Source organism: Aeromonas sp. A600620 (assembly GCF_029479985.1).
GTDB lineage: Bacteria > Pseudomonadota > Gammaproteobacteria > Enterobacterales > Aeromonadaceae > Aeromonas > Aeromonas veronii_A.
In genome coordinates this window covers 115,343-173,013 of record NZ_JAAKXB010000002.1, presented here as the reverse complement: position 1 = coordinate 173,013, position 57,671 = coordinate 115,343, and the positions used below count along the sequence as shown (strand labels likewise).

The following is a 57,671-nucleotide window of genomic DNA, read 5'->3' as shown; positions in this document are numbered from 1 at the left end:
CCTGCAACTGCAACGGCTGACCCAGCCCGCGCATCAGCGGGGTCAGGGCGACGTGATCAACGCCCTCCAGCGGCTGGAAGTCGGGGTGGTTCTCGATGGCGGGCATATCCAGAAATTCTTGGTTCATGGTGTTCTCGACGGCAGAAAATGGAGCGAGGGATACGGTGTCCATATCCGGTTGAAAATGCGGTTGAGCCTGCGGCTGGGTATCCATCAGCGGGCCAGGAGCCGCACGCTCCTGCTGCAATGCCAGCAGGGGATCGACTGCCAGGGCCCGAGGATCATCCAGGGTCTGGGTGTGGTGGGGATCGCTGGCCAGCCACTCGTCAAGCTGTTCGGTTGGACGGTTGCCCAGCACCTGCTGCAGGCTCTGCTCGGGGGAAATGGCACCGAGATAGGCGCGCAGCCGGAACGGGCCGACCACCAGCTCGTCTCCCTGCTCCAGATGCACCTTGCGAGCCCGCCCGATGGGCGAGGTAGCACCATTGATGTAGGTCTGGCCGCTGAGATCGCACAGGCAGAAACGACCGTCATTGAGCTCGACCCGGGCATGGGCCGGCATCACCGCCCCCAACCTGTCTCGCAGTTGCCAGTCATCCTGTTCGGAGGAGCCCAGGGTGCCTCCCATCTCGTCGAAGCGATATTGCACCTGCTGGCTGCCGTCGAGCTGCTCGCTGTTAAGCACCACCAGAGATAGTTGCTGGTTAAAGTCGTCCACATTCACTCCTGCACGTATTCCTACACTGAATTTCTGTGCTTATTCCTGTACACAGATCGTCACGAACGGGTCACTCGGCGGTTGGCCGAGAAAGGTACTCCACCCCAGACGGGCACTCTGCTCCTCCCCCAATCTCAGCCCCTTGGCCTGCTCCTGACCGAAGCCAAGCCGCAGATCCCAGGCCAGCTGATCGCGCAAGATGAAGGAGACAAAGGTCACCAAGGCGTGGAAATGCTCCCCGTTCGGGAGAAATCCGAGAAACTGGCTAAAACTCAGATCATTGATTTTCAATAAAAACTTGCCGGCACAATCATTGACCTTGTCACCGATGACGAAGTCATTCCCCAGAGTGGCGCAAGCACCGCCCAGGCGGTTTTGCTGCTCCGGATGGATCGGCACATTGCGCCACTGCCAGGCGCTCACCTCTACATCCGCCAGATCGAAGCAGTGGGCCACCAGACCGGCGACCACCTCGGGCGAGCGGCTGGGGCTGGCCAGCATGCCCGCATAGGAGAGCATCTTGGCGCGGTTGACCGGCAGGCTCTGGCAGACGGCGTCGTTGCCAAGCCCCACCAGCGCAAACATCAGGCGGGAGAACCCATCCTCACCGTCGTCCTGAAAACGGACGTGGTAGCGATACTTGCGCCAGATCCGGTGCAGCAGGGTCAGCAGACGGTGGTGGAAGAAATCCAGAAACAGGCCGAGCTTCTGCTCACCCTGGGCGTACTCCCACGCCAATGAGTCGAGGTAATACCCCGGCATCGGCGACTGGCTGCCGTGCAGACCCAGAAAGGCCACTTCCAGCTCGTGGCGCCCCTTCTCGTCGCGGCCAATCTGCAGCACGTCACTGGTGGGAAACCCCAGCGATGCGGTCGCCTTGAAACGAATATTCTCGTCACTTGGCAGGTGGTCGAGACCACGCTCCTGATCGGCGCCATCGAGCCGGTTGAGCAGCTCGACCAGCTGGAAGAAATTAAAACGGGGCGCCTCGTTGGCGGCGCTCACATCAGGGAGTGCTGACCGATCTGGACTGGCCACTGATAGCGCTCCTTGTTATCGAGATTGACCACCTCAAGCAGGTGGAAAGCGTTGACGCTGGCATAGAGCGAGAAGAAGTGGGCCAGCACGGTGCTGAAGAGATAGAGCTCCCCTTCGCTGCCAAAGGCGGACTGGCGGATGGAGAGCACCGACTTGAGCCCCCGCACCGGCATGCCGCGCACCAGTCTGTCCACCGGCTTGGTCTCGATCTCCTCGATCCCCGCCAGCCGCTTGCGCGACGCCTGCTCTGCTTGCTTGTCGTGCAAAGCGGGAAAGTCGTAGGTACGCAGCACCTGCACCAGGGCATCGCGGCGCAGCAGAGAGACATAGTTGAGCGACAGGTTGGAAATCAGGGTCCAGTGCAGGCTGCCATCCAGTGCCGGGCGCAGCGGCCGGGTCGGCCGGATCAGGTTGCGGAAGGTGGCAAACGACGGCGAGCTGCCGGTCGGCACGCAGATGCTGCCGACCTTGAGGCGGGCGGCGCGGGAGCGGTTGGTACAGGTAAGCGTCACCGAGATGGATTCATCGAGGTCGACCGTGGTGGTTTCATCGCCCCGCACAAACGAGAGGCTGTGCTCGAAACCATCACCACTCACCGACTCCCTGACCCGCACCCGGTAGTAGAGTGCCAGCCGCTGCTTGGCCCGCTCTATCTGGTGCTGAAAACTTTCGAATGGCTGATAGATGCGCGGCGTGCCCCGAGAGCGCCCCAGATTGCCCTCGACCCAACCTTCAACCTGATCCACCGAGAAAATTTCGAAACTGTCGGCATAGCGATAGCTCGCCTTGAGCGGGTATTCCGCCTGACGGCCGTTGAGATTGACCGGCTCGCTGTCGTGCTGGAACAGGTTGATGGCCGGCACGCAGTTGAGCATGAAGGAGTCGGGACGGATCTTGAGTTCCGCCGGCAAGGGCCGGTCGAAACAGAAATGAATTTTGAATTCACTCACCGGCAGCGGCTGTTTGGGCCACTCGCCACCGGAGAGTTCGAAGAAGAGGAAGCTCTCCGGAAAGCAGAAATACTCCTGCAGGATCCGGTAGCCGGAATAGACGTTGTTCGGATAGGGCAACAGCGCATCGTCGCGCTCGAAGCCGACCGGTTTGAGGGCCTTGGCCTCCTGACGAAAGCGCTTGCCGTCGATCTCGAGCTCGATATGGGAGAGCTGGTTGGAGAGCCAGAAGTAGAGCTCATAGGCGGTGTAGCTGTCGCCACCGAGGAAGAAGCGCAGCTTGTCCAGCTGCAACTCACTGAGCAGCAAGGGGGCATGCAGGGCAATATCGAGCGAGATGGTTGAGAGATCGTTGCCACTTTGCGCCGTCACCTCGCGCATCTCGGCCGGATAGACCCAGGCATCGTGGCAGGTTTGAAAATGACAGGTCACATCGTCAATAGGCAGACTGTCGAGTTGGCAGCCCTGCTTCACCAGCGCGGGCTGGGCGATGGCCCCCGGAATAACCGAAAACTGCATGATAGTCATGCTGGGGACGGGACGCAGGTAGTTTGGCCAGAGCATATTGAGCAGACCGTGGGTCAGCTCGGGAAACTCGTCTTCAATTTTTGCGCGCAGGTTGCCCGTGAGAAACGCAAAGCCTTCCAGCAGGCGTTCCACATCCGGGTCGGTATTCTGCTCCGACAAAAAACGGGTGAGTTCGGGATAGCTATCGGCAAATTCGCGCCCTTGCAGGCGCAAAAATGCCAACTCATCCCTGAAGTAATGTTCCAGCGACATTGATCAGACCATGCGGTAGTGGCGGTGACTGTCCATTTGGACGTTGAACGAGGTAACTTGCTCGATATGCTCCAGCCTCACGTGGGCCGTCACCTGAAACGACATCTCGAGCGGACTCGCCTGATAGTCGGGTGAACGGACATCCACATGCACAATCCGCGGTTCATAACGACGGATGCATTGCCGGATCGCTTCGCGGATCCGCCCCTTGATATCCGCACTGCCCTGAGTGGCGTCATTGAGATCGATGACACCAAGCTCGGGAGCACTGCGGCAATTGCCGGGACGGGTGTTGAGGATCTGTTCGAGCTGCCGCTTGACAGAATCAACCAACTCCTCAACCTCCGAACGGGGAGAAGGGCTCAGCCCCTCCCCCCGTATGCGATCGAACAGGCTGGCCGCATTTCCTCTATCCCAGGAAGAGAGATACGGCATCGGGCCTTATTCCTTGTCCAGTCGACCTACCAGAGAGAGCTCGAAGCTCGCCCCCATGTACTTGAAGTGCGGGCGCACTGACATGGCGACCTGATACCAGCCCGGCTCCCCTTCCACATCTAGCACCTTGATCTGGGCGGCGCGCAGCGGACGACGGCTGCGGACCTCTGCCGGCGGATTCTCCTGATCGGCCACAAACTGCCGGATCCAGCTGTTCAACTCCCGTTCCAGATCCTGACGCTCCTTCCAGGAGCCGATCTGCTCGCGCTGCAGCACTTTGATGTAGTGCGCCAGTCGGTTGATGATGAACATGTAGGGCAGCTGGGTGCCCAGCTTGTAGTTGGTTTCGGCCTCGCGTCCTTCCTTGGTGTTCGGGAACACCTTGGGCTTTTGCACCGAGTTGGCGGAGAAGAAGGCGGCGTTGTCGCTGTCTTTACGCATGGTCAGGGTGATGAAACCCTCTTCCGACAGCTCGTATTCACGACGGTCAGTGATCAGCACCTCGGTCGGGATCTTCGCCTGCAGCTGACCCATGGCTTCATAGACATGCACCGGCAGATCATGGATCGCACCACCGCTCTGCGGACCTATGATGTTCGGGCACCAGCGGTACTTGGCGAAACTGTCAGTCAGGGAGGTGCCCATCAGATAGGCGGTGTTGCCCCACAGATAGTGATTGTGATCCGAGCTGATATCTTCCTGATAGTTGAAGCCCTTGATGGGGTTTTCGGTCGGGTCATACGGCAGACGGGCCAGGAAGCGCGGTGCGGTCAGTCCCAGATAACGGGCATCTTCCGATTCACGCAAGGCGCGCCACTTGGTGTAGGCCGGCCCTTCGAATACCGATTTCAGATCCTTGATGGAGGGCAGCTCGGTAAAGCTGTCTACACCAAAAAAGGTCGGTGCAACGGAAGAGATGAAGGGGGCATGAGCCATGGCGCCGACGGCGCTGACATACTGCATCAGCTTGATATCGGGTCCGCTGTGGGTGAAGGCGTAATCACCGATCACGGCCCCCACCGGCTGACCACCAAACTGACCATAACCGCTGGAGTAGACATGCTTGTAGAGACCGGACTGGGTGATTTCGGGTGAGAATTCGAAATCTTCCAGCAGCTCTTCCTTGGTAGCGTGCAGCACCTGGATCTTGATGTTTTCGCGAAAATCGGTGCGATCCACCAGCAACTTCAGGGAGCGCCAGGAGGACTCCATCTCCTGCAACGGCTTGGCATGGAGGATGACGTCCATCTGCTTGCCGAGCTTCTTGTCGAGCTCGACAATCATGCTGTCCACCAGTGCCTTGTTGACCGGACTGCTGGCAGTACCGCTATCCAGAATGTTGGCGATCAGGGCTGCGACCCCCTGCTTGGCGACGCTGTAACCCTCATCAACCGGCGTGATGCGTGCTTGTGCCATGATTTCGTCCAGCAAAGAGGACGAGGAGGCGGCATTCGCCCCCGCTTGAACCTGTTCTTCGACCAAAGACATGTTTGTTCCTTCTCGTTCAGTCAATACAACCCGCCGATCACTCGACTGGCTTGATCAAATCCAGCTCTTTGAGCAGTTGCTCACGAGCCTCATCACTGGACAGCAGATCCTGCAAACGATTACGGAAGGCAGGGATATTGCCGAGCGGCCCCTTCAGGGCAACCAGCGCCTCACGCAGCTCCAGCAGCTTGCGCAGTTCGGGCACTTGCTGGGCCACGTTGTCAGGGGTGAAATCTTCCAGAGACTGGATTTTGATTGACACCGGCAGCTCGTCCTGGCTGTTCTCTTCCAGACGATTTGGAACGGTGAAGTTCAGTTCCAATGCCGATTCTTTCATGACAGATGAGAAATTATTCTTGTCGATGGAGACAGTCTGACGCTCCTCGATGGGGGTATCTTCGGTGCGTCCTTTCATGTTGCCGACCACCATCATGGTCAGGGGAAGTTCTACTTCTCCCTGTTGACCACCAGTCGACGGTACATACTTGATATTTATACGCTCTTTGGGCGCGACAGTAGCGCCATCAATTCCTTTTCCCATGCTCTAGTACCCGATTTTGAGGTTTTATCAAGAAGGGCAGAGCTTATAGCCAATAGTACTAGCAACAACTGTAATAAATTACAGTTGAAGCAAATCCGATATTAAAAAGGGATAATCCAGAGTAATAACTTTAATATTTGACGACATATCAATAAGCCGCCACAGCACGACCCGCACGGCCCCCCCCCTCTCAAGGCTATATTTATTTATTTTGAGACAGGTAAAGCACACGCGTTACTCCGCATCATCAAAAACAAAACAAAAAACAAATAAAATCAATGACATATCGATTTTCAATAAAGATTTTCAGCGCCATAAGCTTTAGTGATGCCTTGTCAGGTACATTATCGTTCTCGGCACATTCATATACGACAAATTCTGACATATATGAATCAAGAGTATGTGACCCTGGTAGATGGCATGGTCTTGAACAAAATTGTAACCGGAAATTACAGCCTCATAATCAGAATAATCTAACATGAAACAAGAGGCCAAAAATGGCAGAGACAGATAAGTAAAAATTACGCTATTAACAAACAGTAATTAGCGTTACATCCCTTATTTAATATATCTGAGAGCAAGCCACAACACCGTCACCACAGATGACATCAGTCAATGTGAGCACTCCCTGCTAACGCTGGAGTCAAGCTGGATTGGCTGTGAAAATCAGCCCAAGCACCCTCGTCTGTTTTGACGCTGCCCCCGGTGAGCAAAGGCAGAGGAATGTCACCATCATTCACCAAGCGCATGGTATGGCACCGGGAATAAATATGAGCCTTGACCAGAGAACCGATCCGTTCGCTCAAGCCACCAGAGCAGGGCTCCCTCACCGGGGAGATGGGCGTAATGAGAGGCACAACCAGATCCCGTTCTTTGCTACATAGAGAAGTGCACATAACTCCACAAGAGGCGTCGTTCAGTGCGCCAAAAAGCACGGGGGCCTGATGGCCCCCGCAAACACACCGGATGAGAAAATGCCTTACTTGGCAGCGCTATCCTTCACGCACTTCTGGACAAAGCTGTTCTTGGCCGCGCCAGCCAGCTTCTTGTCGGCCGCCGCCTTCTCGCATTTGGCTGCCGGATCCACTGCCGCCCCCGTCTTCACGCACTTCTGGATAAAGCTGTTCTTGGCCGCTCCGGCCAGCTTCTTGTCGGCGGCCGCCTTCTCGCATTCGCCGGTCGCAGCGCCAGCGGCATCTTTCACGCACTTGCCGACAAAGCTGGTCTTGGCGGCGCCGTTAAGCTTTTTGGCCGCGGCCTGCGCCTCACACTGCAACTGGGCAGTGTCGTTGGCAAAGACCGGATTGGCCAGCAGCACGCTGCCGCAGAGCAGGCCGAACAGGATGGTACGCTTCATGGGTGATCTCCTCTCTATCTGGTGATGTGTTTGCATGGTCATATTTGCATGACGATGTGTTGCAAATGGCTGTGATTGCAACAGCTGATTGTTGCCGCAGATCCCCCGCCTCGCCAGCTTGGGAGACGGGCACAGGGCAACCATCGCCCGCACTATAGCGCCGATTACCGGAGCGGGATTGTCCCCAGCCAATCCTTCCTCAGCGGCAAGCCTACCTCCTACTTTCCCGCCACGCCCGCCAACCCCAATAAAATCAAGGGCCATGGGAATCCTGTATCGTGCCGCTGCTATTTTTTGAGCTGGCGCATAAAACATGAATTTTCCGATAGTTACGTCATCTTCTGACTGGCACATCCAGATCGACGAGGCTTATGATAGCCATCCGGTGCCTATTGCTATGATGGGCCGCAACTCTCGTTGGTCATGGAGCATATTGGAAGCTGTAATCCACGGGCGGTAGCGTATGTTCATCAGCAGCAAATAGATTCACAAATGCAGTTTTAATTTAACGATAAGTTGTGAGTAATAATTTGGCCTTAAACTTAGTGAGTTTTGCATCCAAATAATACCCCATCAAATACGAGAAATTTTTATATTGTCATCAAATAGGACACATGACATGTCAGCCTCAACCTCAGCGGAAATACTCAAAGCATACCAGACACTATCTCTAAGTGATGCAAATGAGTCAGCGACTAGGCTCAAAGTTATAGATAGAGTTCTTCGCGAAATTCTTGGTTGGCTTGATGAGGATATTTCTCCCGAGGAGCATGTAACAGAGGATGGAAATACAAGCTACTCCGATTACATATTAAGGACAGCAAATACAGCTATTGTTGTAGAGGCCAAAAAAGTTGGTGCATCATTTACAGCCACTGCAGGGCAGAGGCGAGTGAAACTATCAAACCAATTTCTGCAAAGTGAACTTGGTCACGCGATTATTCAAGCAAGAGATTATGCTAGAAAGTTTGGAATAGATTATGCGGTCGCAACAAACGGCGCTATTTGGGCAATTTTCCCAGCGCAGCGACATGACCAAGTCAAATTTAACGACTCTACAGCTCAAGTATTTTGGTCATTACAAGATGCGCTACATGAAAGTTATCAAGAGTTCTATGACTTATTAAGCCGCAGCTCTGTTATATCAGGGAGTTTGGAGGCAATACTTCTTGGGAGAGTAGGAAATCAAATTGAAAATAGGAAGCTGGGGAATTTTTTCTCTACTAATGCCAGAGGCACTCGTCACAACCCCATGTTTCCATTAATTGAGAATGAAGTAAAAGCTGCTTTTTCAGACTCTATAACATCATTAGATAGTAACTCCTTTGAGAGGTGCTATGTAGCCACACCAGAAACACTTAAGTTTGATAGAAAAATAAGAATGAATGTTACTCGCAGAGAGCCTGTAGTTGGTGGTGCGGTTCTTCGTGCAATGAAAAAAACTGATACACAAATAATCATTGACAAATTTAAAAAACATGGAAAAAAACAAAGCGCGCCAAACATAACAAAACCACTCGCGATTCTACTATTAGGTACAGTTGGAGCAGGAAAGACTACTTTTCTGCACTACATGAGAAAAGTCAGAATAAACGAAATATTTGACAATCCGAATGATAAAAGCCCACCTCATTGGTTACACTTAGATTTTTTAAGCAGTCCCAGTAATATTTCCGCTAGCGAATTTATATATAACTCTCTATTGGAATATATAAACTCCAACAGCATGCTTAAGAATAGAAATTTTGTTCGCGATGCATATGCAACAGAGATTGAAGCTTTAAGAGCTGGCCCCTTAGCATTTGCATCTGATGATAAAGCGAATGATCTCATATCAGAAGCCCTAATGAGTGATTACCAAAAAGTCACTCCATATGTAGATAAGATTCTAAAGTATGCAACTAAATTATCACCTTTTTTTCTAATCATAGATAACGTTGACCAAATAGAAAATGACGATGCTCAATCTAAACTTTTCACTGAATCACTTGCTATTGCAAGACATTTAGCATTGAACCTAGTTTTATGTCTACGTCAGTCAACATTTGCAAGACACAGAAACTCCCCTGCAATTGATGCTTTTGACTTCGAAACAGTGCAGATTGACCCACCGAGAATAAGCACTGTTCTTTCTAAAAGGTTTGCTTTAGTTAAGCACTTATCACAAGGAAAAAGAGGGGAGTTCATTGCTGAAAATGGTGCAAAAGTAAAGTTAGATGACATATCACAAATTGTCGATTTACTACAAGGTTCTGTTCTTGGCACTGAAATCGGAAATAGAATAGAAGTGCTTGCAACAGAAGATGTGCGGCTGGCCTTGAGAATGACCCGAGAGTTTTTAGAGCGTGGTTATACAAATCCGGGAAGGGCTCTAGACCTTTACCAGAGAACTGGAAAATATTTACTTCCGAAGCATGAGGCCTTTAGAGCTATTATGCTTGGCACCCACATGGTATATAATGAAGATTCATCATCCATAGCAAACCCTTTTGACGCCCGCCTTTCAGTTAATCAAATGCAATTATTAAGATTGTATCTATTATCTGCCATAGTTGCTTACGCTAGTGAGAGTAACTTCAGACAAATAGATGGCTCTATAATATCTGAATGCATGAAAAAAATTGGTATTGGGGATGGTTTTACCAAACAAGTGTTGTTTGATCTATGCAAGAAAAGATTTATATTTACTGCTAATCATGGAGAACCTACGATTGCTTCTAGCTTTGTTCCATCACGATTGGGTGGATATATAGTTAGGGAGTTAATATGCAATTTTACATTTATTGAAAACGTAATGTTTGACACTTATATATCTGACACTAAAACATGGCAAAACTTACGAAACTTAAGTAATGACATAGATGCTGAACGAGATATTTTAAGAAAAATTAGACTCAGAGTTCAACGAGGTAGAGTTTTTTATGAGCATATGCATGAGTCGTTAAAACTTCTTGTAAATGAAGCGAGAAAACGTGGTCTGCCAGTGCAATGGTGTAATGACGTAATGCAAGAGAGAAAGAAAGATTTCAGGAAAGAATTAAATCGAGTCAGATCATCAGCCAAGCGAAATTACAATCCAGCAGCTTTATTAGAGGCGAATAGAAATAATATCTCATTTGATGATGATGATTTTGATAGCGAGTGATAATTCACTTTAATATTTAAATCGGCCTATGTTATAAACCTCATAATAAAAATCCCCCGTTACCGGGGGATTTTTTATTTCTATCGGTTATCTCAGCTCAGCTACTTACCCCACCAAAAACGCCCTTAACCGGGCAAACTCCGCTGGCAAATTAACGGAGAGCAGCGGCAGCTCGGCGTGTTTGGCCAGCGGGCCGGGCAGCGGTACATCAAGATTGAGGATCTCGTCCACCGACTCCTTGAACTTGGCAGGATGGGCGGTGCAGAGGAACACACCCACTTCGTCCTCGTCCAGCTGTTCCCCCAGCAGATCCCAGGCAATGGCACCGTGGGGTTCGCACAGGTAATCCAGCTGGTGCAGGCGTTTCAACGCAGCGCGAGTCTGGGCGTCGTCACGCATACCGGAGCCCAAAGTCTCCAGCGCCCAGCCTTTGCGGCGGCAGAGCTCTTCTACCCGCGGCCAGTTGTTGGGGCGGCTGACATCCATGGCGTTCGACAGGGTAGCCACTGTCTGGTGCGGCTCCCATTGACCGGTTTTCAGATAGCGCGGCACGGTGTCGTTGGCGTTGGTGGCGGCGATAAAGCGCTTCACCGGCAGCCCCAGCGCCTTGGCAATCAAGCCTGCGGTGAGGTTGCCAAAGTTGCCGGACGGCACGCTGATCACCGCCTTGGCGCGGTCAGCTATGGGCAGCTGGGCTACCGCTTCGAAGTAGTAGCAAACCTGCGCCAGCAGACGGCTGATATTGATGGAGTTGGCGGAGTTGAGGCCAATGGCCTTTTTCAGCGCCTCGTCGTCAAAGGCCTGTTTTACCAGCGCCTGACAGGCATCGAAGTCACCGTCGATGGCGATGGTGCGGATATTGCCGCCGAGGGTGCAGAAGAGCTTCTCCTGCAAGGGGCTGATCTTGCCCTTGGGATAGAGGATCACCACCTCGATCCCCTCCAGCCCGTAGAAGGCGTGGGCCACGGCGGCGCCGGTGTCGCCGGAGGTGGCGGTGAGGATAGTGATTTTGTCGTTGGTTCTAAAGGCGGCGAGGCACTGGGCCATAAAGCGGCCGCCGAAATCCTTGAACGCCAGAGTCGGGCCGTGGAACAGTTCGAGGGCATAAGTGCCATCCTTGAGTTTCACCAGCGGCGCCGGGAAGGTGAAGGCAGCGTTGACAAGCTCGCTGACCTTGGCAGCAGGCACTTCGTCCCCCAGCAGGTGGCTCAGGATGCGGGCAGAGCGTTCGGCCAGCGGCAGATCGAGCAGGGCATCCACATCGGCGAGCGGTTCGAGTTGTTCGGGGAAGAAGAGCCCCTGTTCGCGACCCAAGCCCTGACGCACCGCCTGCGCGAAGCTCACCTGTTCGCTGTTGTCCTTGATGTTGTAGAGATTCATAGCTCGCTTCCTGTTACCCGTGCCCCGGCCATGTCCAGTTTGCAGACCCGGGCAAATCCATCTTCGTTCTGCACAAAATGTGCTTCCATCCAATCCTTCATCCGTTCGGCCTGCGCCAGCTCCTTCATCACCACAAACACGGTGGGGCCGGAGCCGGAGATGCCGGTAGCCAGCGCCCCGTTCTGGGCCGCCTGCGCCCGCACCTCGGCGAAGCCTTCGATCAACGCCGCGCGGTAGGGTTCGGCAATCACGTCTTTCAAGACGCTGGCGGCCAAGCCCTCCTGTCCGGTGTAGCTGGCGTGGACAAAGGCAGCCAGGCGGCGGCCATAGGTGAGGCAATCCTGACGGCGATATTGGGCCGGCAAAATGGCGCGGGCCGCGGCGGTGGAGACCACAGTGCCCGGGTAACAGACCACCCAGTACCACTGATCGAACACCGGAATACCCTGGCTGATAACGCCGTGCTCTTCCAGCACCAGCTGCATGCCGCCCAGATAACAGGGCGCCACGTTGTCGTAGTGAACGGAGCCGGAGATCTTGCCCTCCATCTCACCCATCAGCAGCAGCATGTCGTGCTCATTGAGCGGCGCGCCGTGAAAGGCGTTGAGCCCTTCAAGGGCCGCCACCACGCTACATGCGCTGGAACCCAGACCCGAGCCCACCGGCAGGTTCTTTTCCAGCACCATTTCGAGGGGCTTGAGTTTCAGGCCGCGCTTCTCCAGCGCCTCGCCATAGGCGACCCAGCAGTCATGGAGGATATTCTTTTTCGGATCGTCCGGCAGCTTGTGGGCGTAGCGGCCCACGGATGAGAGGGCAAACGGCACGTCAGCCGCTTTTACCTGCACCCGATCGCCGAGCAGAGAGCCATCCACGGGGGCAAGCGCCGCCCCCAGTACATCGAATCCCACGCTCAGGTTGGCGCTGGAGGCGGGCGCATAGGCGACCACGCTACTGCTCTGGTACATGTCTGAACTCATGCTTACAACTCCTGCTTCCAGTTCTGGGTGCGCAGCACGTCGGCAAAGACGCCAGCGGCAGTCACTTCGGTACCGGCGCCATAGCCACGCAGCACCAGCGGGATTGGCTGGTAGTAGGTAGAGAAGAAGGCGAGCGCGTTCTCCCCGTCTTTGACCTTGAACAGCGGCTCGTCGCCACCGACCGCCTTGATGGCCACCTTGCACTTGCCACCCTCGATAGAGCCCACATAGCGCAGCACCTTGCCTTCACGCTGGGCCGCGGCGAACTGGTCGCGGAACCAGCCGTCCGCTTCGGGCAGACGGGCCATAAAGGCTTCTACATCGCCGCTCACATCAAAGCCGGGTGGCAGCGCCTGCTCGACTTCCACATCGGAGAGCTCCAGCGCCATGCCAGCCTCACGAGCCAGAATGAGCAGCTTGCGCGCCACATCCATGCCGTTGAGATCGTCGCGGGGATCCGGCTCGGTAAAGCCGTTGCTGCGAGCAATCTTGGTGGCTTCAGAGAAGGCCATCCCCTCGTCCAGCTTGCCGAAGATAAAGGAGAGGGAGCCGGAGAGAATGCCGTCGAAGGCACGCAGCTTGTCACCGGCCTTGATAAGGTTCTGCAGGTTCTCGATAACCGGCAGACCGGCGCCGACGTTGGTCTCGTACAGGAACTTGCGGCGAGTCTGGCGGGCAGTGCGGCGCAGCGCCTTGTAGTAATCGAGCGAACCGGTGTTGGCCTTCTTGTTCGGGGTAACCACATGGAAACCGGCGGCGAGGAAGTCGGCATACTGGACGGCCACCGCCTCGGAGGAGGTGCAGTCGACGATCACCGGGTTGATGATGTGGCTATCTTCCACCAGCTTTTTCACCCCTTCCAGCGAGAAGCTGTCACGGGCTTCCGCCAACTGTTCACGCCAGTTGGCAAGATTCAGGCCATCCTTGTTGACCGCCATCTGGCGGCTGTTGGCGATGCCGACCACGCGAAGGCCAGTGCCCTGCTCGGCCAGTACCGGTTGCTGGCGGGCAATCTGATCCACCAGCGCGGCACCGACGCCACCGACCCCGACCACAAAGAGATCGATAAACTGCTGGCTGCCAAAGAAGTTCTGGTGGCACGCCTTGATCGCTTCCGCCACCTTGCGATCCCGCACCACCGCCGAGATGGAGCGCTCGCTGGAGCCCTGCGCGATAGCGACGATATTGATGGAGGCTTGTGCCAGCGAAGTAAAGAAGCGGGCCGCCATCCCCTTGCTGGTGCGCATGCCGTCACCGATCAGGGAGATGATCGCCAGATCGCTGATGATATCCAGCGGTTCCAGCAGCTGGTTTTTGAACTCCAGCTCGAACTCGCGCTCCAGCACCTTGCGAGTCTTCTCGCTGTCGTAGCTGTGGATACAGAAGCTGACGCTGTACTCGGAAGATGACTGGGTGATCAGCACGATACTGACCCCGGCGCGGGAGACGGCGGAGAAGATGCGACCGGCCATGCCGACCATCCCCTTCATGCCGGGGCCGGAGACGTTGAACATGCACATGCCGGAGAGATCCGAGATGGCCTTCACTTTCAGGTCATCGTCGCCACTCTCGGGGCCGATCAGGGTGCCCGGCCCTTGCGGGTTGAAGCTGTTCTTGATGAGGCAGGGAATATGGAACTGGGCCACCGGCGCGATGGTTTTCGGGTGCAGCACCTTGGCACCGAAGTAGGAGAGCTCCATCGCCTCCTTGTAGGAGAGGGTTTTCAGCAGATAGGCATCCGGCACCAGACGGGGGTCGCAGCTGTAGCAGCCTTCGACGTCAGTCCAGATCTCGCAGCACTCGGCATCGACACAGGCAGCCAGCACGGCGGCGGAGTAGTCGGAGCCGTTGCGACCCAGCAGCACGGTCTCGCCCTTGTCGCTGCCACCGGTAAAGCCCGGCATCAGGTAGAGGCAGTCGCTACGCAGCCCCTTGGCGGCAAAGCGCAGGCGGGAGGCTTCGATATCGACATGGGCTTCCAGATAGCCGCCGTCGGTGACCAGCAGCTCTTCCGGTACGATCAGCTCCAGATCCAGACCACGCACCCGCAGCAATTCGTGCATAAAGGCGATGGAGAGGTTCTCGCCACGGCTCAGAATGCGCGCCTGCACGTTATCCGGGCAGAGGCCCAGCAGGCGGATGCCCTGCATCAGCCGCTCCACCTGATCCAGCTCGGCGGTGAGACGGGCCAACAGCGCCTTGTCATCGAGCGCCGGATAGGCCGCCTTCAACCCGGCCAGCAGTCGGGAGAAGATACCGTTGACTTCAAACAGGGTGGAACTGGCATCCATGCCGCGACTGGTCTGTTCCACCAGCGCCACCAGATGATTGGTCACCTTGGCAGGTGCAGAGAGCACCAGGGCTACCTGAGATTGGCCGTGGGTGTTGACCGCGATATCGGCCACCCGTAAAAAACGCTCTGCATCGGCCAGTGAAGACCCGCCAAATTTCAACACTCTCATCGCTTTCTCTCCCTGTAAATCTATGAAATTCAATCTAAAAACCAGTCCAACAAAAAGGCCCGTACTGGGTGGGTACGGGCCTTTTCTGATTTCTGTGCTTGTTCGTCAGCGCATCAACCGGCCCCAGTGCCACCTGTGGTGGTACCGGTAATAATGGTGGTGGTGATGACGTTGGTGAATAACTGCATGACGAACACTCGTTGACGAAGCTGGCTTTTAGCAATACCGCGGCGGGCGCTGGGCTGTCAACTTAAACCTCTTTGCCAAGTTTGCGCGCAAGGTCTTTGCAGAGCAGGTGGAGCATGTTCAAATCCCGCTGCGGCAGCATGGGCACCCGGTCCATCACCCATTGATACAGTTTTTCATCCTGCAAAACTCCGAGTTCACCCAGCAATTCTGCTGTTTTGCTTTTCAGCACCCGAACCTGCCCAGCGTTATCAAAATTTTCTGCTACCGCAGTGGCGCCGTCGGCGTTCAGCTCATCCATCAGCTGACTCATCTCGTAGGCGTAGAGCATGATCGCCTGCCCCAGATTGAGAGACGGGTAGCTCACCTTGAGGGGCAGATAGCTGATGAGATCGACCTCGGCCAGCTGCTCGTTGGAGAGCCCCGACTCCTCGCAGCCAAAGACGATGGCGACCTTGCCGAGTGATGGCTTGGCGCGGATCTGCTCGCGGATCTCCCCCGGCGTGAGGTAGTGCTGGTAGCGACCGCGCTCACGGGCAGTGGTGGCGATCACCAGATCCATATCCGCCAGCGCCTCGGGCAGGGTATCGAACGCCTCGGCCTGGGTCAGGATCTCCTGGGCGCCGTGGGCTACCCAGCTCGCCTCCTCCTCTTCGTGTACCCGGCTCGCCACCAGTCGCATGGCATCGAATCCCATGGTTTTCATGGCGCGGGCAGCCGCCCCCACATTCGCAGGTCGGGCAGGTGCCACCAGGACAAAATAGAGCTTCATCGGGTTTCCTCACAGGCCGAACGGCCTCTCAAACAGACAGCAAACAGTCGCTAAACCATCACCAAAACAGGGGCGCAATCTACCGTTTATCCCCGAAAATTGCCACTTGAACAGACGTTTGAATGTTGCGATAGTGGCCAGACGTGTGAACAAATTACACCCAATCCTTCGCGCTATCGGCCCGACAGATCACAAGGAAGAGAGAGATGCAGCAGCCATTGGAACAGGCCGTCGCCGAGACTATCTTGCAACGCTTCGAGTCGTTTTACAGCCGGTTTCTCGAGATAACCCAGGGCAGCAAGAGCCGCTTCGAGAACAGTGACTGGCTGGGGGTACAGCTCGCCGGGCGCGAGCGTATTCGCCTCTATGACCACCATGTGGGGGCCACCGCCAGCTCCATCCGCCAGATGATGGGGGAGCACCACGCCACCCAGGAGCTGCTCAAGCGGGTCAAGAGCGCCTTCAGCGATCTGCTACCCCGTTGTGACAACTTCGAGGTGGCGGAGTCCTTCTTCAACTCCGTCTATCGCCGGATCTTTCGCCATCGCAACATCCGTGACGAGAACCTCTATATCCACCCCTTTGTCAGCCGTGGCGAAAAACCTGACTTGAGCGCCCTGCTGCGGATCTATCGCACCGATCTGGCCCATTTGCCGCAGACCCTGAGCCAGCTTTTGGGGGATTACAGCTTCACCCTCCCCTACGAGGACAAGCAGCGGGATATTGTCGACATCCACCGCCATCTTGCGGAGAACGGCCCGCAAATACTCCATGACGAGCACTTTGCCATCGAGCTATTGAAAGAGGTGTTCTACCGCAACAAAGGGGCCTATCTGGTGGGGCTGATCCGGGCCCGGGATCAGGTCTTCCCCTTTATCCTGCCCCTGCTCAGCACCGGCCACAGCATCTATGTGGATACCGTCATCTTCGAGCCAGATCTCGCCTCCATCGTCTTTGGCTTCGCCCGCGCCTACTTTATGGTCTATGCCCGTGAACCGGCGCTGTTTGTCGCCTTCCTGCGCCAGATCATGCCCCACAAGCCCGATTACGAGATCTACAACGCCATCGGCTGCCAGAAGCACGGCAAGACCGAACTCTATCGCCACTACCGCCACCATCTGGCCCAGAGCCGGGATCAGTTCATCATCGCGCCGGGCATCAAGGGGATGGTGATGAGCGTGTTTACCCTCCCCTCCTACGATGTGGTGTTCAAGGTGATAAAAGACGAGTTCACCCCCCCCAAGGATGTGAGCCACGAGCAGGTGAAGGCGAAATACCGGCTGGTAAAACAGCACGATCGGGTTGGCCGCATGGCCGATACCCAGGAGTTCACCAACTTCGAGTTTCCGCTGGACCGCATCTCGCCCGAACTCCTTGCCGAACTCAAGACGGTGGCACCCTCGGCCCTCACCATCACCGACGACAAACTGGTGATCAAGCACCTCTATACCGAGCGCAAGATGATCCCCCTCAACCTCTATCTGGACAAGGCGGACGAGCAGCAGACCCGGCTCGCGCTGGAGGAGTACGGCAACGCCATCAAGCAGCTGGCGGCGGCCAACATCTTCCCGGGAGACATGCTGTTCAAGAACTTCGGCGTCACCCGTCACGGCCGGGTGGTCTTCTACGACTACGACGAGATCTGCTACATGACGGAGTGCAACTTCCGCCAGATCCCGCCGCCCCGCTACCCCGAGGATGAGTGGAGCGCCGAACCCTGGTACTCGGTGGCCCCCAACGACATCTTCCCCGAGGAGTTCGCCACCTTCCTGCTGCAAAAACCGCAGGTGCGGGAGATCATGTTGCAGCTGCACAAGGAGATGTTCGACGCCAACTACTGGAAGATGCTGCAGAGCAACATCAAGGTAGGGGTGTTCGAGGATGTCTATCCCTACCGGCGCAAGAAGCGCTTCAAATACCAGCGCGGCGGCTGACACGTCATATCGCAGCATGTAACAGAAACAACAACGGGGTGGCACAAGCCACCCCGTTTTGCTATCCGCTTTGCGCCTTAACTACCGCGACGGCGGATCACCCCCTCCTGCATGGTGCTCGCCACCAGCACCCCGTCACGGGTAAAGAACTGACCGCGCACCAGACCGCGACCGCTGCTGGCGCTCGGACTGTCTACCACGTAGAGCAGCCAGTCGTCGAAGCGGAAATCCCGGTGGAACCACATGGAGTGGTCGATGGTGGCCACCTGCATATCCGGCTCCCAGTAGGACACCCCGTGCGGCTGCAGCGAGGTGAGCAGGAAGTTGAAGTCGGAGGCGTAGGCCAGCAGGTATTTGTGCACCCGCAGATCGTCCGGCATCTGGCCGTTGGCCTTGAACCAGACGTGGCGTACCGGATCCTGCACCGTCGGCCGAATAGGGTCGACCAGGGTCACCGGACGCATCTCGATGGGCTGTTCGCAGAGGATCTTGTCCCGCAGGGAGGTCGGGATCAGGTTCTCGTAGGGGCGCACCAGCTCCAGCTCGCTCTTGAGCTCCTCCGGCGGGGTGATGCCGGTGGGCATCTGAGCCTGATGCTCGAAGCCGTCGGCCGGCACCTGAAACGAGGCGTTGAGATAGAAGATGGGCTTGCCGCCCTGAATCGCCTTGACCCGGCGGGTGGAGACGGTCTGGCCGTCACGGATATTCTCAACATCATAGACGATGGGACGGGTCACATCCCCCGGACGCAGGAAGTAGGAGTGAAAACTGTGAACCTGACGGCCGGTCTCGACCGTCTGCTTGGCGGCTGACAAGGCCTGCCCCATTACCTGTCCGCCAAACACGGCCCGCAGACCGAGATCCTGGCTCTGGCCCCGAAACAGGCCCTCCTCGATTTTTTCCAGCGCCAGCAACGCCAGCAGCTCATCAAGTACCTTGCTCATTGTTCACTCCTCTATCAGAGCCGCACAGGCTAACAAGCTCACCGGAGCAGAGCAACCGCCACAACCCCTTCCGCCCGCCAAAGGGAACGCCAAGGGCCATACGCCGCGACCAACAGCATTTATCGAGTCTGTTTTTTCCCTGCCAGAACCGCTACGCTGTCAGCAATCGATAGAGGTGAGGTCACCCGCCATGCACATCCGTTATCCGGTCACGCCCTCTGCCACTTATCGCCCCCGCTCGTCCCTTCGCTTTCTTGCCACCCTGTTTGCTCTTTCGCTGCTCCCGGCCGCCACGGTGCAGAGTGCGGTAATTATCACCGGCGAATTGCCCCCCTACTCTTCAGCGACGCTGGCCAATGGCGGCGAGCTGGCAAGCAAGGTGCTCACCACTCTCAAAGCGGCGGGCCACCCGGATCTGAGGGTCTCCTACCAGCCCTGGCCGAGAGGACTTAAAAACATCGAGCTGGGCAACGCTATCGCCGCCTTCCCCTTTACCTGGACCAACGAGCGCAGCAACACCCTGTTGTTCAGTACCCCCATCGCCTTCGATATCCAGTCCTGGTACACCACGCCCGACAAGAAGGGACTGGAATCCCCGCCCTGGCAGCAGAAAACCGCCTGCGTGCCCAAGGGGTGGTTCTCCGATGCCATCGAGCGAGTGACCATCGAGCAGAATCTGATCGTCAGAACCACCAACCGCCTCAACCAGTGTGTCGAACTACTGAAAAAGGGCAAAGTCGATCTGGTGCCCATCAACGACACCTCGAAAAAGAACCTCTCGGAGGAGGACAACGCCGCCCTCTACCGCCTCTCGCTGTTTCGCCAGAACGTCACCTTCTATCTGGTCACCGCCCGCAATGAAGAGGGAGAGATGTTTATCCGCGACTTCAACAAAGAGTGGATGACACCGACCAACTGAGGAGTGTGAGAGCAATCATTGCCATATGACCGGAGCCAGCCGGCAGCTGGAGGTCACCCGCTAGAGATGAAAAAGGCCCGCACCATCTGGTGCGGGCCTTTACTTGGCCGACTGCGCGCTATTTGACGGCGCGCAGTTCGCAACGGGTTGTCGGCTTACTTGCTGCCGGTACCGGAGTTACGGGTAGAGGCTTGCGGCTTGCGACGGGCGGTGGTGGCGCGAGCGCGCGGCTCTTTGCCCTGCATCTCTTTGTGACGCTGCACGGCGCGACGGATCTGGGCGGCCTGCTTGTGACGGCTGGTTTTGCCATCCTGCTGCAGATCGACCTTGGATTCGGTCTCCGGCGGCAGGTTGACCAGACCGCGCAGGTAGTTCACTTCCGGCAATTTCAGCTCTTGCCAGCCGCCGCGCGGGATGCCGCGGTCCAGCTTGACGTCGCCGTAGCGGATCCGCATCAGGCGGCTTACCTGCACTTCCTGGGATTCCCACAGGCGGCGCACTTCACGGTTGCGACCTTCGGTCAGGGTGACGTTGAACCACTGGTTCAGACCCTCACCGCCAGCCGGTTTGATCTTGTTGAACTTGGCGGTGCCATCTTCCAGCTGCACGCCCTTGCGCAGACGCTGCAGCATGGCTTCGGTGATTTCGCCAAACACGCGCACCGCATATTCCCGCTCCACTTCGTGGCTCGGGTGCATCAGGCGGTTGGCCAGCTCACCGTCGGTGGTGAACAGCAACAGACCGGAGGTGTTGACGTCGAGGCGGCCGACCGCGATCCAGCGGGCACCTTCCATCTTGGGCAGACGATCAAACACGGTGGGACGACCTTCCGGATCGTGACGGGTACACATCTCCCCTTCCGGCTTGTGGTAAGCCAGTACGCGGCAGATCACTTCCTCTGCGGCACGGGTCTTGACCTGGTGACCATCCACCCGGATCACGGCGTTCACTTCGACGCGATCCCCCAGTGTGGCGACCTTGCCATCCACACTGACCCGACCTGCGGTGATCAGGGCCTCCATCTCACGACGGGAGCCGTGACCCGCGCGGGCCAACACTTTTTGCAGTTTTTCACTCATCGGGGTTACCTGATTGTTGATCGCTGCCCACTGGTAAAAGGGGCAACGGGGTTAACTGTAACAAACGCCGGTTGGAGCGATCGCCACAGTTGAAAAATGTATATCTCGGTGACATCGGCACGCTTGGGCGCCATTCACCGGGCATCGCTCTCCCCGTCCACCGCAGAGGGCAACAGGGGTTGCAGCTCCGGATCCAGCTCGGGGAGCTGCTCCAGACTCTGCAGATTAAAATAATCCAGAAACTCTCTGGTGGTGGCGAGCAGTTCGGGGCGACCGGCCACCTCTTTGTGGCCTATGCTGCGCACCCAGCCACGCTCTTTCAGGGTATTCACTATCTGGCTCGACACCGCCACCCCGCGGATCGCTTCGATCTCGGCCCGGGTGATGGGTTGGCGATAGGCGATCAGGGTCAGCGTCTCCATCACGGCGCGCGAATAGCGCGGAGCCCGCTCGCTCCAGAGCCGCGAGAGCTCTTCGGCATACTCCTGACGCGCCTGAAAGCGCCAGCCGGAGGCGACCTCCTTGAGCTCGACGCCTCGTGAGCTGTAATCTTGCCTGATCTCGGCCAACAGCAGCTGAACATAGCGACTGGTCACCGGATAATCCGCCAGCACGCTGCTTTTCAGCTCGCTGACATTGAGCGGACGACCGGCCACAAACAGCGCCGCTTCGATCAGGGTCTTGAGTCGTTCAGTGGGCAGCGCCACGGTTGCCCTCCTCGCTCTGCTCGGCCAATGCGAAATGGATTGGGCCAAGGGGTTCTGCCTGCAGGATCCAGATCAGTTGCTCCTTGCACAGCTCCAGCAGGGCCAGAAACGTCACCAGTACCCCCATCCGCCCCTCTTCGGCACGCAGCACCTGCTCAAGGCGCAGGGTCTGCCCCAGCGTGAGCATGGCAAGGATCTCCGCCATGCGCACCCGGGTCGGGATCTGTTCGCGGCGGATCTGGTGATGTTCGAAATGAGTCGCGCGTTTTACCACACTTTGCATGTAAAGGGCGAGCTCAACCAGCGAAACATCGGGCGCCAGTGGCTTGAGGGCGCCAAAATCGGGGGGCAAGGCGGTGGCGATATAAATCTCCCGCTCCACCCGAGGCAGCTCATTGACCTTCTCCGCCCCTACCTTGTAGCGCTCGTACTCCTGCAGGCGGCGGATCAGGGTCACCCGCGGGTCTTCTCCCTCATCTTCATCCTCCAGCTCCGGCGCCTTGGGCAGCAGCAGGCGGGATTTTATCTCCGCCAGCCAGGCTGCCATCAGCAGATACTCAGCCGCCAGCTCAAGGTTGAGCCCCTGCATCAGCTCCACGTACTCCATGTACTGGGCGGTGATCTGCAGGATCGGCAGGTTGAGAATATCGAGCTGCTGGCGCCGGATCAGATAGAGCAGCAGATCGAGCGGCCCCTCGAAGGTATCGAGGAACACCTCCAGCGCATCGGGCGGGATGAACAGATCCTGGGGCAGCTCGTGATAGGGCTGCCCCAGGACTTTCGCGATGGGTAGTGCGGTGCCAGCCCCCGTCACGGCGGAAGGGACTGTCACCGGTTCAGCGACATCACTCAAATGGAGTCGGATCCCCGGCGCCGCGACGACGCAATACCGGCTCGTCGTCAGAGAAATCGACCACAGTGGTGGGCTGCTCACCCAGATAACCGCCGTTGACCACCAGATCGATCTGCTTGCCCAGCTTGTCGAAGATCTCTTCCGGGTCGAACTCGGCCATCTCTGACTCCGGCAGGATCAATGTGGTGGAGAGCAGCGGCTCGCCGAGGGCTTCCAAGAGCGCTTGGGCAATCTTGTTGTCCGGCACCCGGATACCGATGCTCTTCTTCTTCTCGTTCATCAGGCGGCGAGGCACCTCTTTGGTCGCCTTGAAGATGAAGGTGTAGGCGCCCGGGGTGTTGTTCTTGATCAGGCGAAACGCGCTGTTGTCGACCTTGGCGTAGGTGGAGATCTCGGAGAGATCGCGGCACACCAGGGTGAAGTCGTGGTTGGCATCGAGGCGACGGATGCGGCAGATGCGCTCCAGCGCGCCCTTGTCACCCATTTGGCAACCCAGCGCATAACCGGAGTCGGTCGGATAGACGATGACGCCGCCGTTCTGGATGATCTGTACCGCCTGACCGATCAGACGGGCCTGGGGGTTTTCAGGATGTACGTAAAAATGCTGACTCATAGCTTGTTCTCGCAATGGGGGCAGCAATACCTGCCCGCTCGTATGGTCACGGGTCAAAGACCCATGACACTACCTTAACCTGTTTGTGGCCGCTTCGCTGGCGCCGTTACCGGCTCGCCAGCAGCTCGGCATGCTGTTCGGTGGTGAGCCCAAAGTGACCGGGATAGGCCAACCAGACGGGCATTCCCTCTTTGGGCAGCCAGAGGTGGCGGCCCAGCTCGGTCCAGTTGGAGGGGAAGTGAAAATCCGATCCCACCGAGATATAGAGGTCGTGCTCCTTGGCCCACTGGCCCAGATTGGCCCGCTCCTGCGGGCTCTGCTGGGGCAATGAGACCTCCATGGCATCGCCACCGGCCGCCTTGAAGGCCACCAGCAGCCGCTTGATCCACTTGGCGGTGAGATCGTAACGGCTGGGGTGGGCCAGCACAGCCAGCCCACCAGCGGCGTGAATGGCGGTGATGGCTTCACTCATCTCGGGCCACTCGGCCGGGGCATACCCTTTATTGCCACGGCTCAGGTACTTTTTGAATACCTTCTGCATGTTGTCGGCCACCCCGCGTGCCACCAGCACCCGGGCAAAGTGGGCACGGGTCACGGCGGCGTCACCGGCGAGCGCCTTGGCCTCTTCATAGGTGCTGGGGATGAGGCACTTCTCCAGACGACGCCCGATTTCCAGCGCACGCGCCTCACGACGTGCCAGCTGACCGGCCAGAAAGTCGGTCAGCTGCGGATTTTTTTCATCCACCCCCAGCGCCACTATATGGATCTCGTGATGCTCCCAGCCGGTGGAGATCTCGACCCCGCTCACCAGTCGCAGCGGCAGTTGCTCGGCGTCAATGGTGCGGCGCACCTCATCAAGTCCGGCAAGGGTATCGTGGTCAGTAACTGCTAACACCTCGACCTGTTTCTCGGCAGCGCGGCGCACCAGTTCGGCTGGGCTCAGCACCCCGTCGGAGGCAGTGGTATGGCAGTGAAGATCGAATCTCATCAGGTTATTCCGCTCTCGTGGTCAGGTCACCATTCATGGCAAATCGGTGAAAGAAGGCTAAAAAGCGACTTGACTTGGCCGCGGCTTTATCGTTTGCTGTAGGCACTTCATTGCAAACATCTTTTTACAGGACTTTATCATGCAAACGACTTCCATCCTGACCATCTGGTGGTGGCACACTCCCTGACATGCGGGCGTGTGGTCGTTGCTGTACCTGTAATCTGACAGCAAATTAAGAACCCAAAGAAAAAGCCCGCTGACCCCAGCGGGCTTTTTTATTATCCGGCAAATGGACCTGTGATGAAACCGAGAATTCAGACAAGCAAGCTGACCTGGCGATGGCGCCCCTGAACCAGCCACCCCGGACCAATTAAATTTTCAAGGAATTCAACGTCATGAACATCGGTAACACGCATCACACGCAAGGGAACGCACTATGACAGCCACACATCGCCTTCCTCTGGGTGAATTCGATACCCTCAAACTCAACGCCCCCTATGTGGCCGACCCGCTGGCGCTCTATACCCGCCTCTGTCAGGGCCGCCCCAACAACCTGCTGCTGGAATCGGTGGAGATCGACTCCAAGGCAGGCAAACAGAGCCTGCTGCTGGTCGATGCCTGCCTGCGCATCGAGTGCCGTGGTCGCACCGTGCGGGTGCGCAGCCTGAACGACAACGGCGCCCAGTTGCAAAGCCTGCTGGCCGAGCGGCTGCCTGCGGTGGTTGCCCGCTCGCTGGTCGATGGCGAGCTGCAACTCGACTTCCCTGCCTCCGATCGGGAGCAAGACGAAGATTCCCGCCTCAAGGGGAGCAGCGTGCTGGACGTGCTGCGCACCCTGCAGCGGGAGCTCGATTGCCAATTGGGTAAAGAAGCCCTGTTTATGGCGGGCAGCTTTGCCTACGACCTCATCGCCTCATTTGAAGATCTGCCTGAAGTGCCTGAGGGGAGCAACAACTGCCCCGACTACTGCTTCTATGTGGCCGAAACCCTGATCACCATCGACCATATCGAACGCACCACTCAACTGCTTGCCTGCATCTTTGGCGGCGACAGCGACGAGAGCCAGGTGGAAGACAGATACACCCGCCTGACCGAACGGCTCACCGACTTCAAACAGATTTGCCAGCAACCTCTAAGCGCCGAGCTGACCACCCAGCCCCTGACCGGTGGCATGAGCGTGGACAAGAGCGACAAGCAGTTCTGCGCCGAGGTGGAGAAGCTCAAGGGCTTTATCCGCCGTGGCGACATCTTCCAGGTGGTGCCGTCGCGCTGCTTCTCCCTGCCCTGCCCGAGCCCCCTGGCCGCCTATCGCCGCCTCAAGCAGACCAATCCCAGCCCCTACATGTTCTACGTGCAGGATGAGGGCTTCACCCTGTTTGGCGCCTCGCCGGAGAGCGCGGTGAAATTCTGCGCCGCCAGCCGCGACGTGGAGATGTACCCCATCGCCGGTACCCGCCGCCGCGGCTTCAACCCCGATGGCAGCATCAACCGGGATCTCGATGGCCGTATCGAGCTGGAGCTGCGTCAGGACGAAAAAGAGGTGGCCGAGCACCTGATGCTGGTGGATCTGGGCCGCAACGACATCGCCCGCATCTCGGAGCCCGGCACCCGCTACGTCAAGGAGCTGCTGAAAGTGGATCGCTACAGCCACGTGATGCATCTGGTCTCCAAGGTGGTCGGCACCTTGCGCTCTGACCTTGACGCCCTGCACGCCTATCAGGCCTGCATGAACATGGGCACCCTCACCGGCGCCCCCAAGATCCGCGCCAGCGAGCTTATTCGCATGGTGGAAGGCAAGCGCCGCGGCAGCTACGGCGGCGCCGTCGGCTACATCAACGGCGCCGGCGAGATGGATACCTGCATCGTCATTCGCTCGGCGTTTGTCAAAGATGGCGTGGCCCATGTGCAAGCCGGTGCCGGGGTGGTCTATGACTCCAAGCCCCAGGCCGAAGCGGACGAAACCCGCGCCAAGGCGGCCGCCGTGCTGGCCGCCATCGCTGCCAGCCATGGCACCTCCCTTCAAGCCCTGAGCGCCCAGCAGGAGCAACATAAGGACGTGAGCCATGACTAACATCTTTTTGCTCGATAACTTCGATTCATTTACCTACAACCTCGTCGACCAGTTCCGCTCCCTCGGCTATCCGGTGCGGATCTACCGCAACAGCCTGCCGGCCAGCCGCATCATGAGCGAAATCGCCGCCTGTGAAGGGGACGCCGTACTGGTGCTCTCCCCGGGGCCGGGCGCCCCCCACGAGGCGGGTTGCCTCATCGACCTTATCAAGCTGGCTCGTGGTCAGGTGCCCATCCTCGGTATCTGCCTCGGCCATCAGGCCCTGTGCGAAGCCTACGGTGGCACAGTCGGTGCGGCAGGCGAAATTGTCCACGGCAAGCGTTCGCTGATTGAGCACAACGGCCACGGCGCCTTCGCCGGTCTGCCGAGCCCGCTGCCGGTGGCCCGCTACCACTCGCTGGTCGCCACCTATGTACCGGAAGAGCTGACGGTGATTGCCCACTATCAGGGGATGCCCATGGCCATCGAGCAGCAGGATGAGCGGGTGCTGGGTTTCCAGTTCCACCCGGAATCCATCATGACCTCGGAAGGGGCCCGTCTGCTGACTCAGGCGCTCGCCCATATCACCCGTCCAGAAAGCAGCGTGCGTTAAGGTAAGGAGACCAACATGCATCAACATCTCAACACCCTCTATCAGGGTCAGTCTCTAAGCCGTGAAAGTACCCGCGACGCCTTCGGTCAGGTGGTACGTGGCGAAGTGGACCCCATCGTGCTCGCAAGCCTGCTGACTGCCCTCAAGATCAAGGGGGAGACCCCGGAGGAGATCGCCGGCGCCGCCGAGGCTCTCTTGGCAGAAGCGCGCGACTTCCCGCGTCCGGACTATGAATTTTGCGACATCGTCGGCACCGGTGGCGATGGCCTCAACACCATCAACGTCTCCACCACCTCGGCACTGGTCGCCGCCGCCTGCGGCCTGAAAGTGGCCAAGCATGGCAACCGCTCTGTCTCGAGCAAGTCGGGCTCAAGCGATCTGCTGGACAAAATGGGCATCAAGCTCGACATGAGCCCGGCGCAGGCGCGCCGCTGCCTGGATGAGCTCGGCATCTGCTTCCTGTTCGCCCCCCAGTACCACGCCGGGGTGCGCCACGCCATGCCGGTGCGTCAGGCCCTCAAGACCCGCACCCTGTTCAACGTGCTGGGGCCGCTCATCAACCCCGCTCGCCCCACCTATCAGCTGATGGGAGTCTATGCCCCCGAACTGGTGCGCCCCATCGCCGAAACCCTGCTGGCACTGGGGCTGAAAACCGGTATGGTGGTGCACGGCGCCGGGCTGGATGAGATTGCCATCCACGGCCCGACCCAGGTGGCCCAGATCCGTGACGGCGAGATCCGCGAGTTTCTGCTCACCCCGGCTGATTTTGGCCTCGAGACCTATCCGGTCAGCGCCATTCAGGGTGGTGAGCCTGAAGAGAACTGCGCCATCACCGCCGCCATTCTGGAAGGGCGTGGCACTCCGGCCCACAACGCCGCCATCGCCGCCAATGTGGCGCCGCTGCTGCTGATGGCGGGCAAGGCGACAGACCTCAAGAGCGCAGCAGCCGAGGTGCTGGCGGTGCTGGCGAGCGGCAAGGCAGCGGAACTCGCTGCCAAGTTGGCCACCCTGAGCCATCAGGAAGCGGGTCATCAGGAGGCATGATGTCAGCCACCATGTCGCACAGCAGTCATTCAGAACGCCCGCAGGGCAAGAGCCAGTTTCGCAAGGATAACGAGATGTCAGACCTTATTGCCCCCCATGCATTTCTGAACATGGCCTCCATCAGCCAGACCATCCTCGGCAAGATCGTGGCGGCCAAGCAGGAGTGGGTCGCCGCCCGCAAGCTGGTCCAGCCGCTGGAGAGCTTCCAGAGCACGCTGACCCCCAGCGATCGGGATTTCGTCGGGGCGCTCAAGGCGGGCTCCACCCGCTTTATTCTGGAGTGCAAGAAGGCCTCCCCCTCCAAGGGGTTGATCCGCGATGACTTCAGCCCGGAGGCCATCGCCGACATCTATGGCAAATACGCCACCGCCATCTCGGTGCTGACCGACGAGAAATTCTTTCAGGGGGATTTTGCTTATCTAAGCCGGGTGCGCAGCCGCGTCAGCCAGCCGGTGCTCTGCAAGGATTTCATGATTGACCCCTATCAGGTCTATCTGGCCCGCCACTATCAGGCGGACGCCATCCTGCTGATGCTCTCCGTGCTCACCGACGAGGGCTATCGCGCCCTGTTCGCGGTGGCCAAAGAGCTGGGCCTTGGCGTGCTCACCGAGGTGAGCAACGAGGAGGAGCTGACCCGCGCCATCGCGTTAGGGGCGCCGGTCATTGGCATCAATAACCGGGATCTGCGCGACTTGAGCGTCGATCTCAACCGCACCAAACAGCTGGCCAAAGATATTCCGAGCGATCGGGTGGTGATCAGCGAGTCCGGCATCAACCACCGCGCTCAGGTGGCGGATCTGCGCCACCACGCCAAGGGCTTTCTGGTGGGCTCGTCATTGATGGCCGAGCCGGATCTGGAAGCCGCAGTGCGCAAGCTGGTAATGGGCCAGAACAAGGTGTGCGGCCTGACCCGCGCCGAAGATGCCGCCGCCGCCCATCAGGCGGGCGCGGTGTTCGGGGGTCTTATATTTGTGGCGAAAAGCCCGCGCTATGTGGACATCCCCGCCGCCCGCGCCGTGATGGCGGGCGCACCGCTCTCCTACGTCGGGGTATTTCGCAACGCCCAGCCCGCCACCATCGCCAAGACGGTGGAGGCGCTGGGGCTCGCCGCTGTCCAGCTGCACGGGGATGAGGATGCCGCCTATATCGAGACCCTGCGCCCACTGCTGCCGACCGGCTGCCAGATCTGGAAAGCGGTGGGCGTCTCTCTTGGCAAGGAAAGCGACGAGCCGCTGCCCGCCCTCGACTACCCGGCGGATCGCCTGCTGCTGGATACCAAAGTAGGTAGCCAGAGCGGCGGCACCGGTCAGGCGTTCGACTGGGCCCTGTTGGCCACCCTCGACAAGAACAAGCTGATGCTGGCGGGCGGCCTTAATCCCGACAACGCCCTGCAAGCGGCACAAGTGGGCTGCCTCGGCCTTGATTTCAACTCCGGGGTAGAGAGTGCCCCAGGCCAGAAGGATGCGCACAAGATAGCAGCCGCCTTCGACGCACTGCGCAACCTGTAACGCAACCCTTTTTGATGTTTCGATTTAGCTAATACAAGGAAGAAGCCATGACCCTGCTCAACCCGTTTTTCGGTGAATTTGGCGGTATGTATGTACCCCAAATCCTTATCCCGGCCCTGCTCCAGCTGGAAAAAGCCTTTGTCGATGCCAAGGATGATCCGGCCTTTATCGCCGAGTTTCAGTCCCTGCTGACCGAGTATGCCGGTCGCCCGACCCCGCTCACCCTGACCCGCAATCTGACCAAGGGCACCAAGACCCGACTCTATCTGAAGCGTGAAGATCTGCTGCACGGCGGCGCCCACAAGACCAACCAGGTGCTGGGTCAGGCGCTGCTGGCCAAGCGGATGGGCAAGAACGAGATCATCGCCGAGACCGGCGCCGGTCAGCACGGCGTGGCCACTGCGCTGGCTTGCGCCCTGCTCGGCCTCAAGTGCCGGGTCTATATGGGCGCCAAGGATTGCGAGCGCCAGAAACCCAACGTATTTCGCATGAAGCTGATGGGCGCCACCGTGATTCCGGTGCACTCAGGCTCCAGCACCCTCAAAGATGCTTGCAATGAGGCGCTGCGCGACTGGGCTGCCAACTACGAGTCGGCCCACTACCTGCTCGGCACCGCCGCCGGCCCGCACCCCTTCCCCACTATCGTGCGGGAGTTCCAGAAGATGATCGGCGAAGAGGCCAAGGCCCAGTGCTTCGAGAAGGAGGAGCGGCTGCCCGATGCGGTGATCGCCTGCGTCGGCGGCGGCTCGAATGCCATCGGCATGTTTGCCGACTTTATCGATGAGCCGTCGGTGCGTCTGATCGGCGTCGAACCGGGTGGCCACGGCATCGAGAGCGGCGAGCACGGCGCACCGCTGGGTCACGGCAGCAAGGGGGTCTTCTTTGGTATGCACTCCTACCTGATGCAGGACACTCAGGGCCAGATCCAGGAGTCCTACTCCGTTTCTGCGGGGCTGGATTTCCCCTCCGTCGGCCCGCAGCACGCCCACCTGGCCGCCATCGGCCGCGCCGAGTACCCCTCGGTGACCGACAAGGAGGCGCTGGACGCCTTCCAGGAGCTGGCCAAATCCGAAGGCATCATACCGGCGCTGGAGTCCTCCCACGCGCTGGCCCACGCCCTCAAGATGGCCCGCAGTGAACCGGAAAAAGAGCAGGTGCTCATCGTCAACCTCTCCGGCCGTGGCGACAAAGATATCTTCACCGTGGCAGACATTTTTGAAAAAGAAGGAACCTTGTCATGAACCGTTACGCACAACTCTTCTCCCGTCTGGACGCGGCCAATCAGGGCGCCTTTGTGCCGTTCGTGATGCTGGGTGACCCTACCCCAGAATTGTCGCTGGCCATCGTCGATGCACTGGTCGAAGGGGGCGCCGATGCCCTCGAACTCGGCATTCCCTTCTCCGATCCGGTGGCTGACGGCCCCACCATTCAGGGCGCCGCTCTGCGCGCCTTTGCCAGCCACACCACCCCGGACGACTGCTTCGAGCTGCTCGGCCGCATCCGCGCCAAGTACCCGCAGCTGCCCATTGGCCTGCTGGTCTACGCCAATCTGGTCTATGTGCGCAAAATCGATGGCTTCTACGAGAAGTGCCAGCAGGCGGGCGTGGATTCGGTGCTGGTCGCCGACGTGCCGGTGCAGATGTGCGCCCCCTACAAGGCGGCTGCCGACAAGTTTGGTATCGACAGCATCTTTATCGCCCCGCCCAATGGCGACGCCGAGACCCTGAAACAGGTGGCGGAGCTCGGCAATGGTTACACCTATCTGGTGAGCCGCGCCGGCGTCACCGGTGCCGAGACCAAGGCAGGCATGCCGGTGGAAGGGCTGATCAATACCCTGCGCGAGTTCAACGCTCCCCCCGCCCTGCTCGGCTTTGGCATCAGCGAACCGGCTCAGGTGCGTGAAGCCATCGCCGCTGGCGCCGCCGGTGCCATCTCCGGCTCCGCCGTGGTGAAGATCATCGAGACTCACCACCAGAACCCGGAACATATGCTCACTCGTCTGAAAGAGTTTGTGGAAGGGATGAAGGCCGCGACCAATCGTTAAGGCGGCATGGGTCAAATGCCATTGACCGTGAGCGCGGAAAGGGAGCCTGATAGGCTCCCTTTCTATTTCCTGCTTGTTGCCGCTCCCAGCGTCTTTATCCCCTCTCCCCTTGGGAGAGGGTTGAGGTGAGGGGAATTCCAGCTCTTCCGCTCACCCAATAGCTCACTTAATCAACAGATTTCACTAATTGGTTGAGCCAGCTCAGGTTTTTATCAACCTCTTCTTCCCATGTCTCAATCCGGCCCCTTATGATAACAATCGACACTCCGTCTCTAGGGAGAACGTCATGACAGCGATGGTCGCTATCTCGCGGGTTAACAGCAGCAAACTGGGGGCTGTCACTCAGGGGCGGTAGCGTGGTTTTTGTAGGTTGGCGCAGAACGGAGGAAAGCCCAATAGGCGAACATTATTTCGCCAATCTGAACGGGATAAATATGGATGTGGCAGAACCTTAGAACAGATCACGAAACGTAGAAATTTGGGATCCCCGTCTTTCTAAGCAAGGCGTAGCATACGCAAATATTAAAAAAGATAAGTATCCCAGTACTGCTCATAAGTGTATATTTTGTGATAAACGTTGGGCCTCACTTCGCTCAGCGCCAACCTACTATTTTTAGCCCAACACACGCAATGTAGGTATTTACATAAAACTGTTCAAAGGAATGGCAGCATATGGCATGTCCACCATGGATTTTTAGTGATTAAAGTGAACTGTGGCGGAATAGGTATTGTGTCGCTATACCTCTAACAGAACGTTAATTTACTTGGAGTTGAATTGAAATTATGGATGGATTATCAAATGTATTTTTAGGGGTTCTATCTGGAGTCATAACATCAGTAATACTCTTCTTAGCTGGTAAGCTTATGGTGAAAGTGTTTATTCCTTGGTATCAGGAAGTCATATATAAGGGTGTCGACTTACAAGGCCGTTGGACTAATAAACTTAAACTCGATAATGCCGTAATTTACACTTACCAAATAGATATAAAGCAGAGCGCACACAAGTTAATTGGAAATGCAGTTATAACAAAGAGCGGTTCTAATAATGATTACATTCAAGACTTTACTCTTGAAGGAGAGACTTGGGAAGGATACGTAACTATAAACCTTCGAAGCAAAAATAGAGAGAGTTTATCTTTTATTTCTGGATTATTTAAGGTTGAGGGGAGAGGTCAAATTTTAGATGGGAGTTGGGCTTATCGCGGGGCCGCAACGGATAAAGTAGACTCCGAGTCACTTAAATTACAAAGATCGTAAGTCAATACGTCACAAAAAAGGATAAAAACGCTTAGCTTGTGCCTCCTGGTTACCAACTTTAGCCATATTTTTATGCGCCCATTAGAAATTGCCTTAAATTACTTTAGATATACATGGAGCAAGAATGTATTATAAATATGTATCACTAGAAACCTCAAAATTAATATTGAAAAATAAAACTTTAAAAATAACAAACCCAACAACATTTAATGACCCTTTTGATTGTAACTTCCCTGGTTTTACGAAAAACAAGAAATTCATAACTGATAAAATTGACGTTATTTTGAAAAAATGCATTAAGTCTATGGGCATCCATCCACCAAAAGAAGAATATAAAAGACTTAGAGATGATTTGATTTCTGATGCTCCACATTTTATCCATCTGATGGAAGAACTTATAGAAGGCATTAGAGATGATTGGGATGAAATTATTTCTCACTACAGGATTCTTTGCCTTACTGAATCACAGGATAATATTTTAATGTGGAGTCATTATGCGGATCAACATAATGGCGTGGTTCTTGGCTTTGACTTTAGTCACGATAAAGCATTCAATAAAATACAACCCGTAAAATATGATAAGGATGATCAATCAATTAACCAATATATGGATGTTTTTGTAAGCTCCATGATTAATCATGCTTTCAAAAATGAGATTGAAGGCCGTGAAAACGATCTAGATGAAGACCTAATAACACAAAGATTTGTTGATGGATTGTCTAGATTCTTTTTTATTAAGAAATATATTTGGTCGTATGAAAAAGAACATAGACTTGTAGTTAAGGATGTTCCTGCCGATATAAACTACATGACCTTCAAGTCAAGTTCATTGAAAAGTGTTACCTTTGGCGTAAAAATAGATGTAAAAGATAGAGAGAATTATAAAAAATTAGCATTAGAAATGTATCCAAATCTTAGTTTCAATCAAGCATCGAAATTAAAAGGGCAACTTACAATAGAGTGCTTATAACTTAATAACGCAAAATAATTAACATGAACTTGCATTGTTCTTGTTGGTAGTTTTCTATTCTTAGCAACATAAAATAGGACCCCATTTTTTTAAGTATGGCGTAGAATAGCCGGCACACAGGAAGGTGGGTGTCCTTCGAAAAAATCAGCCCCCTTTTTTTTCTGAGCAAGACGCTACATAGCCAGAAAAAAAGGGATGGGTGTCCAATTTTTTATTATTTTCTCAACCATATATATCTAATAACGCTTTCCCATCCCACCACTACCTCTCCCTTCCCCAACCCATCAATCCCATCAATCCCATCAATCCCATCAATCCCATCAATATCAGCATCAATACAACCCCCGGCAGCCAAACCCAGTAGAGCTCGGAGAGGATCACCGCTTCGCCTCGGGCGGTGAGATAAGCCTCCAACTTGAAGGGGGCGACACGGATCACCTGCCAGGGGGCAAAGAAACGCTCGTCACGCCACGGCCAGAGCCAGCCAACCCCCTTGCCGCCGGTGGTGAGGGAATCTAGCAGGCTGTGGGAGAGCAGAGAGACCAGCAGAAACGACCAGATGGTGGCGGCGCTGGCCCGAAATTGGCGGTGAAACAGCATGGCCAGTGTGGGCAAGGCAAAGGCAAACAGCAGTGAGTGGGTAAAGCCGCGGTGGCCAAAGACATGGCCGTAGGCGACCCCCAGTTTGAAGGCGAGCACATCGGCATCGGGCAGCATGGCGATGGCAACCCCTGCCAGCAGCAGGCGCGGCGGAATAATCCGGCTGCCAAGCCCGAGTCCAAGACAGAGAGGTACGGCGGCGTGGGTGACTATGGTGGGCATAGAATAAAGCTCCAACTGAAAACGTGGGCCTACCTTATCCCCGCTCGGTGAAGTGAAAGTGAAGTGCGCCCACTGTATTGGCTCGCTGTTAGCTAAATGCAGCGCCAATGAGCGTTGGCGCATTAACCTGAAATGTTCATTTAACAGCGGCTGACATGCAGAACGGGATCGTGATAAGTAGTCTCTTCGGTTCACATCACAGGGACAGTGGCAGCGATGAATGTATCAAAAAACGTCATGCGGATTGCGAGCGTTATCAGCCTTTGGTTAATGACAGGATGCATGGCAGAGGCCGCCTCTGCGCAGCCGCAGCAAGAGCCGTACGCGCTGATCTATAACGGGCCGGTTTCTGATGGGGATAGTACCAAAGCGATTGCAGATGTGGTCACACAGGTGGGCTTGCCGGTCAGGTATCTCTCCAATATCGGGGAACTGCCTGCAGAGCTCGATCATGCCAGGGTGTTTATCGTTGGCGGCACTGAGGACGATGTTGAGCCGCTCCTCAATGGGTTTACCCCGCAAGCGCGTTCGGCGTTAAAAACCTATTTGCTAAGCGGTGGCCGCTACCTCGGGATCTGTGGGGGCGCATTTGTGGCATCCACCGGCTGGTCTGAAGAAGAGGGCTTTGTACCGGCGCTGGGCCTTGTCCCTGCGACATCCGATGATTATGACGGCGACTTTAGCGCCAGGATCTTCCCGATCAGCTGGCTTGGTGAAGAGCGCCAGATGTATTACCAGGCCGGCCCGCAATTTACGCCGGTGCCAAGCCCCGAGCAGGTGAAGGTCATCGCCCATTTTCAAAACCATCATATTGCCGCGCTGATCAGCTCATACGACAAAGGCAAGGTGGCCGTTTCCGGGCCACACCCCGAAGCCCCCGAATCGTGGAAAGCGAACGCGGTGAACGGCGACAAGATGGAGTCGAATATTCATCTAGCCGTTGGACTCGTCAACGAGTTGCTCTCCAAAGAGCCCGTCACCCATTCGAATTAGTAGCGTCCCTATGCCCCTGGATTTGATCCCATTGATCGGCCCGGAAGTAAGGGCAGCCAATCAGCCGCTATCCATAAAAAACCACCGACCTGCAAAAGGTCGGTGGTTTTTTATCGGTGGCAGATCACGGGTCGCCAATACGAAGCGTTCGCTACCTCCACCTTCGCCTAGGGGCGATCGCTCCTCTGCCTGAGCCTGCGGTTATCTTCTTGTGTGCCTACGTAAAGCGCGGCTGACGGCGCGTTGGCCAATCTGGTATTGGACGTGGTGGCCAACCTTTACAGGGAAATGCTGCGCCGTTGCCAAGTGAGGCATACGGGCAGATTTCCGGCGCGTTGCTGTGCCCATGATCACACAGTCAGAACTCTCACCCTCCTCTCACCGCGCCCCCGCTTTTTATCATCTAGAGTTACCGGGCAGTCCAAAAGCTGCTGATTTATATACATTCGCCGCCAAGAGGGATCTTTTTTCATGACCGAGCATATCGATCTGCTACCTATCAGCACGGATGATGAGCAGGACGCAGGCAACCGTTACCTCTACTACACCGAAGGGGATCTGGCCCGCATTCTCGCCAATCTGGAACAGCTGCGCCATGCGGTGTTTCCCGCCGCCATCGGAGAGAGCGAAACGGGCGCCGCCGTGCCCCACAACTTTCCGTCCGTCTGTCTGGTGGGGCTGGGGCGCTGCGGCTCCAACATCGCGCAGGATGTGGCCTCGCTGGTCTACAACGCCCGCAGCTTTTATCTCAATGAGTTCAACAGCGAGGAGCAGCGCAAGCGGGAGAAGGAGTTTGGCCCGGTGAGCTGGATCCGGCGCAACCTGCGGCTGCCAAACAACGGGGCCCGGCCGGTCTTTCTGATCGAGCCCATGGTAATGCTGGGGGATCTGGACAAGGACATCGATGGCCGCATCCGCCACTCCAATCGCAGTGGCGAAGGTGGCTCCTTGCGTGATTACGCCAAGATGCGAGTGATGGACTTGTCGGAGATCCATGCGGGAGGCGCGGGTAACGCCCCCATCCTGGGCCAGTATCTGGCCAAGATCATCCTCAACAAGAGCCCCCACTACTTCGCCAACTCCGAGTGGCAGGCCATTCATACCTATCTGGTGGACTCCTGCGGCATCAAGGCCAACCAGTCCCGCCTCTATTTCTACATCTTCAGTGCCGGGGGCGGCACCGGCTCCGGCATGGCCTCCGAGTTCGGGCTGGCCCAGCAGTACTCCTACATGAGCAAGACCTTTTCACCCCCGTCAGAAGAGGAGGAGCACCTCTCCCTCGGGGAGCACTTCATGTTCGATCCCATCTTCACCAGCGGCATCTGCATCCTGCCCAATATCTGTGATCGGGGCATCGAGATCTCGGAAGCACTGCACATCAACGCCGGGCGCCTGCTGTGCAAGTATCTGGCCGAGGAGTGGGACTTCTCCTATCACTTCGACAACGAGCAGGCGTGCGATGCCAGCATGCTCAAGCGGATCAGGCCCTGGAATGCCATGATGCTGATCTCCAACGACATCATGCGCTACGCCGAAGAGAGTGACGATGGCGAAATCCAGCATGTTGACGTCAACACCATGGAGAAGTACGCCAACCAGTACATCTCCCAGCAGATCTTCAACATTCTCACCGCCCAGGCCGTCACCACCGACTACGACGAGAACTACTTTCGCCGGGCGGGCATCGATATCAGCGAGACCATTCGGCTCGATGCCAACGACCTCTTTATGAGTCTGGCGGGGCCGGTAGCAGTGGCGTATGCCGAGTCCATCTCGCCCCCCGGCGGCCTGTTTGACAAGGAGGACGGGCTCAATGTGGATGATCTCTTCACCCGTTCCATCGAGCTACCCCACTTCAACAAGATGACCCAGGCCATTGAGGGGATCAGTCTGCTGCCCATCGAGGCGGGCAACTATCGGGAGTATCTGGACGACTATGTGAAAAGTGGCCATGACCCGGCCCACCTCAACGAGCTGCACTTCTTCAAGAACTGCTCCTCTGTGGTGTCGATCATCTCCCTGCCCAAGGAGTACAAGCTCTCCTATATGGATCTCAACCGGCTCAAGTCTCACCTCAACGGGCTCTTCCCCAATACCACTCTCAAGCGCTATGCGCTGGTCATCGGGGCGTCGGCCAACATCTCCCTCACCACCCTGATCGTCAAGAGCCCCTGCCTGAGCGATGACTTCCTGACCCTGATCGTGGCCTTTATCAAGCGCTGCTTTGCCAAGGATCACTATCGCTTCGATGAGCATCTGGACAAGGCGGTGATCGAGATGATCAGCAATGAGGAGTGGAACGACACACTGCTCGACAGCATGCTCAACGAGTTCGAGAACCCGGCCAAGATCCTCGACACCAACTGGTACGCCATCAAGCCCATGTATGAGAAGAAATATCGGGAGCTTATCCGCGAGAAGGAGAAGTTCGTCTCCATCAACGATATTCGCCTCAGTCGCGAATCGGTGAAAAAGGCGCTGCTCTATCTGCGGGAGATCTATCGCCACCGGGTCAGCAAGACCCGGATCCTCTCCCTCAACCCACGGCTGGGGGAAGCGAACGCTCGCTAGCACCCGGCCCATAAAGCAAAGCGCCCGCCCCAGATGGGGCGGGCGCTTTTTTACTGGCGCAGCCACGTTTTATCTCATCAGAGGGAGACAAAGATCCCGGCCAGGGTGGCACTCATCAGGTTGGCCAGGGTCGCCGCCAGCACCGCCTTGAAGCCCATATTGGCCACATCGTGACGGCGCTCCGGCGCCATGGTGCCGATGGAGCCGAGCTGCACCGCAATGGAGCCCAGATTGGCGAAACCGCACAATGCGAAGGTGATGATGATCTGGGTGTGGGCGCTCAGATCTGCCTTGATATTGGCAAAGTCCAGATAGGCGACGAACTCGTTCATGATCACCTTCTGACCGATCAGGGACCCTGCCGCCATCATCTCGCTGGCAGGTACGCCAATCAGCCAGGCCACCGGAGCAAACAGATAACCCAGCAGCTGTTGCAGGGAGAGATCAGCCCAGCCGAACCACTCACCGACGGTGGTGAGGCCAGCGTTGATCATGGTGATGACGCTGACAAAGGCGAGCAGGATGGTGCCGATGGCTACGGCGATCTTCATGCCGCCCATGGCGCCGCCCGCCAGAGCGTCGATGGCGTTGCTGTAGTCGCTCTTGTCGAGGGTGATCTCGGTCTGATCGCTCACCTGCTGCTGCTCCGGCACCAGCAGTTTGGCCATCAGCAGGCCACCCGGCGCCGCCATAAAGGAGGCGGCAATCAGGTATTTAAGATCCACACCCAGACCGGCGTAACCGCCCAGTACCGAGCCCGCTACCGAGGCCATGCCGCAGGTCATCACCGCGAAGAGTTCGGAGCGAGTCATACCGGCGAGGAAGGGGCGAATAAGCAGCGGCGACTCCCCTTGCGACAGGAAGATATTGCCGGTGGCCACCAGTGACTCGGCGCGGCTGGTGCCGAGCAGGCGATGGATTGCGCCGCCCAATACCCGGATCACCCACTGCATGATGCCGAAGTGGTAGAGCACGGCGATCAGCGCGCTGATAAAGATCACCAGCGGCAGCACCCGCACGGCGAAGATAAAGCCGTTGCTGGCCAGATCGCCAAACACGAAACGGATGCCGCTGTCGGCAAAGCCGAGCAGGGCGGAGACGCCATTGCTCATGGCACCGAGCATGATTTGTCCGGGGGGGCAATAGAGCACCAGGGCAGCAAAACCGGTTTGCAGGGCGAGCGCACCCAGCACGGTTCGCCAGCGGATGGCTCGGCGGTTTTCACTCGCCAGCCAGGCGATAAACATCAGGGCCAGCATACCGACCAGACTCAATAACAGTGTCATCTTGCACCTATGAAGAGAGGAGTTTCATATGGCAAGTCTGCAGACAGGCGTCGCGGGAGATCCGGCGGGAGAGGTGCCGACCCACGCGACACGCAGACCACAAACCTACAGGTTAGTGGCGGGTCCCATCCTGGGGTCATTCACGTTCCGGGTGACAGCATGTATCGGGTGACGCCAGCGCCGTCGCAGGGGGAGATGCGGCCGGGTGGCAGGTCGGGCGGCGATGGTACAGTGATCATCGTCGCAGAAAAAGCGGTAAAACGATTGGCCGGAATAACTTTTTCAACTTGTTCACACAACGAAACAGGGCCAGCGTGACGCTGGCCCTGTTTCAATCCGTACTTGAGTACTCAGATGATTACTTGAGGCGCTTGCCGCTCGCATCCACCACCTGCTCGCCATCCTCCTTGGCGAAGGCCCCTTTTTGCTGATCGAGCAATATATCGAGCACCACTTCCGACGGACGGCACAGTTTGGTGCCAAGCGGCGTAACGACGATGGGGCGGTTGATGAGGATGGGGTGAGCCAGCATGGCATCGATCAGTTCATCATCGCTGAAACGATCTTCCGCCAGACCGAGCGCCTCGTAGGGTGGAACGTTCTTGCGCAGCAGATCGCGCACCGGCATGTCCATGGCGGCGATCAGCGCCACCAGCTGGTCACGGGAGGGGGGCGTCTCCAGATAGTGGATGACAGTGGGCTCGACGCCGCTGTTGCGGATCAGCTCCAGGGTGTTACGGGAGGTACCACATTCCGGGTTGTGATAGATGGTGATTGCACTCATTTGCGTGTCTCTCATTAATCAAGTGAATAGAAAATGGATAGCATCTAGTTCGCGGCCAGCTGTTAGCGGCCATCAGTTAACGGCTCAGCCCCGCTTCGTACCAGGGTTTGCTGGCGTTGACGATGCGCACTACCAGCAGCATGACCGGCACCTCGATCAACACGCCAACTACGGTGGCAAGCGCCGCGCCGGAGTGAAAGCCGAACAGGCTGATGGCGGCGGCCACCGCCAGCTCAAAGAAGTTGGAGGCACCGATCAGGGCAGAAGGACAGGCGACCGAGTGCTTCTCCCCCACCTTGCGGTTGAGCCAGTAAGCCAGCCCTGAGTTGAACAGCACCTGGATCAGGATCGGCACCGCCAACAGGGCGATAACCAGCGGCTGCTCGATGATGGCGTTGCCCTGAAAGGCAAACAGCAGCACCAGAGTGAGCAGCAGGGCTGCCACCGACCAGGGCTGGATGCGGGTCATGACGCCGTCAAAATGGGCCTCTCCCTTTTTCAGCAAGGCCTTGCGCAGCAGCTGGGCGATGATGACCGGAATGACGATATAGAGCACCACAGAAGTGAGCAGGGTATCCCAGGGCACTATGATGCTGGAGACCCCGAGCAGCAGCGCCACCAGCGGCGCGAAGGCAAACACCATGATGAGGTCGTTCACCGCCACCTGCGACAGAGTGAAGTAGGGATCGCCGTTGGTGAGGCGACTCCAGACAAACACCATAGCGGTGCAGGGGGCCGCCGCCAGCAGGATCAGGCCCGCTACGTAACTGTCGAGTTGATCCGCCGGCAGCCAGTCGGCAAACAGCACGCGGATAAAGAGCCAGCCGAGGAAGGCCATGGAGAAGGGTTTGACCAGCCAGTTGATAAAGAGGGTGACGCCTATTCCCTTCATGTGGCCCTTCACCTGATGCAGGGCGCCAAAATCGATCTTGAGCAGCATGGGGATGATCATCACCCAGATCAGCAGCCCCACCGGCAGGTTGACCTTGGCTACCTCCATGGCACCGATCGCCTTGAAGAGATCCGGCAACCCCTGCCCGAGACCAATCCCCACCAGAATGCAGAGGGCGACCCAGGCGGTCAGATAACGTTCAAAAAAGCCGATGGCAGGCACGGCCTTGGCATCACATGTTGCAGACATCACAGCTCCCGATGCGGCGCAATCCCGCATCTTCTAAAGATTCAAAAAAGGCTCAATTCAAACCACCCCGGCAGCAGGCCGGGGCGGCGACTCAATGGTGCTGGCAGAGACGGCGCAGGGCATCGGGCCCCACCGGCTCCTCGGCGAGCAGCGGCACCACGGCGTAGCGGCTGGCGTGTTGCTGCTCGACCGCCTCGACATAGGGCTGCTGGCGTTCAGCCCGCAGTTGCAGCAGCGGCGAGCTGACCGCGGCTTGCTGCAAGCTGTGGTTGATGAGCCAGCCCCAGGGCTCGATGCCGGCCCGGCGCAGATCGGCTTGCAGATTGGCCGCCTCCTGCACTGGCGTCGGCTCGGGCAGCGTCACAATCAACACCTTGGTCTGTTTGGGATCCTGCAACTGCATCATGGGGGTGGTGAAGTGCAGCCCCTTGTTTCCCATCTGGCGAGCGATCTCCCTGTGGTAAGCGCCGGTGGCGTCGAGCAGCAGCAGGGTGTGGCCGGTAGGGGCGGTATCCATCACCACGAAGCGCTTGCCCGCCTCGCGAATGATGCGCGAGAAGGCCTGAAACACGGCGATCTCCTCGGTACAGGGGGAGCGCAAGTCCTCCTCCAGCAACGCCCGCCCCTGCTCGTCCAGCGCCGCCCCCTTGGTGGCCAGCACCTGAGCGCGGTAACGCTCGGTCTCGGCGTGGGGGTCGATGCGGCTCACCTCCAGATGGGGCAAACTACCGGCCAGGGTCTCGCTCAGGTGCGCGGCGGGGTCCGAGGTAGTGAGGTGCACCGGCAAGCCTCGGCTAGCCAGCTCCACCGCCACGGCGGCCGCCAGCGTGGTTTTGCCCACCCCGCCCTTGCCCATCAGCATGATGAGGCCGTGACCGTCGGCGGCCAGCTCGTCCACCAGCGAACTCAACTCGGGCTGGGCTTGTTTGACAGTGGACTGTACTGTCGGGGATTGAGCGGCAGCTCCCTCTGATTGCAGCAACAGCCGCAAACTGTCGACCCCTACCAGATTGGTGGCCAGCAGCGGGATATGATCCTGCGCCAGCCCCTTGATCCCCTGCGGTATCTGGGCGAGAGCCCGTTGCTCACGCAGCCAGAGCGCCATTGCCAGCGGATCTCCGGCAATGGCGCCTTCGGGGAAGAGGCCATTGATCACCAGTTGCTGATTCAGCAAGCCGATGGCGGCCAGCTCCTCATGGGTGCGAGCCACTTCTCTCAAAGTGGATTGCTGGGCGCGCGCCACCAGCACCAACCGGGTGCGAGCAGCATCGGCCAGCGCGGCGACCGCCTCGCCATACTGGCTGCGCTGTTTCTCCAGCCCCGCCAGCGGGCCGAGGCAGGAGGCATCCCCTCTGCCCTGCTCCAGAAATTCGCTCCAAGCTCCCGGCAGTTGCAGCAGCCGGATGGTGTGACCGGTTGGCGCCGTATCAAAGACGATATGGTCATACTCGGCCAGCAACGTTTGATCGGTCAGCAGCGCGGTGAACTCGTCAAAGGCGGCGATCTCGGTGGTGCAGGCGCCGGAGAGCTGCTCCTCGATGCTGCGCACCACGCTCTCGGGCAACTTGCCGCGCACCGGCCCGACGATCCGCTCCCGATAGGCTTTGGCCGCAGCGGGGGGATCTATCTCCAGCGCCAACAAACCGGGCACTGTGGCGATAGCGGTGACCCGATTGCCGATCTCGGTGGCAAACACCTGCCCCACGTTGGAGGCAGGGTCGGTGCTCACCAGCAGCACCCGCTTGCCGGCATCACAGAGGGCCACCGCACTGGCGCAGGCCAGCGAGGTCTTGCCTACCCCGCCTTTGCCGGTGAAAAAGAGAAACGGCGGTGGATTGGTCAGAAAATGGTACATAGCCTCTCCCGAATGGTACGTCGCGCCTTAGCAGCAACCGCTGCCAGAGCAGCAGCCGCCCTTGACGATCCCCTTGATGGCCACTTGCGGCGCAGGCAGCCCGGCATAACGGGCCAGCTCGCTGCGGCTCGGATAACGGCCGGTCAACACCACCTGCCCCTCCACCAGCACCAGTGGCAACCCCTCCTCCCCGGCGTGGGTCAGAAAAGCGCTGACGGCAGGTGTCTCGGCAAACTGCATCGGCTGCTGAGCCAGATTGAAACGCTCGATGGCAACCCCCTGCTCCTTGGCCCAGGCAAGGTCAGCAGCAAAGGTGACCAGCACCTGATCAACCTCGGTACCGCAGACACCGCTGGAGCAGCAGAGGGCGGGATCAAAAATCTGAATGGCAGACATGGCATTACTCCTTGGTGCAGCAGGGCTGCGCAGGCAGAACATGGGGGGAGCAGGCTGACTCGGCACGCATCACGCCGCACGCCTCGGGATAACCGGCACAGCACTCCTCGGTGAGATAGGCGATCACATCCAGCATCAGGGGGATATTGGCGCGGTAGCGCAGAAAGCGCCCCTCCTGCTCCACCGACAGCAGACCGGTGTTGAGCATCGCCTTAAGGTGAAACGAGAGGGTATTGGGGGCAATATCGAGCTCGCTGGCCAGTTCGCCCGCGACCCGCCCCTCCAGCCCCGCCTTCACCAGCAGCCGCCACACATCGAGCCGGATGCCGGATGCCAGCGATTCAAAGACCTTGGTGGCCATCTCTTTGTTCATCTTCACTCCCCTTGGTGCGACCTGTCACTTCAACTATACAAGAATCATTGAAATGATCAAGATGCGTACCGAAACGAAGATTCGAGGTGCTGGTATCAAACCGGGCAGAAAGGAGGCGACGAGTGAACAACCGTTGCGGACGACCACACAGGGCTCGTCGCAGATAAACAGACGCCCTCCAGAGGGAGGGCGCGTCAGAGCGTTTGACCCGCCAGCACAGTCAGCGCTGTCGGGGCAATCAGACGAACGCGTGCCTTATTTGGCAGCGGGCACCGCGTTGAAGGTGAGCAGGGCCGCCTTGTTGGCATCACTCAGAGTCAGCTGGTTGCCGTTGATGGAGTAGGTTGCCACCTTCTCCAGCTTTTGCAGGAATTCGGTCTCTTTGTTCATGGCATCGCCGATGCACATCATGCGAGTGGAGCCCATGGCTCCCAGCGTCAAGACTCCGTCACCCTGCTTGGTGATACCGCCAAAATAGCGGTTGCAGCCACCCTTGCCCGCCACCTTGCCGTCGACCACTTGCAGGGTGAAGGTATCGCCGGTGGCGCCTTGCAGCTGCCAGCTGGATGCTTGCAGTTGAGCCATGCTGGAACCTGTTGCCATTGCGCAGCCTCCCAGTACCAGCGCGGCCAGCAGAGTCAGTTTCTTGTTCATGGATTCACCTCTTAATGATTAGAGCCATCAATACGGCAGCCTGTTTATCATGGCTGGCGCCCATGCCAAAGGATTTTATTGTGATCTCCCTTCACTTTACTACCAGCTGGCATGTGCCATGCTTAGGCTCAGTTCCGGACCCAGGGAGGGGAAACGAATGGTCAAATCACTCATCATCACACTGCTTGCAACCTGCGCCAGCATGGCCGCACAGGCCGCTGACTGGGCAGTGGTTCAGCCGCAATCCAACCCGTCTCTCTATGTCAAAAGTTACTCGGGTGTGCTGCTCAATGGCCATAGCCATCACAGCGACAGTTTTGATCTCTGGCTGGTCAATAGCGGCTATCAATATCCGGTGGTGGATGATGTTACCCTCTTTATGGAAGCGGGCCCGGCGGTGGCGGATCAGAATCGCACATCCGGTTTCAATATGAGTTCGGGGGTACGCTACCAGCTCTCTCCGGCATTCAATATCGGCAGCCAGATCAAGCATCTCGATCTCAACAAGGCCAGCACCCTGCTGGAGCTCAACTCCAGCCTGCTGCTGACCCCCAGACTCTCCCTCACCGCCAACTACGGCGTCAGCGCCATCACTGCCGATCAGGCGCTGAGTCTGGGGGTCGGCTTCAACTTCTGATGATCACAACAGCGGCGTGGCGCTCACCACCACGCCGTTGCGATCCGCATAGACGTAATCCCCCTCGTGGATGGTCACCCCGGCAAAGCTGACCACAGCCCCCAGCTCTCCCAATCCCCGCTTCTCGGTCTTGACCGGACAGGCCGCCAGCGCCTTGACCCCGAGCGCCAATGTCGCCAGGGTGCCCACATCCCGCGCCGCGCCGTGGATCAGGATCCCCTCCCACCCCTGTTCCACCGCCTTGACCGCCAGTTGATCGCCCAGCAGCGCACGGCGCAGCGAGCCGCCGCCGTCGATCACCATCACCTTGCCGTGACCGGGGCGGGTCACCAGATCCCGCACCAGACTGTTGTCTTCATAACAGGAGAGCGTTACGGCGCGACCATAAAAGAGGGCCTTGCCGCCAAAATCCTGGAACACCGGGTCGGCCACTTGCAGCAAGTCGCCGTGTTGATCGCAGAGGTCGGGCAGGAGATCCAGCATGATTTGATTCCTTTCAGATGCATGAAAGTGTTCATTCTTTCATCAGGCAAGGTTTCTGGCAATCCAGAAGGATTCAATATTGCCCAGACAAACTGCTGATTTATCCGTCAATACCGGTGTCAGCCAGAGCTGGCCATCCTCCACCCAGTAGAGAGCATTCTGGCCAAAACTCGCTGCCAGCTGACGGACTTGTGGCAGGGATAGCGCCACCGCCAGCGATGATTCCTGCCAGCGTTCTTCCGGGTCAGCCCCCCAAAACGGCCCCACCACGGGCACCTGCAAATCCACTGTCAGATGGCGCCACATCGCCCGTTCCCGCCGCATATTGCGTCGTTCTGTGACCCACTGGCTGGCCGGATTCCAGGCTGTGATGATGGCAAAAGCAGACCACTCTGGTGGCTCAAATGGCGCGATAAAGCAGATTTTCTTGTAGTTTTCCCACAAATTCATGTCAATCACATGTTACATTCCATTACATTTTGTAGGGGCGAAAACCCGGTTCAGGCCAAGTATGATGCAGCTGTCCCAGGGTTTGACCTATATCAAATCAGAGTTAAAAAGTTGCTATCTGACGGCAAAGAGTGTTGTTATGCTCCTGTTAACTGATAAAATGCGGCCACTTTCGTAATGGACGACCTTTCCAGGCTCTGCTCGACCAGACTTGTCGGGAACCTATAAGTGGCACAGGGATACTTGCCGGTACTGATGCCTAATTCGCGATATTCCGACCTGACTCTCATACCCAGGATGACGTAATAAATTTTCAGGATCAGTCAGGAAATCGGTTTGAAACGCCAAAGAGTGTTAAATTTAAGATAATTAACTGATAAGAATCTGGGAATACTCATGCAAACACCACACATTCTGATCGTCGAAGACGAGCTGGTCACACGCAATACCCTGAAAAGCATTTTTGAAGCCGAAGGCTACATCGTGCTCGAAGCCAACAACGGCGACGAAATGCACCAGGCCCTCACTTCCCACACCATCAATCTGGTGATCATGGACATCAACCTGCCGGGCAAGAACGGCCTGCTGCTGGCCCGTGAGCTGCGTGAGAACGACAACATCGCCCTGATGTTCCTGACCGGTCGTGACAACGAGGTTGACAAGATCCTGGGTCTGGAGATCGGCGCCGATGATTACATCACCAAGCCGTTCAACCCGCGCGAACTGACCATCCGTGCCCGCAACCTGCTGAGCCGCACCATGAACGTGGCTGCCGGTGGCGAAGAGAAGAAACTGGTTGAGCGCTACCTGTTCAACGGCTGGGCGCTGGATATCAACAGCCGCGCACTGGTCAGCCCGACTGGCGACATGTTCAAGCTGCCGCGCTCCGAGTTCCGCGCCATGCTGCACTTCTGCGAAAACCCGGGCCAGATCCAGACCCGTGCCGAGCTGCTGAAGAAGATGACCGGCCGTGAGCTCAAGCCCCACGACCGTACCGTTGACGTGACCATCCGTCGCATTCGCAAGCACTTCGAAAGCGTCAACGATACTCCGGAGATCATCGCCACCATCCACGGCGAAGGCTACCGTTTCTGTGGTGAGCTGGAGCAGGAATAAGCTCCCGCCACGCTGTTGATCTGAAAAGGCGCCTCGGGCGCCTTTTTGTCTCTGCAATTTGCCTTAAAAGCTGAGAAACCGTGAGCGTGACGTAGAACAGCGCACAAGACAGATGAAAAACAAAAAGCCCACTCGCAGGAGTGGGCTTTTCGCTTTGAAGCTGGAGCGGGCAGCGGGAATCGAACCCGCATCATCAGCTTGGAAGGCTGAGGTAATAGCCATTATACGATGCCCGCCTGGCATCTGAAATTTGGAGCGGGTGATGGGAATCGAACCCACGTATGCAGCTTGGGAAGCTACCGTTCTACCATTGAACTACACCCGCGTCAGGGCTCCTACTATATGCATTTTGCCGCTGAGCGCAATGGCGCCTTTGCCACTTTTTTCAATAAATCAATCTGTTCGGACAAGGATTGAACAGACGGTTGCTTTTTCAATCAAACATTTTCAACACAGATAATTTACAAGGTTGCCAAGGCCAAACGGCAAGGATAGTCTTGCGCCACTCGACGCGAGGATGGTGGTAATGGATAAAAAAACGCAAAAACGTCTCTATGGCTGGTTGCGCAAGCAATCGAGTCACGGTCGCCACTGGATCACGATATCCATCGCTTTTGGCCTTGGCCAGGGCATTCTGATGGTGGCGCAAGCCTGGCTGCTGGCGACCCTGTTGCACGGCTTCATCATCGAAGGCTCAATGCCTGAGCAATCCATCACGCTCTTTATTACCCTGCTGTTGGTGACGCTTGGCAAAGCGGCGCTGGCCTACGGCCGGGAAGTGGCCAGTTTCAAGGCGGGCAGCGCGGTGCGCCAGACCATCCGCCAGCTGGTGCTCACGCGCTTGAGCCGTCTCGGCCCTGCCTATATCCAGCGCCGTCCGGCCGGTAGCTGGGCTAGTCTGTTGCTGGAACAGATTGAAAACATGCAGGATTTCTTCTCCCGCTATCTGCCGCAGATGGCCATCGCCGTCTTTATTCCGGTGGTCATTCTGGTGGCCGTGTTCCCGGTCAACTGGGCGGCGGGTCTGATCCTGCTGGGCACTGCCCCCCTCATCCCCATCTTTATGATCCTGGTGGGTGTGGGCGCCGCCGATGCCAACCGCCGCAATTTTCAGGCGCTGGCCCGTCTCTCCGGCCACTTCCTCGATCGCCTGAAGGGGCTGCGAACCCTGCAACTCTTTATGCGTACCCAGGCGGAAGGTGACGCCATTCGCGACGCCTCGGAAGATTTTCGCGAGCGCACCATGGAAGTGCTGCGCCTGGCGTTTTTGAGCACCGCAGTGCTGGAGTTCTTCGCCGCTATTTCAGTGGCGCTGGTCGCCGTCTACTTCGGCTTCTCTTATATCGACCATCTGAACTTTGGTAGCTATGGGGTCAAGGTCACCCTCTTTACCGGCCTGTTCGTGCTGTTTCTCGCCCCCGAGTTCTACGCCCCGCTGCGAGAACTGGGTGCCCACTACCACGCCAAGGCGCAGGCTATCGGCGCTGCCGAGCAGCTGCTTGAATTCCTCGAAGCCGAGGTGAGCGAACCGGCCGCAGGCACGATGCCATTCCATGCCGACAGCCCGGTCAAGGTAGAAGCCAAAGGACTTGAAGTGCTGAGCGCCGAAGGCAGGGTGCTGGTCGGCCCTATCGATTTCACCCTGGAAGCCGGTTCGCGCACCGCCCTCATCGGCGTCAGCGGCGCAGGCAAGAGCTCGCTGGTCAATGCCCTGCTCGGCTTTGCCCCCTATCGTGGTGAGCTCAAGGTCAACGGGCAGGAGCTTGCCACCCTCGACATGAGCCAGTGGCGCCTGCAACTGGGCTGGCTCTCGCAAAACCCGCAGCTGTTCCACGCCTCCTTGCGCGACAACCTGCTGCTGGCCAAACCAACGGCCAGCGATGCCGAGCTGGAAGATGCCCTGAAACGGGCGCAGGCGTGGGAATTTGCCATGGAGAAGGGGCTCGACTATCCGGTCGGCGATCAGGCCGGCGGCCTCTCGGTCGGTCAGGCCCAGCGTCTCGCCCTGGCGCGCACCCTGCTCAAATCGACCCAGCTGATGGTGCTCGATGAGCCGACCGCCAGTCTGGATCGCCACTCCGAACGCGCCATCATGACCACCCTCGAGCAGGCGATGGCTGGCCAGACCCTGCTGATGATCACCCACCGCCTCGACCAGCTCACCAAGATGGACAAGATAATGGTGCTGGCCCGCGGCCAGCTGGTGGAGCAAGGCAGCTTCCAGCAACTTAGTTCTGGGCAGGGGCTTTTTGCCCGCCTGCTCTCCCAACGTTCCGGAGGTTCTCTCGATGAGTGATCTGTTGCCGTTTCTGCGCCTCTATCGCCAACACTGGCTCAGCCTCACCATTGGTTTGCTGCTGGCGCTGGTGACCCTGGCCGCCGGCATGGGGCTGCTCTCCCTCTCCGGCTGGTTCCTCTCCGCCGCCGCCGTGGCGGGGATGACAGTTGCGACGACCCATGCCTTTAACTACATGACCCCCGCCGGCGGGGTGCGCTTCTTCTCCATCGTCCGCACAGCCGGTCGCTGGGGTGAGCGGGTAGTGAGCCACGACGCCACCTTCCGGGTACTGACCCGACTGCGGGTCTGGTTCTGGCAAAAACTCTCGCCGCTCTCCACCGGTACCCTGGCCGGTTTCCGTCAGGCGGATCTGCTCAACCGGCTGGTGGCCGACATCGATGCGATGGACCACGTCTATCTGCGGCTGATCACCCCCATAGGCGCGGCCCTGCTCAGCACCGCCGGACTGGTCTTCTTCCTGTCGTTTTTCGACAGCCGCCTCGCCCTCACCCTGGGGGCCATTCTGCTGTTTGGCATGATTGCCCTGCCGCTGGTGTTCTACTTCCTCGGCCGTCGCCCCGGTCAGGCGCTGATTGCCGAAAAATCGACCCTGCGCACCCGGATGGTGGACTATCTGGATGGTCAGGCCGAGCTGCAGATGTTTGCCGCCGCCCCCAAGGCGCTGGTTGAGCTGCAACAGGCCGAACAGGCGCTGCTCAACGCCCAGGCCCGGATGGCCAAGGTGAGCGGGCTGGCCAACTTCTCGGTACAACTGCTGAGCGGCTGGACCCTGACCTTGATGCTCTGGCTGGCCGGTCATGGGGTGGCGGGCGCTGCGCCCGACCCCATCACAGCACTGATGGTCTTTGCCACCCTGGCAAGCTTCGAGGCACTGATGCCGCTGGCGGGGGCTTTCCAGCACCTCTCCACCAGCCTCACCTCGGCACGTCGTTTGAACGAGATCCTGCAAGAAGCAAAAGCCCCTGTGTGGGGCGACGAACAGACCCATGCCACCGCTGGCGCCCTGCAGATCAATGACCTCTATTTTGGCTACCCCGGCAACCCTCAGCCGGTGCTGCGCGGCTGCACCCTGCAACTGCACGCCGGTGAGAAGCTGGCGCTGCTGGGCCAGACCGGCTGCGGCAAATCGACCCTGATGGGGCTGCTGACCCGTGAGTGGAGCCCGCAGGCTGGCAAGATCCTGCTGGGTGGCAAGCCGCTCACCGATTACAGCGAAGGGGCGCTGCGCGCCTCCATCTCAGTGGTGAGCCAGCGGGTGCACCTGTTTGCCGATACCCTGAGGGGCAACCTCAAGCTGGCCGCCCCGACCACCACTGACGAGCAGCTGATTGCGGTGCTGACCCAGGTCGGATTGGCCAATCTGTTGGAAGATGAGGCGGGCCTCGACGCCTGGCTCGGTGACGGCGGCCGCCCCCTCTCCGGTGGCGAGCGTCGCCGTATCGGTATCGCCCGCGCCCTGCTGCACGATGCGCCGCTCTGGCTGCTGGACGAACCGACCGAAGGGCTAGACAGCCAGACCGAGCGGGAGATCATGGATCTGCTGTTCCGGCTTGGGGCAGATCGCACCTTGCTGCTCATCTCCCACCGTCTGCTGGGGATGGAGCAGATGGACCGGATTGCCCTGATGGAAGAGGGACAGATCCGCCTCTGCGCCCCGCACAACGAGCTGCTGGCGGATGATTACTACCGCAGCCTCTATCAGCGACTGGCTCCGGTTTGATATCAGGCTGATGGGGGTCACACCCTGACAACAGGGCGCAAAACGGGGCTGGTCGCCGCAGGCGGCTGGCCCCTATAATGTCCCCCTCATTATTCAACAAGATGCCGACATGGAGCGCCTGCGCATTTCTACTGTCCTCATCACCGACACAAGATACGAGACGATGAAACGCCTGATCCTGATGATGCCCCTGATTGCCTCCGGCTGTGCCAACTACGCCTTCAACAGCAATCTGGATAAAGAGAACTTCGACGAATACTTCAAACCCGGTAGCGTGCGCATCTATGAACAGGATGAGCTGGCTGACCTCAACTACCTCTACCTCGGCACCATCGAGGGTGAATCCTGCCAGGCCGATGCCAACCAGCCGGTGCCCAACGCCGGTGAAGCGCGCACCCTGGCCCGCCGCCGTGCCGCCGACATGGGTGGCAACGGCGTCACCATCGACAAGTGTGCCGAGTTCAGCGACACCCCGGGCTGCCTGAAACAGGTGATCTGCTACGGGCAGGCGCTGAAAGTGGCCGAAGAGAAATAACTCGCTGTCATGGCCCTCGCTATCGTTCGCCTTGGCAGCCCACGCCTGCCCGATGAGGGGCTGCGGATCGGCACGGTGCGCCGCCCGCCCCGCGGCGTCCCCAAGAGCGAATTTGCCAGCCAGCATTGGTACGATGTCTGGTTTCCCAACCTGGCCCCCAGCAGCGAGACCATGAAGCTGGGGCAGGCAGCCGAGACACCCGCCCAGTGGGCAGCGTTTGGCAAACAGTACAAGGCCGAGATGGCGCAACCTGCCGCCAGGCACGATCTGGCGCTGCTGGCCGCCCTCTCTCATACCACCAACCTCTCGGTCGGTTGCTACTGCGAGCAGGAGTCCCGCTGCCATCGCGCTATCTTGAAAGAGCTGCTGGTAGCCGCAGGCGCCGCCATCCGCTAACTCGGCGAGCGACAACGATGGGATGGGGAATCGCGCCAGCCGATCTTCAGTAGCCATCAGGTATGAATAGACAGAGAGGGCATCCCGCGGGATGCCCTCTCTCGTTGTATTCACACCTGCCGCGCCACGCTCGGCAGCAGCGGCTCGATGCCCCCTCTCCTATTGCAGACTGGGCTCCAGCAACTGCTGCCGCAGCGAAGTCTCCTCGGCCTGAGTCATGGCATTCGCCGCCACCCCGGCGGCAGGCTCGATGGCCAGCCAGTGGGCAAGGTCGGCGGCGGTCTCCTCCAGCGGCCGAAAGTTCAATCCCTTAACGATGGCCGCCTCGGCGCTTATAGAGCCGTAACCGGCAAATTCCGCCTGCGCGCAGGGCAAGAGGGTGGGATAGCTCTGCCAGGGCTCGATTCCGGCCGCCAGCATGGTCGGCCAGGGCACCCAATCAGCCTCTATGGGGGAGGCAACTCCCACTCTCGCCGCCAACCGCTCGACCCAATCTGTCAGCGCAATGCCCGGTTTGACCAGATTGAAAACTCCCGTCAACTGCTGCTCGGCCGCGCGCAACACAAACTCGGCGCAGTCGCGCATATCGAGATACTGCAAGCGATCCTCGCCACTGCCCGGCAGCAACCAGGGCCCGCCCTGCTGCACCCGCTTAATCCACCAGGCCATGCGCCCGGTAGGATCATGGGGGCCACACAACACGCCCGGGCGCAGGATGCAAAGCCGCTCGCCCCAGCGGGCGCGATACTCCTGCTCGCACAACACCTTGAGGGGGCCATAGTCAGTGGGCATTTCCCCTTCGGGGATAGCATGCAGCGGCGCCGACTCATTCATCCCGGGCATTGAGAAATCGCGATAGACGCTGATGGTGGAGATAAAGATCAGCCGTGCACAGCACCCTAGCAAAGCTGCCGAGAGGCTCGCCGCCTGCTCGGGGCGATAGCAGCAGGTGTCGATGACGAGATCCCACTGCAACCCGGCCCCTTGCAGGGCGCTCAGGCTCTTGTCCCTGTCGCCGGTGAGCTGCACCAGATCGCGCCAGTCCGGATGCTGGTGCAGGCCACGGTTGAACAGAGTCACTTCATGGCCCCAATTCAGCGCCAGCGCGGTGAGGTGGCGCCCCAAAAAACCGGTGCCACCGATAATCAGCAGTTTCATCCCTCTCCCTCCCCCTTGGACGCGAGTGCGCATATTTCATCCTGACACGCCAATGCCTCCACCCTACGCAACTCGGCGCGCGGGCACAGCCCCCGACTGGCCGGGATGGGACAGGGATCACGGCAGCGCCGCAGAAAAGGGCGTAGCGAGGCCGAGCCTGCGTTTTGGGGCCGGCTGTGCTAAATTGCCGGGGTTTTCAGTCAGGATCCGCCATGAAGTTCGAAATCGACACCCTCGGGATCATCCGCTCTCCCTACAAGGAGAAGTTCGCCATCCCCCGCCAGCCCGGTCTGGTCAAATCGGCCCGCGCCCACCTCGAGCTGCTCCCCCCTTACGATCAGCCGGATGTGCTGCGCGGCATCGAGCAGTTCTCCCATCTGTGGCTCAGCTTCGTGTTTCACCAGACCATGGCGCAAGGCTGGCACCCGACGGTGCGCCCGCCGCGCCTTGGCGGCAACGAGCGGGTCGGCGTCTTTGCCACTCGCTCCACCTTCCGCCCCAATCCGCTAGGGCTCTCGGTGGTCGAGCTGCACGGGATCGGCCGTGAGCGGGGCAAGCTGTGGCTAGAGCTGGGGGCGGTGGATCTGCTCGATGGCACCCCCATCGTCGATATCAAGCCTTATATTCCCTATGCCGACAGCCTGCCGGATGCCCGTGGTGGTTTTGCCCCCGACGCGCCCACCCCGCCGCTGGCGGTGAGCTTCAGTGCCGAAGCCGAGCAGCTGTTGCAACCCTGGCTCAAGGCCCATCCCGAGCTGCGCCAGCTGGTGAGCGAAGTGCTGGCGCAAGATCCGCGCCCCGCCTACAAGAAGGGCAAGCCGGATGAGAAGGAGTACGGGGTGCGACTGTTTGACTGCAACGTCCGTTTTCGCATCAGCGAGCCGGATTGCGTGGTGCTGGCCATCGAGCCCGCCTGAACCTGGGCGGGCCGAAGTCACTGATGCTATTTCACGCCTTCTTCACGTCACAAGGGGCTTAATGAGCCTGTAAATTGTGTGGCATTGATCAGACTATCCACCCGGTTGCCAGTGATACCATGCAGAAAGTAGAGGATATCTCCTCTCTGACTAATGCCAGCCGCAGGCTGCCGGTTGATGGCAAGCATGGCAGCCCGACGGTTGCCGCCAAAGGATCTGGCCTCGCTCCGACACGTTTGAGTGCGGGGATGCCACACGGATGTGACAGCACTTCGAAGGAACAAACCTATGCTGATGAACAGTGAACAACGTTATGGCACCCTGAATATCGGGCTGCACTGGCTGACCCTGTGGGCCATGATCGCCGTCTACGCCCTGATCGAATTTCGCGATATTTTCCCTAAAGGGGACCCTGGCCGGGATCTGATGAAGGAGTGGCACTTTATGCTGGGGCTGCTTATCTTCGCCCTGGTGTTTGTCAGACTGGCCCTGCGCTGGATGAGCCCGACGCCGCGCATCGTGCCCGAGCTCTCCCCAGTCATGCACAAGCTGGCAAAACTGGCCCACCTCGCCCTCTACGGTTTTCTTATTCTCACCCCGCTGTTTGGCTGGCTGCTGCTGAGCGCCGCGGGCAAGCCCATCCCCTTCTTCGGGCTTGAGCTGCCTGCCCTGCTTTCCCCAAGTCCGGACCTCAAGGGGCTGATCAAGGAGGTACACGAGACCCTAGGCAATATCGGTTACGCCCTGATCGGCCTGCACACGGTGGCGGCCCTCTATCACCACCATATTCTCAAAGACAACACCCTCACCAATATGCTGCCGCCACGCCGCAGCTAACAAGCAGCAGAACAAAAACAGAAGGGGCACACATTGCCCCTTCTGTTTTTTGAACGCGACAAGACCGGTGTCTCTGAAGCGGCCCACTGCTCAGGCCTCTGACAGGTCTCTACAAGCAGAACGCCTTATGATTCAGTCCCGATACAGGAGCTGCACGATAGGATTCGAATTGACTCAAAGCGACATACACTTTCTAATTGACAGTCTGGACCCCTATGACCGTTCACATCATGAAAATTCTGTTGGTCGAAGACGACAAGCTGCTCAATCACCACCTCTCCTCTCTGCTGACCGAAGCCAACAATCAGGTATACAGCACCGATCAGGCCGGAATTGCGTTGCACTATGCCGCCGACTACCCCATTGATGTGGCGATCATCGATCTCGGTCTGCCCGATATGGATGGCTTGCAGTTGATCCGCCAACTGCGCGAACGGCAGATCCCCTTCCCCATCATTGTGCTGACCGCCCGTGGCAACTGGCAGGACAAGGTCGAAGGACTGGAGGCGGGGGCTGATGACTATCTGGTCAAACCGTTCCAGAAAGATGAGTTGCTGGCCCGCCTCAATGCCTTGATGCGCCGCAGCGCCGGCTTTATCTCCCCCAGAGTGAAGGCCGGTGATTACGAGCTGGATCTCTCCCGCAAGGAGCTGACCATCGACGGTGAAGTGGCAGTGCTCACCAGCTTTGAATACCTGATTCTGGAGTACCTGATGCGCAACGCCCGTCAGGTGGTCTCCAAGCAGCAGTTACTCGACCAGCTCTACGGCGATGGAGAGGGGGATCCCAACACCATAGAGGTGATGGTGAGCCGCCTGCGCAAAAAGCTGGATCCGGAAGGGACGATTCAACCCATCTCGACCATCCGTCGTCAGGGCTACATCTTCAACCTCTCCTGTAGCTGATGCAGTTTCATCTGCCACGTCCCATCAGGATGCTCCGCAGCTCTCTGCACATCAAACTGCTGCTCAGTTCGCTGCTGGTCATCGCACTGAGCATGGGGTTCGCCGTCTATGCCCTCTACCTCGGCCATATGGAGGAGCAGAGCCAGAAGGCGAGCGCCGGCATGCAGGAGAACCTGGCCAAGATGTTCTCCTCTACCAAGCCAGTCAACAGCGAAGCCACCGAGATCGGGCGCATTTCCCGCCAGGTCAGTAACAGCAATCTCGATACGCTGATCTGTCGTGCCGATGGCGAGCTGATTTGGTCGAGCCTCCATATGCCGGAGGTGATCAAGGCCAAACAGACCATCTGTCGGGACCTGATGAAGTATCTGGGGGGAATGGATCTCGACTACTTCTTCAAGAAGCACACCATCAAGAACGGCGAGAGCTACTTCGTCTACAGCCTGCGTTTTACCCGCAATCCCGGCAGCGGCACCACAGCCTACTACGTGGTGATGATTGACTCGGCCAAACGCTATCACGAAGAGTCCCGCGCCTACCTCTACCAGACGGCCAAACAGGCGTTGCTCGCCTATCTGCTGCTTGCCGGGCTGCTGCTGCTCACCACCTTCTGGAGCCTCCGCTCCCTGCGCACTATCGCTAATCAGCTCGACGATATCCGGGCAGGCAAGCGGGATGCTATCGCCCATGATTTTGAACGGGAGTTGGCCCCGCTGACCGACTCCATCAACCAGTTGCTGGAGAACGAACGCCAGCAGACCCAGCGCTACCAGCATGCCCTCAACGATCTCGCTCACAGCCTGAAAACACGGCTGGCGCTGATCCAGATCACCACCCGCGAAATGAAGCTGGGGAGGGAGATCCACGACAACATCAATGAACAGATCCTCACCATGGATCAGATGATCCAGTACCAACTCAGACGAGCCGTCACCGGTCGCCAGCGCCTCGCCAGCAAGGGCACCGAGCCGGTACCGCTCATCGAGAAGCTGCTGGCCAGTCTGGCCAAGGTCTATCGCCACAAGAAGCTGCAGACCCACTTCCAGTTCGATGATGATGCCCTCTTCCACGGCGAACAGGGCGATCTGATGGAACTGATGGGCAACCTGCTCGACAACGCCTGCAAATTTGCCATCAGCGAAGTGAAGGTGACGGTACGCCGCCATCTCGATCGGTTACGCATCGAGGTAGAAGATGATGGCCCGGGCATCGATCCGGCCAAATCGGAGCAGATCTTTCAGCGTGGCGTGCGCGCTGACAGCTCGCCCGGCCAGGGCATCGGTCTGGCTGTCGTGACCGAGATCGTTCACAGCTACGGCGGCCAGATCCGGGTCGATGAATCTCCCCTCGGCGGTGCCCGCTTTACCCTGGATCTTCCCTGACACCGGATGGGCAAGGCCACTAGCCCTGCCAACCGCTCCATCGCCCTCCCCGGGGTTAAAAAATCCCGCCTGGCACCACCCAATTCAGCAATATGCTATCGAGATACTTGAGATGTGATGCATCTCGGTTAAGCTATGGCCGACTCGTTTGTTAACCATTTGATGGATCTTTAATCGCACTATGGAAAACATGTTTGAAAGATTGATGT

General features: G+C 58.0%; 52 protein-coding genes and 2 tRNA genes (2 of these 54 running past the window's edge). 24 read left to right on the top strand and 30 right to left on the bottom strand.

Annotated features, from left to right (window positions below; all coding sequences use genetic code 11):
- The 7 genes from tagH to G5533_RS03480 all read right to left on the bottom strand — a co-directional run.
- Positions 1-718 carry the 5' portion of a type VI secretion system-associated FHA domain protein TagH gene (tagH, locus tag G5533_RS03510; protein ID WP_421221381.1) on the bottom strand. Its footprint begins 518 nt before the window's first position, so the window shows 718 of its 1,236 coding nt (coding positions 1-718); it begins with the start codon at positions 716-718; its stop codon lies off the left edge, out of view.
- Between the two features lie 39 nt (positions 719-757).
- Positions 758-1,756 (bottom strand): type VI secretion system baseplate subunit TssG, encoded by a 999-nt coding sequence (tssG, locus tag G5533_RS03505; protein ID WP_421352547.1) that lies wholly within the window; start codon positions 1,754-1,756, stop codon positions 758-760.
- Positions 1,720-3,486 (bottom strand): type VI secretion system baseplate subunit TssF, encoded by a 1,767-nt coding sequence (gene tssF / locus G5533_RS03500; RefSeq protein WP_421208638.1) that lies wholly within the window; start codon positions 3,484-3,486, stop codon positions 1,720-1,722. Before tssF ends, tssG begins: the two co-directional genes overlap by 37 nt.
- A gap of 3 nt (positions 3,487-3,489) precedes the next feature.
- Positions 3,490-3,921 (bottom strand): type VI secretion system baseplate subunit TssE, encoded by a 432-nt coding sequence (tssE, locus tag G5533_RS03495; protein ID WP_421208636.1) that lies wholly within the window; start codon positions 3,919-3,921, stop codon positions 3,490-3,492.
- Between the two features lie 6 nt (positions 3,922-3,927).
- On the bottom strand, positions 3,928-5,409 hold the full coding sequence (gene tssC / locus G5533_RS03490) for a type VI secretion system contractile sheath large subunit (RefSeq protein ID WP_441254492.1): 1,482 nt from the start codon (positions 5,407-5,409) through the stop codon (positions 3,928-3,930).
- A gap of 37 nt (positions 5,410-5,446) precedes the next feature.
- Complete coding sequence (tssB, locus tag G5533_RS03485) at positions 5,447-5,950, bottom strand: type VI secretion system contractile sheath small subunit (RefSeq protein WP_421205362.1); 504 nt, start codon at positions 5,948-5,950, stop codon at positions 5,447-5,449.
- A 979-nt stretch (positions 5,951-6,929) separates the two neighbouring features.
- The gene (locus G5533_RS03480; RefSeq protein WP_033115842.1) at positions 6,930-7,307 is read right to left on the bottom strand and encodes a hypothetical protein; all 378 of its coding nucleotides are present in this window, start codon (positions 7,305-7,307) and stop codon (positions 6,930-6,932) included.
- A 619-nt stretch (positions 7,308-7,926) separates the two neighbouring features.
- On the opposite strand from G5533_RS03480, the gene G5533_RS03475 reads away from it, so the two are divergent.
- Complete coding sequence (locus tag G5533_RS03475; protein ID WP_441254491.1) at positions 7,927-10,452, top strand: hypothetical protein; 2,526 nt, start codon at positions 7,927-7,929, stop codon at positions 10,450-10,452.
- A 105-nt stretch (positions 10,453-10,557) separates the two neighbouring features.
- On the opposite strand, the gene thrC is transcribed toward G5533_RS03475, so the two are convergent.
- The 4 genes from thrC to G5533_RS03455 form a co-directional block, all read right to left on the bottom strand.
- Positions 10,558-11,832: a threonine synthase gene (gene thrC / locus G5533_RS03470; protein ID WP_441254490.1), complete on the bottom strand. Its 1,275-nt coding sequence runs from the start codon at positions 11,830-11,832 to the stop codon at positions 10,558-10,560.
- Positions 11,829-12,809: a homoserine kinase gene (gene thrB, locus G5533_RS03465; protein WP_441254488.1), complete on the bottom strand. Its 981-nt coding sequence runs from the start codon at positions 12,807-12,809 to the stop codon at positions 11,829-11,831. The genes thrC and thrB overlap by 4 nt, the downstream gene beginning before the upstream one ends.
- A gap of 2 nt (positions 12,810-12,811) precedes the next feature.
- Positions 12,812-15,271, bottom strand: coding sequence for a bifunctional aspartate kinase/homoserine dehydrogenase I (gene thrA / locus G5533_RS03460; protein ID WP_159158461.1), 2,460 nt, complete (start codon positions 15,269-15,271; stop codon positions 12,812-12,814).
- A gap of 250 nt (positions 15,272-15,521) precedes the next feature.
- Positions 15,522-16,229, bottom strand: a complete 708-nt coding sequence (locus G5533_RS03455) for a tRNA/rRNA methyltransferase (protein WP_441254487.1) — start codon at positions 16,227-16,229, stop codon at positions 15,522-15,524.
- A gap of 206 nt (positions 16,230-16,435) precedes the next feature.
- On the opposite strand from G5533_RS03455, the gene aceK reads away from it, so the two are divergent.
- The gene (gene aceK / locus G5533_RS03450) at positions 16,436-18,163 is read left to right on the top strand and encodes a bifunctional isocitrate dehydrogenase kinase/phosphatase (RefSeq protein WP_441254486.1); all 1,728 of its coding nucleotides are present in this window, start codon (positions 16,436-16,438) and stop codon (positions 18,161-18,163) included.
- Positions 18,164-18,240: 77 nt separating this feature from the next.
- On the opposite strand, the gene tesB is transcribed toward aceK, so the two are convergent.
- Complete coding sequence (gene tesB, locus G5533_RS03445; protein WP_279489487.1) at positions 18,241-19,107, bottom strand: acyl-CoA thioesterase II; 867 nt, start codon at positions 19,105-19,107, stop codon at positions 18,241-18,243.
- 190 nt (positions 19,108-19,297) lie between these two features.
- Here tesB and G5533_RS03440 point away from each other — a divergent pair, with 190 nt between their 5' ends.
- Positions 19,298-20,026, top strand: a complete 729-nt coding sequence (locus G5533_RS03440; RefSeq protein WP_441254485.1) for a hypothetical protein — start codon at positions 19,298-19,300, stop codon at positions 20,024-20,026.
- Positions 20,027-20,181: 155 nt separating this feature from the next.
- Here the strand turns inward: G5533_RS03440 and rluB are convergent, their stop codons facing one another.
- The 5 genes from rluB to rnm all read right to left on the bottom strand — a co-directional run bounded on the left by rluB (position 20,182) and on the right by rnm (position 24,266).
- Complete coding sequence (gene rluB, locus G5533_RS03435) at positions 20,182-21,105, bottom strand: 23S rRNA pseudouridine(2605) synthase RluB (RefSeq protein WP_005347347.1); 924 nt, start codon at positions 21,103-21,105, stop codon at positions 20,182-20,184.
- 134 nt (positions 21,106-21,239) lie between these two features.
- Entirely contained in the window at positions 21,240-21,812 is a 573-nt protein-coding gene (gene scpB / locus G5533_RS03430; protein WP_005350230.1) for an SMC-Scp complex subunit ScpB, read from the bottom strand.
- Entirely contained in the window at positions 21,796-22,665 is an 870-nt protein-coding gene (locus tag G5533_RS03425) for a segregation and condensation protein A (protein WP_421352542.1), read from the bottom strand. Before G5533_RS03425 ends, scpB begins: the two co-directional genes overlap by 17 nt.
- Positions 22,658-23,278, bottom strand: coding sequence for an L-threonylcarbamoyladenylate synthase (locus G5533_RS03420; RefSeq protein ID WP_021231208.1), 621 nt, complete (start codon positions 23,276-23,278; stop codon positions 22,658-22,660). Before G5533_RS03420 ends, G5533_RS03425 begins: the two co-directional genes overlap by 8 nt.
- 106 nt (positions 23,279-23,384) lie before the next feature.
- Positions 23,385-24,266, bottom strand: coding sequence for an RNase RNM (rnm, locus tag G5533_RS03415; protein ID WP_441254484.1), 882 nt, complete (start codon positions 24,264-24,266; stop codon positions 23,385-23,387).
- 436 nt (positions 24,267-24,702) lie between these two features.
- Between rnm and G5533_RS03410 the strand changes: the two genes are divergently transcribed.
- The 8 genes from G5533_RS03410 (at position 24,703) to G5533_RS03375 (ending at position 33,752) form a co-directional block, all read left to right on the top strand.
- A complete protein-coding gene (locus tag G5533_RS03410; protein WP_266134202.1) occupies positions 24,703-26,337 on the top strand; it encodes an anthranilate synthase component 1 in 1,635 nt (544 codons plus the stop codon).
- Positions 26,330-26,929 (top strand): aminodeoxychorismate/anthranilate synthase component II, encoded by a 600-nt coding sequence (locus G5533_RS03405; RefSeq protein ID WP_005359135.1) that lies wholly within the window; start codon positions 26,330-26,332, stop codon positions 26,927-26,929. The genes G5533_RS03410 and G5533_RS03405 overlap by 8 nt, the downstream gene beginning before the upstream one ends.
- 15 nt (positions 26,930-26,944) lie before the next feature.
- Positions 26,945-27,973: an anthranilate phosphoribosyltransferase gene (gene trpD / locus G5533_RS03400; protein ID WP_441254482.1), complete on the top strand. Its 1,029-nt coding sequence runs from the start codon at positions 26,945-26,947 to the stop codon at positions 27,971-27,973.
- Positions 27,973-29,481, top strand: a complete 1,509-nt coding sequence (trpCF, locus tag G5533_RS03395; protein WP_441254481.1) for a bifunctional indole-3-glycerol-phosphate synthase TrpC/phosphoribosylanthranilate isomerase TrpF — start codon at positions 27,973-27,975, stop codon at positions 29,479-29,481. The genes trpD and trpCF overlap by 1 nt, the downstream gene beginning before the upstream one ends.
- Before the next feature lie 47 nt (positions 29,482-29,528).
- On the top strand, positions 29,529-30,722 hold the full coding sequence (gene trpB / locus G5533_RS03390; RefSeq protein WP_150999066.1) for a tryptophan synthase subunit beta: 1,194 nt from the start codon (positions 29,529-29,531) through the stop codon (positions 30,720-30,722).
- Complete coding sequence (gene trpA, locus G5533_RS03385) at positions 30,719-31,525, top strand: tryptophan synthase subunit alpha (RefSeq protein ID WP_043851420.1); 807 nt, start codon at positions 30,719-30,721, stop codon at positions 31,523-31,525. Before trpB ends, trpA begins: the two co-directional genes overlap by 4 nt.
- 783 nt (positions 31,526-32,308) lie before the next feature.
- Complete coding sequence (locus G5533_RS03380; protein ID WP_236767807.1) at positions 32,309-32,782, top strand: hypothetical protein; 474 nt, start codon at positions 32,309-32,311, stop codon at positions 32,780-32,782.
- Positions 32,783-32,906: 124 nt separating this feature from the next.
- Positions 32,907-33,752 carry a DUF2971 domain-containing protein gene (locus tag G5533_RS03375; RefSeq protein ID WP_441254480.1) on the top strand — a complete coding sequence of 282 codons (846 nt, stop codon included), beginning with the start codon at positions 32,907-32,909 and terminating at the stop codon, positions 33,750-33,752.
- A gap of 261 nt (positions 33,753-34,013) precedes the next feature.
- Here G5533_RS03375 and G5533_RS03370 read toward each other — a convergent pair whose 3' ends face one another.
- Positions 34,014-34,574, bottom strand: coding sequence for a metal-dependent hydrolase (locus tag G5533_RS03370; protein WP_441254479.1), 561 nt, complete (start codon positions 34,572-34,574; stop codon positions 34,014-34,016).
- 216 nt (positions 34,575-34,790) lie between these two features.
- Here G5533_RS03370 and G5533_RS03365 point away from each other — a divergent pair, with 216 nt between their 5' ends.
- Together G5533_RS03365 and G5533_RS03360 are read left to right on the top strand one after the other, a co-directional pair.
- Positions 34,791-35,567: a BPL-N domain-containing protein gene (locus G5533_RS03365; RefSeq protein ID WP_441254478.1), complete on the top strand. Its 777-nt coding sequence runs from the start codon at positions 34,791-34,793 to the stop codon at positions 35,565-35,567.
- A gap of 471 nt (positions 35,568-36,038) precedes the next feature.
- A complete protein-coding gene (locus G5533_RS03360; RefSeq protein ID WP_058058307.1) occupies positions 36,039-38,138 on the top strand; it encodes a hypothetical protein in 2,100 nt (699 codons plus the stop codon).
- Between the two features lie 77 nt (positions 38,139-38,215).
- Here the strand turns inward: G5533_RS03360 and G5533_RS03355 are convergent, their stop codons facing one another.
- From G5533_RS03355 to G5533_RS03325, 7 genes are all read right to left on the bottom strand, one after another.
- A complete protein-coding gene (locus G5533_RS03355) occupies positions 38,216-39,424 on the bottom strand; it encodes a NupC/NupG family nucleoside CNT transporter (protein WP_441254477.1) in 1,209 nt (402 codons plus the stop codon).
- Positions 39,425-39,782: 358 nt separating this feature from the next.
- Positions 39,783-40,208: a glutaredoxin-dependent arsenate reductase gene (gene arsC / locus G5533_RS03350; protein ID WP_421254962.1), complete on the bottom strand. Its 426-nt coding sequence runs from the start codon at positions 40,206-40,208 to the stop codon at positions 39,783-39,785.
- Between the two features lie 76 nt (positions 40,209-40,284).
- Positions 40,285-41,349 carry an ACR3 family arsenite efflux transporter gene (gene arsB, locus G5533_RS03345; RefSeq protein WP_041208282.1) on the bottom strand — a complete coding sequence of 355 codons (1,065 nt, stop codon included), beginning with the start codon at positions 41,347-41,349 and terminating at the stop codon, positions 40,285-40,287.
- Between the two features lie 91 nt (positions 41,350-41,440).
- Positions 41,441-43,204: an arsenical pump-driving ATPase gene (gene arsA, locus G5533_RS03340; RefSeq protein ID WP_441254476.1), complete on the bottom strand. Its 1,764-nt coding sequence runs from the start codon at positions 43,202-43,204 to the stop codon at positions 41,441-41,443.
- A 27-nt stretch (positions 43,205-43,231) separates the two neighbouring features.
- A complete protein-coding gene (arsD, locus tag G5533_RS03335; protein WP_441254475.1) occupies positions 43,232-43,600 on the bottom strand; it encodes an arsenite efflux transporter metallochaperone ArsD in 369 nt (122 codons plus the stop codon).
- A gap of 4 nt (positions 43,601-43,604) precedes the next feature.
- Positions 43,605-43,973 (bottom strand): ArsR/SmtB family transcription factor, encoded by a 369-nt coding sequence (locus tag G5533_RS03330; protein ID WP_441254474.1) that lies wholly within the window; start codon positions 43,971-43,973, stop codon positions 43,605-43,607.
- A 255-nt stretch (positions 43,974-44,228) separates the two neighbouring features.
- A complete protein-coding gene (locus tag G5533_RS03325) occupies positions 44,229-44,627 on the bottom strand; it encodes an META domain-containing protein (protein WP_441254473.1) in 399 nt (132 codons plus the stop codon).
- A gap of 157 nt (positions 44,628-44,784) precedes the next feature.
- Here G5533_RS03325 and G5533_RS03320 point away from each other — a divergent pair, with 157 nt between their 5' ends.
- Positions 44,785-45,264 (top strand): hypothetical protein, encoded by a 480-nt coding sequence (locus tag G5533_RS03320; protein WP_064338427.1) that lies wholly within the window; start codon positions 44,785-44,787, stop codon positions 45,262-45,264.
- 3 nt (positions 45,265-45,267) lie between these two features.
- Here the strand turns inward: G5533_RS03320 and G5533_RS03315 are convergent, their stop codons facing one another.
- Positions 45,268-45,747, bottom strand: a complete 480-nt coding sequence (locus tag G5533_RS03315) for a putative 4-hydroxy-4-methyl-2-oxoglutarate aldolase (protein ID WP_118854119.1) — start codon at positions 45,745-45,747, stop codon at positions 45,268-45,270.
- 42 nt (positions 45,748-45,789) lie between these two features.
- Positions 45,790-46,197 (bottom strand): DUF3293 domain-containing protein, encoded by a 408-nt coding sequence (locus tag G5533_RS03310; protein WP_421254966.1) that lies wholly within the window; start codon positions 46,195-46,197, stop codon positions 45,790-45,792.
- Positions 46,198-46,593: 396 nt separating this feature from the next.
- On the opposite strand from G5533_RS03310, the gene arcA reads away from it, so the two are divergent.
- Entirely contained in the window at positions 46,594-47,313 is a 720-nt protein-coding gene (gene arcA, locus G5533_RS03305) for a two-component system response regulator ArcA (RefSeq protein ID WP_005338193.1), read from the top strand.
- Between the two features lie 161 nt (positions 47,314-47,474).
- On the opposite strand, the gene G5533_RS03300 is transcribed toward arcA, so the two are convergent.
- Both G5533_RS03300 and G5533_RS03295 read right to left on the bottom strand, forming a co-directional pair.
- Positions 47,475-47,549: transfer RNA gene (locus G5533_RS03300), tRNA-Gly, on the bottom strand.
- Between the two features lie 15 nt (positions 47,550-47,564).
- Positions 47,565-47,638 (bottom strand) — tRNA-Gly (locus tag G5533_RS03295).
- Positions 47,639-47,839: 201 nt separating this feature from the next.
- Here G5533_RS03295 and cydD point away from each other — a divergent pair.
- The 4 genes from cydD (at position 47,840) to G5533_RS03275 (ending at position 52,263) form a co-directional block, all read left to right on the top strand.
- A complete protein-coding gene (gene cydD, locus G5533_RS03290) occupies positions 47,840-49,609 on the top strand; it encodes a heme ABC transporter permease/ATP-binding protein CydD (protein WP_441254472.1) in 1,770 nt (589 codons plus the stop codon).
- Complete coding sequence (gene cydC / locus G5533_RS03285) at positions 49,602-51,332, top strand: heme ABC transporter ATP-binding protein/permease CydC (RefSeq protein ID WP_441254471.1); 1,731 nt, start codon at positions 49,602-49,604, stop codon at positions 51,330-51,332. Before cydD ends, cydC begins: the two co-directional genes overlap by 8 nt.
- Before the next feature lie 163 nt (positions 51,333-51,495).
- The gene (gene rcsF, locus G5533_RS03280) at positions 51,496-51,867 is read left to right on the top strand and encodes an Rcs stress response system protein RcsF (protein ID WP_013723982.1); all 372 of its coding nucleotides are present in this window, start codon (positions 51,496-51,498) and stop codon (positions 51,865-51,867) included.
- Between the two features lie 9 nt (positions 51,868-51,876).
- Positions 51,877-52,263 carry a DUF488 domain-containing protein gene (locus tag G5533_RS03275; RefSeq protein WP_058057756.1) on the top strand — a complete coding sequence of 129 codons (387 nt, stop codon included), beginning with the start codon at positions 51,877-51,879 and terminating at the stop codon, positions 52,261-52,263.
- Between the two features lie 159 nt (positions 52,264-52,422).
- On the opposite strand, the gene G5533_RS03270 is transcribed toward G5533_RS03275, so the two are convergent.
- Positions 52,423-53,421, bottom strand: coding sequence for an NAD-dependent epimerase/dehydratase family protein (locus tag G5533_RS03270; RefSeq protein ID WP_441254470.1), 999 nt, complete (start codon positions 53,419-53,421; stop codon positions 52,423-52,425).
- 212 nt (positions 53,422-53,633) lie between these two features.
- Here G5533_RS03270 and tsaA point away from each other — a divergent pair, with 212 nt between their 5' ends.
- From tsaA to G5533_RS03245, 5 genes are all read left to right on the top strand, one after another.
- On the top strand, positions 53,634-54,338 hold the full coding sequence (tsaA, locus tag G5533_RS03265; protein ID WP_421254971.1) for a tRNA (N6-threonylcarbamoyladenosine(37)-N6)-methyltransferase TrmO: 705 nt from the start codon (positions 53,634-53,636) through the stop codon (positions 54,336-54,338).
- A 288-nt stretch (positions 54,339-54,626) separates the two neighbouring features.
- Positions 54,627-55,175, top strand: coding sequence for a cytochrome b (locus G5533_RS03260; protein WP_064341216.1), 549 nt, complete (start codon positions 54,627-54,629; stop codon positions 55,173-55,175).
- 230 nt (positions 55,176-55,405) lie between these two features.
- Positions 55,406-56,080, top strand: a complete 675-nt coding sequence (locus G5533_RS03255) for a response regulator (protein ID WP_216953181.1) — start codon at positions 55,406-55,408, stop codon at positions 56,078-56,080.
- Complete coding sequence (locus tag G5533_RS03250) at positions 56,080-57,462, top strand: ATP-binding protein (protein ID WP_216953180.1); 1,383 nt, start codon at positions 56,080-56,082, stop codon at positions 57,460-57,462. The genes G5533_RS03255 and G5533_RS03250 overlap by 1 nt, the downstream gene beginning before the upstream one ends.
- 190 nt (positions 57,463-57,652) lie before the next feature.
- Positions 57,653-57,671, top strand: the 5' portion of a protein-coding gene (locus tag G5533_RS03245) for a TIGR00645 family protein (RefSeq protein ID WP_227096060.1). The gene runs 461 nt beyond the window's last position; the window shows 19 of its 480 coding nt (coding positions 1-19); the start codon lies at positions 57,653-57,655; the stop codon falls past the right edge of the window.

Excerpts from the sequence above, each read along its gene's own strand:
- tssF (WP_421208638.1), bottom strand. The coding sequence starts at position 3,486 with ATGTCGCTGGAACATTACTTCAGGGATGAGTTGGCATTTTTGCGCCTG.
- tssE (WP_421208636.1), bottom strand. The coding sequence starts at position 3,921 with ATGCCGTATCTCTCTTCCTGGGATAGAGGAAATGCGGCCAGCCTGTTC.
- tssC (WP_441254492.1), bottom strand. The coding sequence starts at position 5,409 with ATGTCTTTGGTCGAAGAACAGGTTCAAGCGGGGGCGAATGCCGCCTCC.
- tssB (WP_421205362.1), bottom strand. The coding sequence starts at position 5,950 with ATGGGAAAAGGAATTGATGGCGCTACTGTCGCGCCCAAAGAGCGTATA.
- G5533_RS03480 (WP_033115842.1), bottom strand. The coding sequence starts at position 7,307 with ATGAAGCGTACCATCCTGTTCGGCCTGCTCTGCGGCAGCGTGCTGCTG.
- G5533_RS03475 (WP_441254491.1), top strand. The coding sequence starts at position 7,927 with ATGTCAGCCTCAACCTCAGCGGAAATACTCAAAGCATACCAGACACTA.
- thrC (WP_441254490.1), bottom strand. The coding sequence starts at position 11,832 with ATGAATCTCTACAACATCAAGGACAACAGCGAACAGGTGAGCTTCGCG.
- thrB (WP_441254488.1), bottom strand. The coding sequence starts at position 12,809 with ATGAGTTCAGACATGTACCAGAGCAGTAGCGTGGTCGCCTATGCGCCC.
- thrA (WP_159158461.1), bottom strand. The coding sequence starts at position 15,271 with ATGAGAGTGTTGAAATTTGGCGGGTCTTCACTGGCCGATGCAGAGCGT.
- G5533_RS03455 (WP_441254487.1), bottom strand. The coding sequence starts at position 16,229 with ATGAAGCTCTATTTTGTCCTGGTGGCACCTGCCCGACCTGCGAATGTG.
- aceK (WP_441254486.1), top strand. The coding sequence starts at position 16,436 with ATGCAGCAGCCATTGGAACAGGCCGTCGCCGAGACTATCTTGCAACGC.
- tesB (WP_279489487.1), bottom strand. The coding sequence starts at position 19,107 with ATGAGCAAGGTACTTGATGAGCTGCTGGCGTTGCTGGCGCTGGAAAAA.
- G5533_RS03440 (WP_441254485.1), top strand. The coding sequence starts at position 19,298 with ATGCACATCCGTTATCCGGTCACGCCCTCTGCCACTTATCGCCCCCGC.
- rluB (WP_005347347.1), bottom strand. The coding sequence starts at position 21,105 with ATGAGTGAAAAACTGCAAAAAGTGTTGGCCCGCGCGGGTCACGGCTCC.
- G5533_RS03420 (WP_021231208.1), bottom strand. The coding sequence starts at position 23,278 with ATGAGTCAGCATTTTTACGTACATCCTGAAAACCCCCAGGCCCGTCTG.
- rnm (WP_441254484.1), bottom strand. The coding sequence starts at position 24,266 with ATGAGATTCGATCTTCACTGCCATACCACTGCCTCCGACGGGGTGCTG.
- G5533_RS03410 (WP_266134202.1), top strand. The coding sequence starts at position 24,703 with ATGACAGCCACACATCGCCTTCCTCTGGGTGAATTCGATACCCTCAAA.
- G5533_RS03405 (WP_005359135.1), top strand. The coding sequence starts at position 26,330 with ATGACTAACATCTTTTTGCTCGATAACTTCGATTCATTTACCTACAAC.
- trpD (WP_441254482.1), top strand. The coding sequence starts at position 26,945 with ATGCATCAACATCTCAACACCCTCTATCAGGGTCAGTCTCTAAGCCGT.
- trpCF (WP_441254481.1), top strand. The coding sequence starts at position 27,973 with ATGTCAGCCACCATGTCGCACAGCAGTCATTCAGAACGCCCGCAGGGC.
- trpB (WP_150999066.1), top strand. The coding sequence starts at position 29,529 with ATGACCCTGCTCAACCCGTTTTTCGGTGAATTTGGCGGTATGTATGTA.
- trpA (WP_043851420.1), top strand. The coding sequence starts at position 30,719 with ATGAACCGTTACGCACAACTCTTCTCCCGTCTGGACGCGGCCAATCAG.
- G5533_RS03380 (WP_236767807.1), top strand. The coding sequence starts at position 32,309 with ATGGATGGATTATCAAATGTATTTTTAGGGGTTCTATCTGGAGTCATA.
- G5533_RS03375 (WP_441254480.1), top strand. The coding sequence starts at position 32,907 with ATGTATTATAAATATGTATCACTAGAAACCTCAAAATTAATATTGAAA.
- G5533_RS03370 (WP_441254479.1), bottom strand. The coding sequence starts at position 34,574 with ATGCCCACCATAGTCACCCACGCCGCCGTACCTCTCTGTCTTGGACTC.
- G5533_RS03365 (WP_441254478.1), top strand. The coding sequence starts at position 34,791 with ATGAATGTATCAAAAAACGTCATGCGGATTGCGAGCGTTATCAGCCTT.
- G5533_RS03360 (WP_058058307.1), top strand. The coding sequence starts at position 36,039 with ATGACCGAGCATATCGATCTGCTACCTATCAGCACGGATGATGAGCAG.
- G5533_RS03355 (WP_441254477.1), bottom strand. The coding sequence starts at position 39,424 with ATGACACTGTTATTGAGTCTGGTCGGTATGCTGGCCCTGATGTTTATC.
- arsC (WP_421254962.1), bottom strand. The coding sequence starts at position 40,208 with ATGAGTGCAATCACCATCTATCACAACCCGGAATGTGGTACCTCCCGT.
- arsB (WP_041208282.1), bottom strand. The coding sequence starts at position 41,349 with ATGTCTGCAACATGTGATGCCAAGGCCGTGCCTGCCATCGGCTTTTTT.
- arsA (WP_441254476.1), bottom strand. The coding sequence starts at position 43,204 with ATGTACCATTTTCTGACCAATCCACCGCCGTTTCTCTTTTTCACCGGC.
- arsD (WP_441254475.1), bottom strand. The coding sequence starts at position 43,600 with ATGTCTGCCATTCAGATTTTTGATCCCGCCCTCTGCTGCTCCAGCGGT.
- G5533_RS03330 (WP_441254474.1), bottom strand. The coding sequence starts at position 43,973 with ATGAACAAAGAGATGGCCACCAAGGTCTTTGAATCGCTGGCATCCGGC.
- G5533_RS03325 (WP_441254473.1), bottom strand. The coding sequence starts at position 44,627 with ATGAACAAGAAACTGACTCTGCTGGCCGCGCTGGTACTGGGAGGCTGC.
- G5533_RS03320 (WP_064338427.1), top strand. The coding sequence starts at position 44,785 with ATGGTCAAATCACTCATCATCACACTGCTTGCAACCTGCGCCAGCATG.
- G5533_RS03315 (WP_118854119.1), bottom strand. The coding sequence starts at position 45,747 with ATGCTGGATCTCCTGCCCGACCTCTGCGATCAACACGGCGACTTGCTG.
- G5533_RS03310 (WP_421254966.1), bottom strand. The coding sequence starts at position 46,197 with ATGAATTTGTGGGAAAACTACAAGAAAATCTGCTTTATCGCGCCATTT.
- arcA (WP_005338193.1), top strand. The coding sequence starts at position 46,594 with ATGCAAACACCACACATTCTGATCGTCGAAGACGAGCTGGTCACACGC.
- cydD (WP_441254472.1), top strand. The coding sequence starts at position 47,840 with ATGGATAAAAAAACGCAAAAACGTCTCTATGGCTGGTTGCGCAAGCAA.
- cydC (WP_441254471.1), top strand. The coding sequence starts at position 49,602 with ATGAGTGATCTGTTGCCGTTTCTGCGCCTCTATCGCCAACACTGGCTC.
- rcsF (WP_013723982.1), top strand. The coding sequence starts at position 51,496 with ATGAAACGCCTGATCCTGATGATGCCCCTGATTGCCTCCGGCTGTGCC.
- G5533_RS03275 (WP_058057756.1), top strand. The coding sequence starts at position 51,877 with ATGGCCCTCGCTATCGTTCGCCTTGGCAGCCCACGCCTGCCCGATGAG.
- G5533_RS03270 (WP_441254470.1), bottom strand. The coding sequence starts at position 53,421 with ATGAAACTGCTGATTATCGGTGGCACCGGTTTTTTGGGGCGCCACCTC.
- tsaA (WP_421254971.1), top strand. The coding sequence starts at position 53,634 with ATGAAGTTCGAAATCGACACCCTCGGGATCATCCGCTCTCCCTACAAG.
- G5533_RS03260 (WP_064341216.1), top strand. The coding sequence starts at position 54,627 with ATGCTGATGAACAGTGAACAACGTTATGGCACCCTGAATATCGGGCTG.
- G5533_RS03255 (WP_216953181.1), top strand. The coding sequence starts at position 55,406 with ATGAAAATTCTGTTGGTCGAAGACGACAAGCTGCTCAATCACCACCTC.
- G5533_RS03250 (WP_216953180.1), top strand. The coding sequence starts at position 56,080 with ATGCAGTTTCATCTGCCACGTCCCATCAGGATGCTCCGCAGCTCTCTG.